Below are 50,514 nucleotides of genomic sequence, written 5' to 3'. Positions count from 1 at the left end.
ATTCTTTTGTTGACTATCATTTCACGAGTGCCCACACAGATTGCATGGTCAAATTGTTAAAGAACAATACTGATTGGATGGCGGCTTAAGTTGCCGTGCTCCGTGTCAGTGAGGTCGCATTATAGGGAGTTATGATAAGCTGGCAAGCCTTAAATCAACAAAAAACGTCCCAGCCAACCTGTTCGGACACTATTTAAACAGCGACATCCTTTTTCGCTCTTTAAAAGAACAAGGTACCACTTGGGTACCTTGGCTAACATTGACGATGCAAAAAGGTTAAGGCTTGTATTTGGTATCCATTACAGTAACAGGCTCATAGCTCTTTCCTTTCTTCACAGCCTTCAATGTAGCTTTCTTAACGTCCTGATCAATCCAGTACACCCCAAGGTCAGATAAGCCACCAATGGTAAACAACTGCTCTGTTTTCTGTTGCATCGGCTGCTCTGGATATTTCATCCAACGCCAGTAGCCCTCTCGAATGTAGGGCGACATCACCCCAGGCACAATCACAGTCGCTTCATGGACCTGCTTTTGGATCTCGCGAGACAATGCCTGCTTTTCCGGTGTTGAAAACACAGAGCGATAACTCATTATCAACCTATCCAACTCAGGTGTACTGTAATTGGTAAAGTTATTGTTCTGTGGCTTACCCGCATTGTCACTGTGGAAATACTCCCAATATTGCGGACGAGGAGCAGTTCCCATCGAGTGGTATGAGATTTCATGTTTTTTCTCAAGTGCAAACTTGAAAGCCGAAGAGCCATCCACCAGATTCATTGTCAGCTCCAAGCCAGCGGCTTTCGCCTGCTCTTTTAAATAAGCTAACTGCGGAGTGACAACCTGATGGCTATAAGTCACAGCAAAACTCAAACGCTGGTTGTCCTTGTTAACACGGATGCCATCACCACCAATACGATCGAATCCTGCCAGCTCGAAATACTTAATTGCTGATCCCGGTTCAAAAGGTAATGGCAATAGACTCTCATTGGTAAACGCACCTTGTCCTATCCCGAGTCCTTGCGGCTTACGGCTAAAGTCACCACGGAAGATATTCTTATTCAACCCGTCGATATTCAGCGCATAGGCGATACCTTTACGGATATTGATATTTTCCAGTAGAGGCTTGTCGGTATTGAGCCAAAAACTCCCCGCCCCCAGTTCCATCTGGTTATAGCCCCAGAATTTATGGATATAACCTTTTTTAAATGGTTCCGACTGACTCTTTTCATACCAAAGCTCAGGCCGCCCCAGCGCATAAACGTCTAGATCGCCTTTTTCAAAATGTTTGAAGGCAATATCCTCATCACGGATGATTTTGATCCTAACTTTCTCGGCATTATACCTGTGCTTATAATAGCGGTTGGTATACCCCCACCAATCCTCACCAATATGCTGCATGGTGATAGATTTGCCTTTCTTTACCTTACCGACATGATAAGCACCGAGTGTCGGCTCTGCCTTGAAGTTGTAGCTACGGACGAAATTATCGTCTACCCCGTCTTCATTCTTATCGGTCTTGGGCTGATAGAAGTGTTCGGCACGAGGCTTAAGACGATGGCTAAAATACAGCAATGCGGCCTTATCAAGTTCTTTGCCATGAACAACCTTTATGGTGTGGCGATCCAATGCTTCGATTTTCTCTATCTGGGTACTGTAGTAAGTGTTATACCAAGGGTCGATAATGTCTTTGGAACGGTAAAAGTCGAGCATGTAGCTGAAGTCAGTCGCCTTCAACGGCTCACCATCAGACCATTTCGCCGCCGGATTCAATTTCAAGTAAAGTGTTTTGTTATCTTGGCCAAAGGCCCAATGGGTAGCGATATCCGGAATATAGGCCAAAGTATCGGGATGACGTTGCAACAACTGCGGCTGTTTATCCAGCAACCAAACCCGAAAAGCACCATTGCCATCAGGCCCTACGGTGCGAAATGTTTGCGGAAAACTCGGCAGTGAGGTTCGCAACGTGCCTCCAAATTTTGCATCAGGAGACGCAAACAACGGCTCGTCATTGTTTGTCTGCCACTGAATATCGCTGGGTAAAGCAGCCCAAGAGAGCGCAGGCAGCAATAAGTATGTTGCCGTTAAAATCCGTTTCATACCCTATTCCTTAGTTAATATCAGGCCACATGGGCATTGCTTGCGGGCCTTTTGCGCCTCCTGTCACGAGGGTGAGTGATCGGGATGGCCGACAGTAGCTTCTTGGTATAATCAGCCTGCGGGTTACTGTATATTTCCCGGGCATCACCCATCTCAACCACTTTGCCAAAATACATCACCGCCACGCGATCGGAGATATGCTTCACTACCGAGAGGTCGTGGGAAATGAAGATGATGGCCAAATTCATTTCCTGCTGAAGCTGCAGCAATAAGTTCAGAATCTGGGCTTGGACCGACACATCCAGTGCCGATACCGACTCATCGCAGATCAGTAGTTTGGGCTTGAGGGCAATCGCACGGGCGATCCCTATTCGCTGGCGCTGCCCCCCAGAAAACTCATGCGGGTAACGATTAGCGGATTCCTCCGGCAAGCCCACTTTGACCAATAATTCTTTCACCCACAGCTTTCGCTCCACCGGCGTACCAACCTTGTGGATAATAAAAGGCTCTTCCAAAATCATCCCGACGGTATGGCGCTGGTTGAGCGACTCCATCGGATCTTGAAAAACGATTTGCAAGTCTTTACGCAGAGGGCGCATCTCTTTAGCGGAGAGCTGAGTAATATCTTTACCCTCGAAGAAAATTTTACCGTTAGTCGGTTCATAAAGCTTGAGGATCGTCCGGCCTAAGGTACTCTTACCACAGCCAGACTCCCCCACCAGTCCCAAGGTTTCACCTCGAGCAACGGAGAAAGACACCCCGTCGACAGCTTTCACCGTATAGCCTTTTTTAAAAATCCCTTTTCCAGAAACAAAGTGCTGCTTGAGGTTTTCTATCCTTAGTAACTCTGTCATTTCATTCTCCCTTTACCGCTCAATCTATACCGCTCAGCCTAGTCCCTGCCTACCCCTTTCCTATCCCTTGAATTCGGGGAACAAAGTGACATCTATAGGTTTAATTTCAATCGGCTGCTTTGGCTCATTATCCAAACTAGGCATCAACCCCATTAAGCGTTCGGTATAGGGGTGCTGGGGATTGTCGAACAAATCAAAAATGTCGGCGAATTCCACCACTTTCCCGCCGTACATCACCACAACGTCATCACAAATTTCAGCAACGACACCCAAGTCATGGGTAATGAAGATCACAGACATACCTGTTTCTTGCTGGAGATCGTTAATCAGGTCAAGGATCGAGGCCTGCACAGTGACATCCAATGCCGTTGTTGGTTCATCACAAATAAGTATGTCAGGTTTACACGCCAGTGCCATGGCAATCATTACCCGCTGACGCATCCCTCCCGAAAGGTTATGCGGGTATTCCTTGAGCCGTTTCTCCGGCATTGGGATTTTAACCTTCTTGAGCATATCCAAGGCGTACTGATTCCGATCCCCCTTGTTAAGCTCAGGTCGGTGCAACTCAAGCACTTCGATCAGCTGGCGGCCAACCGAGTGCACGGGATTGAGTGCGGTCATCGGATCCTGGAAAATCATCGAAATCCGGTTCCCCCGCATGGCATACATGTCTTCCGCAGGCAGCGTCACCAAATCGGTCCCGCGGTACAGGATCTTGCCGCCAACGACCTGACCGTAGGGCTTAGGCAGCAAGCCCATGACCGACATTGCCGTCACACTTTTACCGCATCCTGATTCGCCGACAATGCCCAATGTCCGGCCTTTGCGAACATCGAAGCTGACGCCATGGAGGATTTTGACAATACCTTCATCGGTAGTGAACTCCGTCTCCAGCCCTTGAACACTTAAAATTACATCATCTTGCATAGTCGACCGACCTTACAGCTTATAGTTGTCATCGATCACAGTGACCGGTTCAAAGGTTTTGCCTTTCTTCATCGCAGAAAGAGTGGCTTTTTTGTCTTCCTCATCAATCCAGAACGTGGCCAAGTCAACGACTGAGAACAAAGAGCTCGTCTGCTTGGTCATGGCCGGAGTAGGATATTTCAACCAACGCCAATACCCTTCTCGGGTATAGGGCACCATGTAGCCAGGAACAATCAGGAACTCATCAGAGACAATTTTCTGAATTTGATGGGATACGGTTTGTTTCTTCTCAAGATCAAATTCGTTGTTATAGCTGTCGATCAATTTGTCCATTTCTGGTGAGCCAAAGTTGGTATGGTTGTTCGTCTGCGGTTTGGCATTGACCGAATGTAAATACTCCCAGTAAGCCGGAATCTCTCCGCCCCCCATATTGATAAATGCCAAATCATGCTTCTTCTCTAACACATACTTGAATGCCGAAGAACCATCGACAAGATTAAGCGTTAATTCAAGACCCGCTTTTTTCGCCTGCTCTTTCAGATAAGCAATTCTCGGTGTATGCGGCTGGTAACCATAGGTAATAGCGAAGCTCAAACGCTCTCCGCTGGCGTTTATCCTGATCCCATCCGGTCCAATCTTGTCAAAGCCTGCTTTGACAAAGTACTCAGCTGCCAACTCAGGATCAAAGGTCGGTGCTTTATTGTCACTACGATCATAGCCACCATGGCCGAACCCCATACCATGTGGCTTACGGGCATAATCGCCACGCAAGACATTGGCAATCATGCCATCGAAGTCGGTGGCGTAAGTGACCCCGGCACGGACATGGCGGTCGTCAAGCAATGGCTGGGCAGTATTGATCCAAAGTCCACCAGCACCTTGTACAACCTGGTTATACCCCCAAAATTTATGTATATACCCATCTTGGTACGGCTTGGTATTGGCTTTTTCATGCCAAAGACTGGGTAAAACCAGACCAAAGGTGTCTAAGTTGCCTTTCTCGAAATGCTTGCGGGCAATGTCACTATCGCGGATCACCGTATAACGCACTTTCTCGACGTTATAGCGGTTCTGGTAATAGCGATTGCTGTAACCCCACCAATCTTCCCCAACATGCTTGAAGGTCACGCTCTTGCCTTTCTTGACCTTGTCCATGAAATAAGGACCGGTTGTCGGCTCGCTCTTGAAGTTGTAACGTCGAACAAAGTTATCGTCGATACCGTCGTTATTTTCATCTTTCTTTGGCTTAAAGAAGTGCTCAGGCCTTGGCTGCAAGCCGTTGCTTGGCAGGTTGATCTGCACCATCAGCTCATCATTGGTCATTTTGGTGACAGACTTCACCGCGATGGTGTAATCATCGAGCTTGACGACATCCTCGATCTTGTTGGTGAAGAAATCGTTGTACCAAGGTGAAATAATGTCTTTCGAACGGTAATACTTCAGCATAAACAGATAATCATCGGCGGTAACCTTCTCGCCATCCGACCAACGAGCGCTGGGATCCAGCTTGAAGTACACGGTCTGGTTATCATCACCAAAGGCCCATTCCTGTGCCAACTGAGGGATCCACTTTCCAGTATTGGGATGACGTCCAGCCAGTTTGGGAACCCCGTCCATAAAATGATGACGAAGTCCTGAATTGGAATCCGGGCCGACACTGCGTAAGGTCTGCGGAAAACTGGCCATATGTGTGCGTAACGTGCCACCGAACTTGGCTTCAGGAGAAGCAAACAACGGCTCCTCCATGTTGGACACCCACGTCAAATCTGCGGGTAGTTCTGCCGCCTGCGCAGCACTTCCGAGTGCCGCGATGATCGCGACAGCTGACAGTTTGAGCATGTTTTTCATTATTAATATCCTTATTTCAACAGCTGCAAGCCAAGGTTATACATAGCGGGTAAATTTCTTCGGATCGAAGGCAGCCCGAATCGCCTCACCAATGAAGGTCACCATGACCAACACCAAGACAATCGATGACACGACCGAGGCCACAATCCACGGAGAATCCAGGTTTGATTTACCCTGCTGTAGCAGCTCCCCCCAGCTCGGGGTGGGTGGCATTAGGCCGAGGCCAAGGTAATCCAACGCGGTCAGCGCTGTAATGTTGGCGGCAATGGTAAACGGCGCCAACGTCACAATCATGACCATGGTGTTAGGCAAGATGTGATGGAAGATAATACGGACAGTTGATGCACCTAGCGCCTTAGCGGCCATCACATATTCCCGTGCAGACTCCTTGTAGGTCATGGTACGCATGTACCAGGTCATCCCCATCCAGCCAAACAACACGTTGATGCCGACAAATAATGCAAAGGTCGGTTGGGTTATCGATACCAGGATCATAATGACATAGAGGAAAGGCACCATTGACCATACCTCTATCAAGCGTTGGACAAACAAATCAAATTTGCCTCCGAAAAAGCCCATTGCGCAACCGACCGCGGTACCAATGGCATAAGAAACCGCCATGGTGATCAGCGCAAAGCCCATCGCAGTGCGAAAACCGTAGACTAAACGGGCGAGAATATCCCGACCAATAACATCGGTTCCCAAATAATGCTTACCGGCAACACTCGGGGCGGTAGGTGGATAATCACCGGAAAAGTCCTGCTCATAGGGGTTCCAAGGCACCAGAGGCATCACCACAAAGTTATCCCCGCCCTGCTCAGCAAAGAGTTGCTGGAGTGCGCGGTAATCAACCTCACTGGATGATGCCTGACCAAACTCAGTACCGAGACGGACATCGGACAGCACCGGAAAGCTGTATTCGCCATTGTATTTGACCACCAGCGCCTTGCTGTTGATCAACAGCTCGGCAAACAGCGACAACACCAACAGGCATGAAAGCAGCAGGAAAGACCAGTAGCCACGCTTAATTTCTTTGAAGCGCTTGATCTTTTTCAGTGTTAGAGGGTTTAATTTCAACATGATCAAGCTCCAAACTTCACTCGAGGATCAACCAAGGCAACACAGATATCGGAGATAATATTGCCCATTAACAGCATGGCAGCATTGATAGCCACGATGCCCATCACGACCGGGTAATCCCGCTCGATAATCGACTCATAGCCAAGCAAGCCAATCCCATCGATATTGAAAATAACCTCAATTAAGAAAGAGCCGGTCATGAAAAATAACAGCGAATTACCAAAATGGCTGGCAATCGGGATCAAACTGTTGCGCAGGGCATGTTTGCGTACTGCCTTTTTAAACGGCAGCCCCTTGGCAATTGCGGTACGGATATAGTCGGATGACAAGTTCTCCATCAGGTTATTTTTCATGGTCATGGTCAAGGTGGCAAAGTCACCGATCAGATAACAGATCAGCGGCAGCACCGCATGCCACATCACATCCCTAGCCCGCTCAACAAAGGTTTCGTAATCATCGTAATCATCACCCGCGAATCCCCCCATCGGGAACCATTCGAGGTGGTAGCTAAATAAGGTAATGAGCAGGACACCCACCACATAACCGGGTAAGGCGTAGCCAACAAAAATCAAGATCGACGAGCCGGAATCAAATACCGAACCGTGCTTGAGCGCCTTGTAGTAACCGAGGGGGATCGAGATGAAATAACTGATGAAAAACGTCATGCCACCATAGAACAGTGATACCGGTAATCGCTCGGCAATCATATTGGAGACCGGCTCGTAATAACGGGTCGATTCACCGAAGTCCAACACCATCAACTTGCCCAGCCATTCGGTATAGGCTTCCACAACGGGTTTATCCAAGCCATAAAAGGCGTTCAGCTCGGCAATCTGATCTTCAGACAGTGCAGAGTTACCACCAGCCGACGTCATCGCGGCGGCACCATCACCTTGTGCCTGCATATTGGCCAGCATCCGTTCGACAGGCCCGCCGGGCACGAAACGGGTAATGGCAAAGATAAGGATCGTGATCCCTAAAAACGTCGGGACAACCAATGCCAATCGACGCAAGAAATATGACAGCATGTTTTAACTACTCCATGTCAAACAGGCAAACCTTTCAGTTAACTACCAGTAAATAAGTCCTTCCTGAGTAAACACACGACAGGAAAGTGATTGGGCGGCATCAATTATTCTTCAATTTATCCATAAATACAGTGGATTACACTCCCCCTCAACCAAGGGTGATCATTTTGAACCGAATTTGTCACATTCTATCGCATGGTCAAAAAAATATTAAAAAAAAGATAAAACTCTGTGAATTTTATAAAAAACAGACTTACCAACAAAAATCAGCATGCAGCTCTATCGTATTTCTACCTACTTACGCTGAATAAAAATCTCGCCTTTACATCCTCCCTAGCTATAGGTATACGCCAGAAGCAAAAACAACACCAAAAGCCACATTCTTTAACGGCATTTATGAATATCTATTCACCAACATCAAAAATAACATAATCACCTGCGCTTTAACAAATCAGCAATAAAAGGCACCACCCACCCCTCCCCAGGCGACATTATCCTTTAACAAAGAAATTTCTGTAGCTACTGGTTATAAAGCAAAATTTACCTTTGCATACAAAGCACTATACAGCATGAAAATCCGATAATTGCACATTCGCAGTTTAACACTCCGTTTTATTTTTATGGCGAAACAAATACCACTGGTTTGACTTCAACTTTTTGCTTCATGTATATCTTGCCCCGCGGCGTTAACAAAAAGTTAATGCTCGATTGGCCCTATCTCGGCCAAATCACAGGAAGGATAATAACGGAGCAGCAAGGATGAATAAAAAAACAACAGCCTTATCTATTGCTATCAGCCTCGCGCTGGGTTCAGGCTTTATTAGCACTGCCGCCCACGCTGAAGAGCAGCAGGTTGAGAAACTGCAAAAGATGAAGGTCACAGGATCGCGTATTTCAACCACGGACATGGAAGGTCCGAACCCAGTGGATGTTTATACCGCTTCTGATATTGCAGATATGGGCGCTGTTAGTGTTGATGATGTTCTTCGCGGCTTAACTCAGAATGGCTCCGGCAGTTATGGTAATAATGCCACCAATAGCTTTGCAGCAGGTACTTCAGGTGTTTCATTACGCGGGCTAGGTTCAAGTCGTACATTGGTATTGCTAAATGGCCGCAGGGTAGCCAACTACGCCTTTGGCCAGAACATGAATGATACTTTCGTTGATCTCAACAGCATCCCTCTTTCTGCCGTTGAGCGTATCGATGTACTAAAAGACGGTGCATCAGCACTCTATGGCTCTGATGCAATCGCCGGTGTTATCAATATCATTCTAAAAAGAGATTACGAAGGTTTTGAAATTAAAACAAAATCAGGCGTAACGTCCGAAATGGACGGTGAAGAGTTAAATGCAACGATTACTGCAGGTAAAACCTTCAACGATGATCAAACCAATATCATGGTGTCATTTAATGCCGTAAATAAAGGCAACATCATGCGTGAAGACCGTAGTAATACATCAAGCGCAGATCTTTCCGACAGAGGCGGGTTCGACTGGACTTCAAGCCGAGGAAACCCTGGGTACGCTTTTGATGTTGATGGTAATTACCTTGGTGCGCTATGTGGACAGGATGCCAACGGCAATGAATTAAGTTGTAACTATGATTACGCCTCTGACATTGCCATGATCCCTGAAAGTAACCGCTATAGTTTACTAAGTACGCTGAACCACCAGCTTAATGATGATGTGAATTCTTTTCTTGAATTGGCATTAAACCGTGTAGAAACAACCACTATCTCAGCACCAACGCCTACTGATGAAAATGACGGTATTATCGTGGCAGCTGACAACCCCTTTAATACATTTGGCCAAGATGTAAAACTGCGCCATCGTATGACGGCAGCTCCTAACCGTGTCAACGACGTAACAACCGACTCAGCTCGGATCGTGACTGGATTAGAAGGCCTTAGTTACTGGGGTGAGCGCGATATCGAGTGGAATGCCGATGTTGGCTACCACTATACCCAGACAAAAAATGTTGGCTCTGGCTACATCAACAGAGCAGCTTATCAAGCGGTGATAGACAATGGCACTTACAACCCTTTCTCTCCCCATAATAGTGCCGACTCAATTGCTCCTGCTGTAACCAAAACAACACGTAAAGGTAAATCCCAACTTGCTTTCCTTAATGCCGGTGCTGCAATGCCAGTCTATGAATTACCCGCCGGTGATATTCAAATGGCCTTCGGTGGTGAATTCCGTTACGAGTCCGCAGAAGATACCCCAGACAGTCAAGTCGCTGCAGGTGAGATTATCGGCTCTGGTGGTACCAGCTCCAAAGGCGATCGCAATGTAATCGCAGCATATACCGAGTTTATGATCCCGGTGCACGAAACCACTGAGCTACAACTAGCTGGGCGATTCGAACACTACAACGATTTCGGTAGCGCATTCAGCCCCAAAGCCGCGATACGTTTCCAACCTCATGAAATTGTTGTTTTCCGAGGGTCATACAGCCAAGGCTTTAAGGCTCCAACCCTACCAGAGCTTTATATGGGAAGCTCAACAAGCTACCAAAATCTTGTTGATACAACTGGTGAGGCAGCACAATTTAAAGTTGTTAGCTCTGGTAACGAAGATCTAGAAGCTGAAAAATCTGAATCTTTCAACTTTGGTGTCGTCGTTGAGCCAATCGAAGATCTAAGCATCACAGCTGATATTTACCGAATTACCAATAAAGACAAAATTGGCCGCTTAAGTAGCCAAGACTTGATTGACAACGATAGTCCGAACGTCATTCGCGATGACGGCGGTAATATTGTTCAAATCAACAATGTCTACCTCAACCTTGATGAACAAGAGGTACAAGGTATCGACATGGGTATTGACTATACCTACGAAACCTTGACCTATGGCAGCTTCGATTTCAGCCTGAACGGTAGCTACATTGATTCATTCAAGATCACTGACAGTGATGGTGTTACAACAGAAACGGCAGGTAAAGATACAGGCGGTGTCGAAGGTGGTGGTCCTCGCTTCAAAGGTAACGGTAGCGTGATTTGGGCATACCAAGAATTCAAATTCGTAAACCGTATCAACTATACCCACAGTTACGATGCACTCTACGAAACGGATAAATTCACCGAAATTGATAGCCTAACCACTTGGGATACTCAGCTTGCCTATAGCGGCATTGAACAAATGAAAATTGCATTTGGCATTAATAATGTTACTGATGAGCTAGCCCCATTTAGTAACGATTCAAACGGCTACGACATTGTCGTACACAGCAACGTCGGCCGCTTTGTCTACCTCGACCTATCATACCAATTTTAATAGCACAGGCGCGGGCGAGACCCGCGCCTATTCCTGACTGACAAACACTAAAGACAAGGATGCACCTATGACTATCAAGGAATTTGGCGTTAGTGCAATCACTGCCGCCATACTGACCCTGAGTACAGCCGCCTATGCCGCTGACTCCGGTTCGGTCGTAGCCTCGCAGGCCAAGGCCGACAAATCTGCCGCCTCCTCACAGGTCAAAGTCGACAAATACGCCGACAGCACAGAATCAATGCTGGCAGAATACAAGAGCTTGCTGCGCCAGATTGACAGTATGAAGATCTACAACACCCAGATCAGCCGTATGGTTGACTCCCAGCAAGGTGAGCTGGACTCACTCAACCGCCAGATCGCCCAAATTGACCAAACAGCAATGGAAGTGGTACCGCTGACCCTCAAGATGATCGATGCGCTCGATGAATTCGTTGCCCTAGACCTTCCCTTCCAAACGGAAGAGCGCAGCATCCGTATCACCGAACTTCATAAACTGATGGATCGGGCAGATGTCACCACCTCGGAAAAATTCCGCAAAGTTATGGAAGCCTACCAGATAGAAGAAGGTTTCTCGCGTTCAATCGAATCTTACAAGGCCAGCCTGGAGCGTAGCGGCGAAACCGTAACTTACGACTTCCTGCGTATTGGACGTACCGCCCTGTTGTACCAATCTCCTGATGGTGGTGAAACCGGTATGTGGAATCAGCAGACCCGTCAGTGGGAAACCCTGCCGCAACACTACCGTATTGCTGTCCAGCAAGGTCTGCGCATTGCCAAGAAGCAAGCGCCACCAGCCCTAATCAAATTGCCTGTATTCACCGGGGAGGAAGGATAATGAAGAGATTTAAAACACTGGCTGCCGCCCTGCTTGCAGGCTTAATCCTGTCCGCTCCGGCCCAAGCGGAAAACCCAACCTCACTGTCTCAATTGCTACAATCGGTGAAATCCGACAGCATCGCCGAGTCCAAAGAAAACCAACAACGTGAGGCCGAGTTCAAAGCTAACCGCGACCAGCAAGCGGCTTTGCTCAAGCAGGCCCGCACTGAGCTAGAAGCCGAAACCGTACGTGGCGACCAGCTCAAAGCAAACTTCGATGCCAATGACAAGTCACTGACCGAACTGACCGACACGCTACGCCAGCGCACCGGAACCCTTGGTGAAATGTTCGGTGTCGTCCGCCAGTATGCTGGTGAATTCAAAGGCCTCTTCTCCACCTCACAAAATGCCGTCTTGTTCCCAGAGCGCGCTGCCGTGCTAACTAAATTGGCCGAGAGCAAGGAGCTGCCTTCAAGCCAGGAATTAGAAGCCTTCTGGCACACCGTACTACAGCAGATCATCGTCTCTGGCGAAACCACAACCGCACCAGCTACCGTGGTATACGGCGAAGGCAAAGAAGCAGTTCGCGATGTCACCCTTGTTGGTGAATTCAATGCCATTGCCGATGGGAAATACATTACCTACGTACCGCAAACCGGCAAGTTCGAAGAACTATCGCGCCAACCTGGCAAGAACATTATGCGAAATGTAACGGGTTTCGAGGCTGCCGATAGCAGCTACGAACCATTGTTCATCGACCCCTCCCGTGGCGTGATCCTATCGCTGTTGGTGCAGAGCCCTACGGTTCAAGAACGTATTGATCAGGGCGGCATCGTCGGCTATGTGATTCTGGGCATGGGTGCTATTGGTGCGCTTGTCGCCTTGTTCTGCTTCCTTCGCCTGACCATCATTGGCAGCAAGATGCGCCGCCAGACTAAGTCCGAGACAGTGATCAAAGGCAACCCGCTGGGTGAGATCATCGAAGCCTACCTTGGCCACAACGGCAATAACCTGGAAGATCTGGAAGCCAAGCTCGATGAAGTGATCCTACGCAATGCCCCGAGTATCGAACGCTTTGTCGGCTCCATCAAACTATTTGCCTCCGTCGCCCCACTACTCGGCCTGCTGGGTACCGTGATGGGGATGATTGGCACCTTCCAAGCTATCACCCTGTTCGGTACCGGAGATCCAAAACTGATGGCCGGCGGGATATCCGAAGCCCTTGTAACTACGATGCTAGGTCTGGTTGTCGCCATTCCGCTGCTGTTCTTCTATACCTTGGTCCACAGCAAGAGCCGCCGTTTGGTGCAAACTCTTGAAGAGCAGAGCGCTGGGTACATTGCCCGCTACCAGGAAAAACTGCACCCTGCCGAGAAGTAAGGAGGCACTATGTGGTGGTTAATTGAAGAGCTGGAATCAATCCGGCGCTTCCTCGGCATGGGTGGAGATGTCCTGATGGCCATCTTCGTCCTCAGCCTAATGCTTTGGACGGTTTTGCTCGAACGTTGGTTCTACTTTGCCGCCGTCCTGCCCCGAGCGATGAAAAAAGTCGAGGCACAGTGGTCTACACGGCCAGAGCACCAAAGCTGGAGTGCCAAGATGATCCGTCAGGAGATCATCTCTAAGCAAGATATCGAAAACAAACGCGGCCTACCTATCATCAAGGTGCTGATCGCTCTTTGTCCCCTACTGGGCCTACTCGGTACCGTGGTCGGGATGATACAGGTATTCGATATTCTGGCAGTGACAGGTACAGGAAGCCCCCGCGCCATGGCGTCGGGGATCTCAAAGGCAACAATCCCAACATTGGCAGGCATGGTCGCCTCTTTATCCGGGTTATTTTTCAGCTCCCGGATCGATCACCTTGCCAAAGTCTCTACCCAGAAACTGGAAGACACGTTGAAGCACATTGCCTAAGTAAATGGAATTTAGAGGTATAGGTCATGAAAAGACGTTACAGCAGCGAGAGCAGTGACGAAGCAGCTATCGATATGACCCCGATGCTCGACATCGTATTTATCATGTTGATCTTCTTTATTGTTACCACTTCTTTTGTCAAGGAAGCCGGTATTGATGTCAACCGCCCAAGCGCCAGCACCGCGCAAACCGTCAAGAAAGGCAACATCATGGTTGCTGTCGGTGCCGCCGGAGATGTGTGGGTCGATAAGCGTCGCGTTGAAGTCGATGCCGTTCGTGCCAATATCGAACGCCTGCGGGCTGAAAGCCCAGACGGAGCCGTGGTGATCCAGGCTGACGAGGAAGCCAAATCCGGTGTCGTCGTCAAAGTGATGGATCAGATAAGAATGGCAGGTGTCCAGAGCATCTCCATTGCCGCAACCAATAAGGATTAAGCCTATGCGGTATCTGGCCTCATTAGCACTGGCGCTCGTTGTCTCCCTAGGCTTGTTCTGGGGGATGGACAAGCTGGTAAACAAAGAGCGCCACGAGCTGGTGTCGGATGACGACCTGCGTATGGTCGACTTCATTCGCGTCAAATCGGAACAAAAAGTACAGGAGAAAAAACGCGAACTCCCGAAACCACCGCCACCGAAACGACCACCTCCGCCACCAGAGCTAAAGGTGACGTCAACGGTCAAGCCAGTGATGGAGCAAATCCCGATGGATATGCCAAACCTGGATCTGCCCGTCAATGTCACCGGCGGATCGGTCCTTGGTCACTACAGCCAAGGAGGCGGGGCACAAATGGCAGGAAATGGTGGACCTGTGCCACTAGCTACATTCCAGCCACAAATGCCGCGTAAAGCCGCCAGATCTGGCATTGAACAAGGCATTGTTATGCTGGAGTTTACCGTCAATGCCCGCGGTGCGGTCGAAGACATCAAGATACTCAAGGAGGCGCCACGCCGAATGGGATTGGGCAAGGCGGCGAGAAAAACCGTTTCGAAATGGACCTTCAAGCCGAAGCAGGTCGACGGCCAGGCCGTCAGTACCCGCCTGTCGCAGGAAATTGAGTTTTCAGTTAACTAAGGGAGTCACCCATGCAGAAATTTCAACAACATTTGCTGGCTTCTCTCTTTATCCTAACCGGTGCCCTTGCGGCACCGGCTATGGCCAAGGGAACTCCAGAGCTCAGTGACCGGACTTTCAAAACCGTCAACAAGGTCCAGGAGTTAATTGCCACAGAGAAGTACACGCAAGCTATCGATAAGCTAGAAACAGCCCTCGAGCGAACCAAGTCGAGAAAATACGACCGTGCTGTGTTACTGCAACAAATGGGCTTTTTATATTCCATGCAAGATAACTACAGCAAAGCTTCGCAGTTTTTTGCTAAGTCATTGGCTGAAGAAGCCCTTCCGGTACCGGTCGCCCAGCAAGTTCGTTATAGCTTGGCACAGCTTTACCTAGCCGAAGAACAATTTCAGCAATCAGTCAATGCCATGAAGCTATGGTTTGAGGTCGCCAAGACCACCGAGGAAAAGCCGAGTGCCCACGCCTATATCACACTTGCCAGTGGCTATGTCCAGATGGAGGATTACAAAAACGCTATCCCACCAGTCAAGCAGGCGATAGTGATGAGCCCGACCCCGAGCGAGTCATGGTATATGCTGTTGATGGCCTCCCACTATGAGCTAAAGCAGTTCAAGAGTGTCGCGGGTGTGCTGAAAACCCTAACGTCAAAGTATCCGCAGAAAAAAAGGTATTGGATGCAGCTTTCTGGCGTCTATATGGAGCTAAACCAGGAACGCAACTCACTGGCAACCTTGGAAAGTGCCTACAAGCTGGGGTTATTTGACGAAGAGAAAGAGTTCCTGCGCCTTGCTAACTTTCAGGCATACCGCGGGATCCCTTTCCGGGCAGCAAAAACACTGAAGCAGGAGATGGCCAATGGCAATATCAGTAACACGGTAAAGCACTTGGATAAACTCGCCAACTTTTGGCTGCAGGCCAAAGAGCTGGATCTGGCCATTACGGCTTACCGCAGCGCCTACGAGCAAGAGCCAACAGCCAGAACCCAGCTGAAAATCGCTCGTTTGATGCTGCAAGCCCAACAATATCGCCAAGCCACTGAGTTTGCCCTGCAGCCAGCGCCCGGTGCCGAGTCGGGTGACAAAGCCGAACTCGCCTACCTACGCGGTATGGCCCATTTCGAGCTCAACCAGCTTGGTAGTGCACTCAAGGCAATGAAAGTCGCCGCCCAGTCTGATGACATGAAAGGAGCGGCAGGGCCTTGGGTCACTTTCTTGCAAGATCAGGGCTAAGACTGTAGCCCTGCTGAACCACTTTACCTGTAATTGGTGTGAGTCAGTCGCACTGTTTGGGGAAGCTACTGCAGAACGCATTGGCTTCCCTTTTTTTAATAGGCACAAAAAAGGCCGCTATCGCGACCTTTTCCTGGCACTGGCATGCCAGTGCGTTGCCCTCTTTATAGGCTTTATCTATTGTTTCGCCACTCAGCGATTACTGTGCAGCCAGCCAAGCAGGCACATCGGCAACACTGTCTAGCACAGCATCGGCCAACTGCTCACCCTCAGCGGTTACCGGCTTGCCCGTACGCACCAAGATTTTGGTGCCAACTTCGGCCGCTTCGGCGGCTTTCATGTCATCGGCTTTGTCACCGATCATCACTGAGCTAGCCATATCAATCTTCAGGAAGTCACGGGCAGAGATAAACATACCAGGCTTTGGTTTGCGACATTCACAATCCTGAAGGTAATCACCTTTGCCTTCTGTCGGATGGTGCGGGCAGTAATAAATACCATCGAACTCCACACCGTTGTCGACAAAGTTCCAGTCCATCCACTCGGTCAGGGTCAGGAAATCATCCTCGGTAAACATTCCACGGGCAATGCCAGACTGGTTTGTCACCAACACCAACATATACCCCATAGCCTTAAGTTTTTTACAAGCTTCAAACACACCCTCGACATATTCAAAATCATCGGTAGTGTGGACATAGCCGTGATCGATGTTAATTACACCATCACGGTCAATAAAAACTGCTGGTTTGGCCAAGCGTCAGCCCTCTGTCTCGCTGTATTCGTTATCCCCAAATTATGGCACGGCTGGCAACGGGATTCACCTGTTTCTATCAACCCCAGCAATAAGAGCAACATAGAATAGTCACACTGCAATTATGGCTATAAAGACATTTAGACGTCCAGACGTAAAAATATCTATTGACTTCATTTATGTTAGCCCATAGCATCAAAGCCATAGATGCAATTGGCAGACAGGCTTCAAGCATCAATAAAATAATGCAAACGCAATACACAACATAACAATATACCGGTCGCAGCCATTGATGGGCGTGCCCGTCATCAACACGGTATAGGATTTGGGAAATAAGATGATAGAAATAAACAGAGTCAATAAAGTCTTCTATCAAGGGGCCAAGGAGATCCACGCGCTGCGTGATATCAACCTGACCATTGAGCAAGGCACCATTTTTGGGGTGATTGGTTCTTCCGGTGCAGGCAAAAGTACCCTGATCCGCTGCGTCAACCTGCTCGAACGCCCGACAAGTGGTCATGTCATTGTTGATGGTATCGACCTCACTCAGCTCTCAAACCAAGAGTTGACCCAAGCTCGCCGTAAGATCGGCATGATCTTCCAGCACTTCAACCTGCTGTCTTCCCGCACTGTTTTCGACAATATTGCGCTGCCACTTGAGCTGGCTGGCACCAGCAAAGCAGGCATAAAAACCAAAGTCGATGAACTGCTTGAACTGGTTGGTTTGGCCGACAAGAGCGAAACCTATCCATCCAACTTGAGTGGCGGACAAAAACAACGTGTGGCGATTGCCCGAGCACTGGCCTCTGACCCTAAAGTGCTGCTGTGTGACGAAGCCACCAGCGCACTTGACCCAGCGACAACCCAATCTATCTTGACGCTGTTAAAGGAAATCAACCGCAAGCTCGAGCTAACTATCTTACTGATCACCCACGAGATGGATGTGGTGAAAAGTATCTGCTCTGAAGTGGCGATCATCGGTGACGGTGAGCTGGTCGAAAAAGGCCCGGTCGGCGATATCTTTGCCCACCCGAAAACCGAGCTAGCACGTGACTTCATCCGCTCGACGTTGGATCTTTCTATTCCGGAAGACTACCGCGCACGAATGGTAGAAACCCGTATTGCAAACAGCTACCCGCTGATCCGACTTGAGTTCACCGGAGCCTCTGTTGATGCCCCTCTGATTTCTCAGGTAGCTCGTGAGTTCAATATTGATATCAGCATCTTAAGCTCAGACATGGACTACGCCGGTGGCGTCAAGTTCGGTCTGATGCTGGCCGAATTCTTCGGTACTGAACAAGCGGCAGAACAAGCCATTAACTTCCTTCGCGAACACAAAGTAAATGTAGAGGTATTGGGCTATGTTGCTTGATTCAATTACCACCTGGTGGACCCAGAACGAACGTTTGGTAGATCTGCTTATCGATGCCCTTGGCCAAACCCTGATCATGGTTTTTGCCTCCGGCCTTATTGGCTTTTTGATTGGGATCCCTGTGGGGGTCGCTCTACACCTGACTAAAACAAATGGCCTGCTGGCCAATCCAGCCGTCAATAAAGTACTGGGTATTGTGACTAATATTGGTCGCTCTATTCCCTTTATCATCTTACTGGTCGCGATTATCCCGTTTACCCGCTTCGTGGTCGGCAGCTCTATCGGCACCGCAGCGGCAATTGTGCCATTGACTGTCGGCGCAATACCGTTCATCGCCCGTCTGGTTGAAGGGGCATTGCTAGAAGTCCCTACCGGTTTGGTGGAAGCCGCGCAAGCAATGGGGGCAACTCCACGCCAGATCATCAGCAAGGTTCTGCTGCCAGAAGCCCTACCGGGCATCGTCAATGCAGTAACGATTACCTTGGTGACTCTGGTCAGCTACTCGGCAATGGCCGGTACTGTTGGCGGTGGTGGCTTGGGTGATGTCGGTATCCGCTATGGCTACCAGCGCTTTGACGGCACCGTCATGCTCATTACGGTCGTGATGCTGGTCATTCTGGTTCAAATCATTCAGTCCGCCGGCGATCATCTGGTCAAGCGCTTTGATCACAGATAATAAGCCGAACAGATAACACACAACACTGATTACAAAATACAGAAAACACATATTCCATCTAGTATTACGGACAACCCCAGTTTTTAAGGAGAAGTAACATGGCTTTTAATTTGAAGAATTTATTCGCCGTCGCCGGCTTGGCATCAGCATTGGTACTAACAGGCTGTGGCGAGAAAGAAGCAGCGGTTGATAACAGCAAAATTAAAATTGGGGTTATGGCGGGCGCTGAAGAGCAAGTTGCGGAAATTGCGGCCCAACAAGCCAAGGAAAAATACGGCCTTGATGTGGAGCTTATCGCCTTCACTGATTATGTATCGCCAAATGCCGCGCTAGAAGAGGGCTCGATTGATATCAATGCTTTCCAGCACAAGCCTTACCTTGATCAGCAAATTTCAGACCGCGGTTACAAGTTTGCGGTAGCCGGTAATACTTTCGTTTACCCGATTGCCGGTTACTCAAGCAAAATTGAATCGGTTGACGAACTAAAAGACGGCGATCAAATCGCAGTACCAAACGATCCAACCAACCTTGGCCGATCACTGCTTCTACTTGAGCAGCAGGGGCTATTGACGCTGAAAGAAGGCGCTGGCCTAACAGCAACGGTATTGGACATCGTTGAAAATCCAAAAGATCTAAAGATTGTTGAACTAGAAGCTGCCCAGCTACCTCGTTCACTGGATGATGTGCAACTAGCAATTATCAACACAACATACGCGAGCAGCATCAACCTAACACCAGAGCGTGACGGTGTGTTTGTTGAAGACAAAGAGTCTCCATATGTGAACCTGATTGTAGCCCGCGAAGATAATGTCGATGCCGAGAATGTTCAGACCTTCATCAAGGCTTACCAGTCAGATGTTGTGTACGAAGCTGCAAAAGAAATCTTCCAAGGTGGCGTAGTTAAAGGTTGGTAATTTACCTTCTAGCCTCCCTCTGACATCAACCAACAACAGCCCCGGCCATTACGCCGGGGCTTTTTTTGCCCCCGCCATAATGCTATGTTCAGCGCCATTACCCACAACGCATTGCTGAACTGCTATGTCTTATCAAATTGAGCCGATCGGTATTGTCCGCTCGCCGTATAAAGAAAAATTTGCCGTCCCACGTCAGCCAGGGTTGGTACCCAGCGCTCGCTCTGAAATCCTTCTACAAGGAGAGGCTAATGCCCTCGAAGCAGTACGTGGACTGGAGCAGTTCAGCCACCTGTGGTTACTCTTTTTGTTTGATCAGAATCTGGAAGCTGGATGGCGGCCAACCGTCAGGCCTCCCCGCTTGGGCGGTAACGAGCGCATCGGTGTATTTGCCAGCCGGGCAACCTTTCGTCCCAATGGAATCGGGATGTCAGCCGTTGAGCTAATCGGTGTGCGCCAACAAGGCAGTGATGTCATCATCGAACTCGGCGGGGTCGATCTGGTTGACGGTACGCCGATTGTCGATATCAAACCTTATATCCCATACTCCGATAGTCTCCCCGAAGCCCATGGCGGCTTTGCTGATGGTGAGCCTGCTACCCTGCCTGTGGTCTTTACCGAAAAGGCCGAGGGCCAACTCACAGGTAAACAATTAGCCCGACAGCGTGCGGTGATTGAAGAAGTATTGGCACAAGACCCGCGTCCGGCTTACAAAAAAGGCAAAGCTGACGCCAAGGAATACGCGGTTCACCTGTTCGACTACAATGTTAAATTTACCGTCAGCCAGGACGCGGTCACCGTTATAGCTCTGGATAAGCCACTAGAAAAATAACCCGAGGTTATCTATACCCCGTAAATTCCAGTGGAAATTCTGGTTCCGGGTACCCCAATCCCTTTGGCTAACGGCCATTGGGCTGGTAGTATATGCGGTTACCGCCCTTAAAGGCGGCTGGGGCAAGCCCCAGATCCCCTTATTTTCATCAAACAAACGGATACCATCAATGCGTACCAGTAACTATCTTCTTTCTACCCTGAAGGAGACTCCAAATGACGCAGAAGTTGTTAGTCATCAGCTAATGCTTCGTGCAGGTATGATCCGTAAGCTGGCTTCAGGTCTTTACACCTGGCTGCCTACTGGTCTGCGCGTTTTACGTAAAGTCGAGAACATTGTTCGCGAAGAAATCAACAATGCAGGTGCTGTTGAAATTTTGATGCCCGTAGTTCAGCCGTTTGAACTATGGGAAGAGACAGGTCGATCTGAAAAGATGGGCGCTGAGCTACTTCGCTTTACTGACCGCCATGATCGTCCGTTTGTACTTAGCCCGACAGCAGAAGAAGTCGTTACCAGCCTTGTGCGTAACGAAGTGAGTTCTTACAAGCAGCTTCCGCTGAACCTGTACCAAATCCAGACCAAATTCCGTGACGAAAGACGCCCTCGTTTTGGTGCCATGCGTGCACGTGAATTTAGCATGATGGATGCCTACAGCTTCGACATCGACAAAGACGGCCTTAAGCAATCTTACGATGCGATGCATGAAGCATACTGTAAGGCATTCGACCGCATGGGTCTTGATTACCGCCCAGTACTGGCTGATACCGGTGCAATCGGTGGTAGTGGCTCTCACGAGTTCCACGTATTGGCAGAAAGCGGCGAAGACTTGATTGCCTTCTCTAGCGAGTCTGATTACGCGGCCAACATCGAAAAAGCAGAAGCACTAGCGCCTGCGACTGAACTTGCAGCGCCAACGCAAGAGATGACTCTGGTTGATACGCCAAACGCAAAAACGATTGCCGAGCTTGTTGAACAACACGGTCTAGCTATCGAGAAAACCGTTAAGACACTTTTCGTTAAAGCGTCTGAAGAGGTTGATGCCGACATCATCGCACTGATCATCCGTGGTGATCACGAGCTAAACGAAGTGAAAGCGGAAAACCTAAAAGAAGTAGCCTCTCCACTAGAGATGGCAACGGAAGAGGAAATCCGCGCACTTATCGGTGCAGGTCCAGGTTCACTTGGCCCTGTTGGCCTTGAACTACCATTTATCGTTGACCGCACAGTTGCTGTTATGAGCGATTTCGGTGCTGGCGCTAACGTTGATGACAAACACTACTTCGGCATCAACTGGGGTCGTGACGTAGAACTCGGCCAAGTTGAAGACCTACGTAATGTAGTTGAAGGCGACCCAAGCCCATGCGGCCAGGGTACTATCCAGCTTAAGCGTGGTATTGAAGTCGGCCATATCTTCCAGCTAGGTACTAACTACTCAGAGAAGATGAACTGTGGCGTACTTGGCCCTGATGGCAAAAACGTTATTCTAGAAATGGGCTGTTACGGTATTGGTGTATCACGTGTTGTTGCATCAGCCATCGAACAAAACCACGATGAAAACGGCATTATCTGGCCAGCTGCACTTGCACCGTTCCAGGTTTCTATCGTTCCAATGAACATGGCGAAATCAGCAGAAGTGAAGGAAGCAGCTGAAAAGCTATACGCTGACCTAACGGCTGCTGGTATCGACGTTCTGTTCGACGACCGTAAAGAGCGTCCAGGTGTTATGTTCGCAGACCATGAATTAGTGGGGATCCCACACACGATTGTGATCGGTAACCGCAGCCTAGAAAACGGCGAGATGGAATACAAAGATCGTCGTGCCGGCACCAAAGAAGGTGTTGCTGTAACCGATATCGTTGAGTTCGTTAAGCAGAAGCTGGCTTAACCTCAATTCGGTTATATATAAAAAGCCTCCCTTGCGGAGGCTTTTTTTTGCCTGTTATCCGGCACAGGTGCCTCATAGTTATAAGTCTATGTTCCACCATCAGTAAAAATGAGGATATAGTTATAGGAGGGATAAAAGAAAGGAGCACTATGGGTAAGGATACGCCACGGATCAGCTTAATCCTCACCGGGGGCGGGGCAAGGGCCGCCTATCAAGTCGGGGTTCTTAAAGCTATATCCGAATGGTACCCACGGGTTCATCACAGCCCATTCAGCATATACTGCGGCACTTCGGCTGGGGCGATCAATGCCACTTCGATTGCTTGCTACGCCTCCTGTTTCCGCTTGGGTGTCAAAAAACTCGAATGGATCTGGTCGCGCTTGCACAGTCGACGCATTTTTGCCACTACCCCACGGGGAATGAGCGGCTACCTCGCCAGTCAGTGGTTTGCCCGCTTGCAGGCTCATCACCATGAACGTCCCCCCTTTGGGCTGCTCAACAACCGTCCGCTACGCCAGCTTCTCAATCAGGTCAACAACTACTCCCGTTTGGAGAAACAAATTGCTGCCGGTAACCTTCATGGTATTTCCATTACGGCCTCCAGCTACAAAAGCGGCCACTCTGTCAGTTTTTTTCAGGGCCAACAAGGACTCAACGAATGGGACAGAGCCAAGTCGAAAGGCCGTCGCTCACTGATCACTACTGATCACCTCCTAGCCTCTTCTGCTATTCCTTTAGTGTTTCCCGCCACCCGTATCGGCCAGTCCTATTACGGAGATGGCTCGATCCACCAGCTAGCACCGTTGCGACCGTCACTCAAAATGGGGGCCGATAAAATATTGATCATTGACCTTATTAACCAGAAGGTTGATAGCCCGGACCACACCCAAGCCCCAGGCCTAGCGGCACTAGGAGGGCACCTGATGGATACCATTTTCAGTGATACACTCACCGCTGATCTGGAGAACCTTTCAAGGATCAATGCATTAATCGATAGCCTTCCCGAGGCTGAAACCAAACAAAAACTACGTAAAATCGAGCATATTCACCTGTCGCCTAGTCACTCTTTTGAGCATCTTGCCCGTAAGTATTACGGCCACCTTCCCCCCATGACCCGTGGCTTAATGCAGCTCATTGGTATCAGTCCCAAAGATGATGCGGCTATCACCAGTTATATCCTATTCGAGCCCGCATACATCCATGCCCTAATGAAGATGGGATATGAAGATACCCAGGAAAAAGAAGGTCATCTTCGCAGTTTCTTAATTAAATCAGATAATTAATAATATAAACTCCGTTTAGGTATTGAAATGGCTTAATAATTGCCTATAGTAAGTTCCTTATTATTATTTTGACATATGTATGGATCCACTCCACTGGAATGACAAGCAGGCAGATAGCCAATATGCAAAACCAAGGACCAAACCCCTTGGGGCTGATCAGCGCCTGCTATTGCTGCAAAAACTCCAGGGAAAACTAGACATTAGCCTGTTGTTTGACATATTCAGCCGTGAAGTTGAAAAACAGGTTGATATCAGTAGGTTAATTTGGAATTCAGACAATACGACCACCCTCGTACGTCAAGGCTCTGCCACTCAATACCGACAAACCTTTATCCTTCGCTTCAATAAACAAGATTTGGGTAAGCTGCAATACCATACGCCCTACGCGCTGGACAAAGACGAAGTCAATCTGCTCCACACCTACCATCGCTTGTTTGCAGGGCCGCTAGCATGCGCGCTTGAATACCGCCGAGTCAAAAACATGGCGTTACGTGACTATCTATCGGGTCTTGGTAACCGTAATAGCTTTGAACAGGATATTAACCACGCGATTGCGATGAGCGAAAGGCGTAATGTCGGCTTGGTATTGACTATGTTCGACCTCGACAACTTCAAACAGGTCAATGACCGCTTTGGCCATCCCGACGGTGACAAGGTGATCAGGCATTTCTCATTACTGCTGAAAAAATCGGTCCGCGCCACCGACCGTTGTTACCGCATTGGTGGTGATGAATTTGCGGTACTGCTCCAGCCTGCAACCGACTCATCCGCTCTGCATGTGATCCGCCGACTGGATGCCCTGATGGCTGACGATGCGACCTTACGCACACTGAATATAGGCTGCTCTAGCGGATTTAGTTCCTATCAAAAAGGCGATACCAACATCACCCTCGTCGACCGCGCTGACCGTCATCTGTACAAACAAAAGCGTACTCGCTAAATCCCCTGCCGTCCCCGATAAGTCTTTGGTATAGTAATACCAGCTAACATAAGCCTGCTTTCGCCAGCCCTCTGTTATTAAAATCAGTTGGTTGCCGAAATCACTGTTTATGAAGGACATACTATGAAAGTTTATGAGTGCTGCGAGCAAGTACGTATGATCTATGCACAGATCGGCGGTGGCGAGCTAGGTTATATCCCTAATGCTATTAGCTGTGCCGTCAAAGCGTTGAATGATATTGCAGCCAATGACACCTTACCTAAAGATGTCCGAGAGCGTGCTGCTTTTGCTGCTGCCAACCTACTGATGAGCGACCACGAGGACGCGTAATGAATGTAAGCAACTTCGAGAAAATGGATCCCATCATGCTAATGAGCATCGTCAATATGAAGATCCGCGATGAGTTCGGCGATCTGGATGCCTTGGTCAAGTTCTACGATATCGATAAAGAAAAGCTGGTTACCAAATTAGCCAATGCAGGATTTGACTACCTACCGGATGCCAAGCAGTTTCGATAAAGCGATTGGCGATTACAAAGGCTGATTCAAAACATTAAAAAAACGGAAGCCGTGGCTTCCGTTTTTTATTACATGAATACATAACCCAGTGCTTACTTCACTGTTAACCTAGCCTTTAAAGACAGGCAGTAGATTCGCCATCGCCAGTAAATGGAAGGCGGCTGTCAGTACCCCGAATGCAATTACCATATAAATAGTCGCATTCCCCCCTGGAACCACAAAACCTTCTTGTTCTGGTGCTCGTTGACGTAATGTTTTTGCCAACGTCGCCGGAATAATACAGGTCCAGATAGTAGCAGCAGCGCCAGCTAAACCAATCGCGGCAACAAAACCAAACGGTGCGACTAACGAGAACACTAATGGCGGAACAAAAGTCACGCCCCAGGTTTTTAGTCGGCCTTGTTTAGTATCAGCAAAGCCAAATAAGTCAGCCAAGTAATCGAACACACCTAATCCAACACCAATAAATGATGAGACAATCGCGGCAATAGAAAAGACATGTAGGGCTTGTTTAATGCTATTTGAATCAATGGCTGAAGTCAGTGCAGCCATTAAGGCATCCACACCGCCCCCCGCACTTACCACAGGGCCGAACTCTTGACGTGGTACATTACCAAAGATACAGATCACCCAGCCAAGATAGAATGTCAGTGCAATCAGAGTACCGCCAAGAATCGCTTTTTTGGCACGTTGCTCATCCTGATAGTAATCACGCATTGTACTCACCGAATGGTGATAGCCAAAAGAGGTTAACGCGACCGGCAACAGGGCTAACGCATAGCCTGAAAAAGCGCTCTCAGATTCGCTCTGGGCAAATAAAGTCGGCACACTAATATTTGAAGCCAACCCGGAAACACCCAATACAAAGCTGATGATCATAAAGAGGATCAATACAATTGAGATCCGGTCTACCGCACGGGTAGAGTGCAAAACAAAGGCCGAGCATATTGCAACAAACAGGACGGAAGCTAATTCGCGCGAGACACCTAGCATTTCGCTAAAGATCATACCGGATGATGAAATGTACGCGTAAAGCAGAATGCCCCCCACAAAATAAAGAGATAGGTTATTAATTAAATTAACCTTTCTGCTCAAGATATCTTTAGCGACAGTATTAAATGAAGCTTTAAGCTCATAATGCTTCAGTGCTTCTAGCAGTAACCAACCTGAAAGCGTCATCATGATCATCGTGACAGAAATGGCGATCACACTCCATAACGTCCACGCACCAGCACCTGCACTTGGCAACCCAAGCATGCCTGCTCCAACACAAACACTGGCGATAATACACGCGCCCCCAAGTGTGGATGGTTTACTCATAATGACTCCTAGACAATAGTAACGTATCAGCGTGCTAGTACAATAATGTACTCTGGCCGCTGACGCAACAGCAGAGGATTCATTTGGATAAAAGATAATCAGCCAGATGGAAATATTAGTTTACGGAGTCATGGTGACTTTTTATTTCGGGCAAGAAGCGATCAGGAAAGATAAAAGTAGCGCCTAACAAAAATCGCCCAGGCCTTTTGGTTAAAAAGGTCTGGGCGACGGTATCTGTTCTATCACTAACCGAAGTATCGCAAAATGGCTGATACCCATCAGCACAAGAAAATAACCTTGCGCTTAACTTGGTCAGTATTATTTCATCTGAGCAAAATAAGCGGCGACATTGGCAATGTCATGATCACTGAGCATAGAAGCCTGCGGCTGCATAACCATCGCCATCCCACCGGTACGCTCTTTATTTTTATACGCTTTCAGCGAACGGACCAAATACTGTTCGTTCTGACCTTTTAGGTTAGGATAACCAGGAATAACGGCGACACCATCTGCACCATGGCAGGCAGCACACACTGCGGCTTTGGATTTTCCTGCAACCGGATCACCTGCCGCCATCGCAGGACTCGCCATAACGGCAGCGAACATTACACAAGCTAGAACTTTCTTCATCAGGTCCTCATTATTATTTTCTATTATCCATGGTATCCCTGTGAACGGGATATAGCGCTGGCACGACAATACACTCAGCTGATTAAATTGTGCCTTTTTTCAACAACAAATACTAAATTAAGTCATGATATTGTGCACTTATTCCTGCTCGGAGTGCCATGTCAGGTCACAATCCTTACCGGCAAATGCTTCAACAACAAACAATCCGGCTACCGCGGCCAACTCTTCCCCATAGAACAACAATGGTGTCCTCCGTCGTTGCCAACTCGGCACTCCGTATTCCTGAAACAGTTTTTTCAACTTACGCTTACCCACCCGGCCAACAGGCTGAACTTCCAATCCGGCAGGCTCAAAGCGCACCGAAATCGACTCGTCATGCTGCGGCAAGCGTAATTGACCGTCTTGCGATTCAGCCAACAGCAATGACCCCAATGACGAGGGCAACTGGCAGCTTTGGTTTAAGCTCACTGACAGGATTGAACCGGAGACATCCGGCCTCGGCTGGACAACATACAAACGCTGCCTGAACCGGCGTACTTCCACCTTTCCCCAGCACACCTTGGGATTGGCATCCGGTTTGGCTAGTAATACGGAATGCCACACTTGCTCCAGTTGGGCCTGCGAGGGCATTTTCACCCCAACCTTAGTAAGCCAATAACGCAGCATCGCCTTGCCCCGCCGTTCGCTACCCGGTTTGTTTAGGTGCAGATAGGTGATATCCAAACTTTGATCGGCTGAGATAGCCTGGCTAAGTTGCTCTGCAAGCAGTTCCTGCAACAAAGCCTCCTGCTCACCGCATAACGCTGCGCTGCGAGCAACCGCTTTACGGATCCCCGGCCAGCGGCTATTCAACAGCGGAGTGATCTGGTGGCGTAGGAAGTTACGGTCATACCGTTCGTCACTGTTGCTTTCGTCTTCAACCCACTCAAGATTATGCTCGCTGGCATACTGCTCAATGGCCGCACGGGGTTGGTCAAGTAAAGGGCGGAGGTGCCAACCAGAAGCAAAGGCCATCCGCTGCGGCATCGCCGAAAGCCCTGCGGGTCCACTTCCCCTCTTCAACGCCAATAGAACGGTTTCTAGCTGATCATCAGCATGCTGGGCTGTCAGCAGCACATCACCCGGCTCAATATGAGCACGCAAGACGGCATAACGGGCATCTCTTGCCTGCTGCTCCACACTCATGCGCTTTCCCAACACCAGTGAAACCCGCTCGACCTCAATACTTACACCCGCCTCAGTGGCCCAGCCTTCACAATACTCAGCCCAACGGTCAGCATTGGGGCTAAGGCCATGGTGGACATGTACCGCCTTGCAACTTGCTTCTGGGTGGGCCTGAAGGTAGCGTCCCATTAAATGAAGAAGCACCCGTGAATCCATTCCACCGCTAAGGGCGAGGACAAACCGGGTCGGTTGTTCCACAACACGGGCAAGGTAGGTTTCTAGATTGGCATAAAGCATTGAGCAACATCCGAAATAACACACAGCGAAAGTATACCGCCTCAACAGCAATAGCGGGGAATACCACCATAAAAAAACGGGCCACCCGAAGGCAGCCCGTTAATAATCCATCATTGCTCGCTATCAGCAGTAACCGTAGCTCATTAGACGCTGGTAACGACGCTCAAGCAGAGCCTCGGTATCAAGTTGATCCAACTCTTCTAGCGTCGCCAGAATCTGCTTTTTCAATGATTCAGAGATTTGAGCAACATTGCGGTGTGCGCCACCTAGCGGCTCTTCGATAATGTTATCGACAAGCTCAAGCTCTTTCAGGCGGTCCGCCGTCATTCCCATCGCTTCGGCAGCCTGTGGGGCCTTGTCCGAATCACGCCATAGGATTGATGCACAACCTTCTGGGGAAATCACAGAATACGTAGAGTACTGAAGAATGTTCACACAATCCCCCACGCCAATTGCCAATGCACCACCAGAACCACCTTCACCCACAACGTTACAGATCACTGGAACCGTTAGGCCTGCCATCGCTTTCAGGTTGGTCGCAATCGCTTCAGATTGGCCACGCTCTTCCGCGCCCACACCAGGGTAAGCACCAGCGGTGTCGATGAAAGTAATAATAGGCATCTTGAAACGCTCGGCCATTTTCATCAGGCGAAGGGCTTTGCGATAACCTTCCGGCTTTGGCATACCAAAATTGCGCAGCACCTTCTCTTTGGTCTCGCGGCCTTTCTGGTGACCAATCACCATTACTGGGCGGCCATCCAAACGAGCGATACCGCCAACAAGGGCTTTGTCATCTGCAAACGCGCGGTCACCTGCTAATTCATCGAACTCGGTAAGCATGTGCTCAACATAGTCAAACGTATAGGGACGCTGTGGATGGCGTGCCAGCTGAGCGACTTGCCATGCACCTAGATCACCAAAGATCTTTTTGGTCAGCTCTAGGCTCTTCTTTTCAAGCTGCTCAATTTCTTTATCCAAATCAACCGATTCAGACTCATCACGGCGAGACACATCACGCAGTGCTTCGATTTTTGCTTCTAGTTCAGCAATCGGTTGTTCAAACTCAAGGAAGTTAAGGCTCATACCAATTCAGTCCTTTTGCTCATAATTATCAGTATCTATTACTGATAACTATGGGCTATTTTAATTAAACTCAAGCTCAACCTGCTTATCACCCAGCAATATTTTAAGATCAGAAATTAATTGATCTGCCGGGGTAACACGCCACTCCGTTCCCAGAGTCAGTTTGGCGCGAGCATTCGAGCGCTGATAATACACATTGACAGGTACAGTACCTGCCCGGTGCGGTTCCAGCACTTTGCTGAAACGTTCAAAAAACTGTTCATCAATTTGCCTCTCTGTTAACGAGATGGCAAGGCCGCGTAGGTGCTTTTCTCTCGCATCTGCGATGTCTAGCACTTCCCGGGCCGACATTTTAAGGCCGCCGTTGAAATCATCAAAGCTGACCTGTCCGGAAACAACCAGAATTTTATCTTTTTCAATGAGATCTAAGTGGCGATCCAAGGCTTCGGAAAATAACATGACTTCCATTCGGCCACTACGGTCATCAAGGGTCAAGATACCTATCCGGCTACCTCGTTTGGTCGTCATTACCCGAGCACCGATCACCAGACCGGCGACGCTCACTACTTTATCACGTCCAGTTGGATGGGCATCTTTCAAGCGCCAAGTCGTATAGTGCTTGAGCTCAGAGACATAGGCATTGATTGGGTGGCCAGTCAGGTATAAACCCAGCGTTTCGCGCTCACCTTCCAGCCACACTTTATCTGGCCATTCAGGGATATTGGCATACGCATGTTCCACTTCTTCCGGTGCTGCTGTCAGTACCCCGAACATATCGGCCTGACCGAACGCTTCAGCCTGATGGTGCTGACTGGCGGCACGGATAGCATCATCGAGAGTCGCCATCATCGCGGCACGGTTTGGACCAAGACGGTCCATGGCACCGGATTTTATCAATTTTTCCAATACTCGCTTATTCACTTTTTTAGTGTCAATGCGGGCACAAAAATCAAACAAATCCTTGAAGTGGCCATCTTTCTCACGCGCGGCAATGATATTTTCGATTGGGCCTTCACCCACCCCTTTCACCGCGCCGATACCATATACAATGGCACCCTTGTCGTCGACATTGAAGCGATATAGGCCCTTGTTGACATCCGGCGGTAGCAAGGTGATCTTCATTCGGTGACACTCATCCACCAAGCCAACAATTTTATCGGTATTATCCATATCTGCGGTCATTACCGCCGCCATGAACTCAGCCGGATAGTGGGCTTTCAGCCACAGAGTCTGGTACGACACCAAGGCATAAGCTGCGGAGTGGGATTTGTTGAAACCATAGCCAGCGAACTTCTCTACCAAGTCGAAGATCTTCATCGCCAACTCGCCGTCAACGCCGTTCTTCACCGCCCCTTCTTCAAAGGTGGCACGCTGCTTGGCCATCTCTTCTGGCTTTTTCTTACCCATTGCACGACGCAACATATCTGCGCCACCCAGGGTATAACCAGACAAGACCTGGGCGATCTGCATCACCTGTTCCTGATAGAGGATGATGCCGTAGGTCGGCTCCAGTATCTCTTTCAACGATTCGTGTTGCCAAGTCGCATCCGGGTAAGAGACTTCTTCTCGGCCGTGCTTACGGTCGATAAAGTTATCTACCATGCCCGACTGCAGCGGTCCAGGACGGAACAGGGCAACCAGCGCGATCATATCTTCGAAACTGTCGGGTTGTAGACGTTTGATCAAGTCTTTCATCCCGCGAGATTCCAACTGGAATACCGCGGTGGACTCGGAGCGCTGCAGCATCGCGAACGACTTGGCATCGTCCATCGGAATCGCGGCAATATTGACCGGCTCTTTCCCTTGCTCCTCACGTCGCGGGTTGATCATCCCCAGCGCCCAGTCGATGATCGTCAGGGTACGCAGGCCCAAGAAGTCGAACTTGACCAGACCGGCGGTTTCCACGTCATTCTTGTCGAACTGGGTAACTGGGTTGGCACCTTCCGCATCGCAGTACAGCGGGGCAAAATCGGTGATCGTGGTCGGTGAAATAACAACACCACCAGCGTGTTTACCGGCATTTCGGGTCACACCCTCAAGGATCCGACACATGTCGATCAGATCTTTGACTTCCTCATCCGCCTCATAGACCTGTGGCAGTTGCGGCTCGGCTTCGAATGCCTTAGCCAAGGTCATCCCCGGTTCAGCAGGCACCAACTTGGAGATCCGGTCAACAAAACCGTAAGGGTGACCCAGTACGCGGCCAACGTCGCGGATAACCGCTTTCGCAGCCATGGTACCAAAGGTGATGATCTGAGATACCGCATCCCGGCCATACATCTCGGCCACGTGATCAATAACCTGATCACGCTTATCCATACAGAAATCGATATCGAAATCGGGCATCGATACACGTTCTGGGTTAAGGAAACGTTCGAACAGGAGATCAAATTCCAGCGGGTCAAGATCGGTAATGTCGAGCGCATAAGCCACGAGGGAGCCCGCACCCGACCCACGGCCCGGACCAACCGGTACCCCGTTATCCTTCGACCACTGGATAAACTCCATTACGATCAAGAAGTAGCCCGGGAACCCCATTTGGTTGATAACCTTCAGCTCAATATCCAAACGCTCGTCATATTCCGGACGACGCTTGGCACGCTCCTCTTCATCTGGGAACAAGAACGCCAAACGGCGCTCCAACCCTTTCTCCGATTCCTTAACTAAGAAATCTTCGATGGTCATATCGCCCGTTGGGAAGTTTGGCAGGAAGTATTCACCAAGACGAACCGTGACGTTACAGCGCTTAGCTATCTCTACGCTGTTTTCTAGCGCTTCCGGAATGTCGGAGAACAACTCGCACATTTCGTCTTCGCTGCGCAGGTATTGCTGAGCGCTGTACAACTTAGGTCGGTTAGGATCGACCATGGTGTAACCATCATGGATAGCAACCCGGATTTCGTGGGCATCAAATTGATCAGGGTTGATAAAACGCACATCATTGGTTGCCACGACGGGTAAACCTACGTTCTCGGCAAGTTCAACGGCAAAGTGCAAATAAGCGTCTTCATCAGCACGACCGGTACGGACTAGCTCAAGGTAATAGGCGTCAGGGAAATGCTGCTGGTAAAATTCCACGCACTTGGTGACCAATTGCTGGTTACCTTTGAGCAGCGCTTTACCCACATCACCCGTTTTACCGCCCGACAGCAAGATCAGGCCTTTCTTATGCTCCACCAGCCACTCTTTATCCATCACCGGCAGGTGCTGGACATGGCCACGTTGGTAAGCCTTGGAAATAAGCATGGTCAGGTTCTGGTAACCGTCATTGTCGGCAGCCAGTACCGTCAAGTCACACAGCTCCTCGCCCATATCATCGGACATTACCTTGAAGTCAGCACCGATGATCGGCTTCATGCCGGCACCTTGGGCCGCAAAGTAGAATTTCACCAAACCGCACAGGTTGGTAAAGTCCGTCAGCGCCATCGCAGGCATGCCCATCCCGGCCACGGTTTTCACCAGCGGCGGTACTTTGGATAGACCATCAACCATAGAGAAGTCACTGTGGACACGAAGATGAATAAAGCGAGGTTCAGCCATGACTAACCAGAATAGAGTTGTTCACAAAACAAGACGGTGATTATAGCCCAAAGCACCATGGCTGTTGACTCTAATCACCACCTTTTACTAATGCAGATTTTAAAGGGATGCAAAAACCCACAATTTGGCAAGATTATATACCCAGTCACATCAAGCAGCCCAACAGGTAGGTCGCTTGAGATTATTTGAGGGCAAACAAACTCAATCGAGCCCGAGGATACGCTTGACCGGTTTGAAGCTCTTACGGTGCTGCTCAATCGCCCCATGTTCGGACAAAGCTTCAAAATGTGCCTTGGTCGGGTAACCCTTATGCTTGGCAAAGCCATATTGCGGGTACTCAGCATCAAGCACTTCCATCTCGCGATCACGCGTGACTTTAGCCAGAATCGAGGCTGCACTGATTTCAGCCACCCGCAAATCGCCCTTCACTACCGCCTGCGCTGCCATCGGCAGTTCAGGAATGCGGTTACCATCTACCAACACGAAGTCAGGCTGAACAGCAAGCCCAGCAACGGCTCGCTGCATCGCGACCATGGTTGCCTGCAAGATATTAAGCTGATCAATTTCTTCCGGCTCACAGCGACCCAATGACCAAGCCAGCGCCTTCTCCTTGATTTCATCAAACAGCAGGTTTCGCTTCTTCTCGGACAATTTTTTCGAGTCTGTGAGCCCTTCAATTGGCTTCGCCGGATCCAAAATTACCGCTGCGGTAACCACCGCGCCCACCAATGGGCCGCGACCAACTTCATCAACACCGGCAATGCAAGTTGCCAGTGGATATTCAAACGGTTCTAGTTCTTTGCTCATTTTACTTATCAATTAGTTGCAGGACTGCCGCTGCGGCCTTCTGATCCGCATTACACTTGATCAGCTGGTGCAGATGGGTAAATTCGGCCATCAACTCGGAATTATCAGCACTCAAGAAACGGTTCACTTCCACCGCCAAATTTTCTGGGGTGCAATTATCTTGCAGCAGCTCAGGCACCAACTCGCGATCGGCCAGGATATTGGCCAGCGATACATATTTGGTCTTGAGCATCTTGCTAGCCAGCCACGCCGTCAGCGGTTTAACCTTGTAACCCACCACCATCGGCCTTTTGACCAACATGCACTCCAACGCCACCGTACCGGACGCTAACAGCACTGCATCTGAAGCAATCATGACATTGCGCGCGGTATCATCCACCAACACGAAATCGAGCTCAGGCGCAGTTTCACGCCATGCCAGTTCAAATTGCTCCCGACGCTTCTGGTTGACTAAGGCCACCACAAAACCAAGATCAGGATGCTGAGCTTTTAGCTGCTTGCAAGTCTCAATAAACGGTGGGGCCAACAGTTCCATTTCACCGCCACGGCTACCTGGCAATACCGCTAACCAGCGCTTATCCTGCTCCAGCCCCAGCAGCTTACGGGCGGCAAACTGGTCGGTTTGCATTGGAATAGCGTCGGCCATGGTGTGGCCAATAAACTCACACGGCACATTAAATTTATCGTAGAAGGCTTTCTCAAACGGCAGGAAGGCCAACACCAGATTGGTAGCGGCTTCAATTTTAAAGATACGTTTTTGACGCCATGCCCAGACTGATGGGCTGACATAATGCACCGTTTTGATCCCAGCATCTTTGAGGTTCCGCTCTAGGCGGAGATTGAAATCCGGCGCATCAATGCCCACAAAGACATCCGGTGGGTTATCGGTGAAGAACTTAACCAGCTCGGCCTTGACCTTGAGTAGCCTTGGCAAGCGACCAAGCACTTCAACAATGCCCATGACGGCCAGCTCTTCCATATCAAACAGCGTCTCACAGCCTTCAGCCTGCATTCGCGGACCAGCGATACCGACAAACTCGGCATCCGGATACTGCTCGCGCACCGCTTTCATAAAGCCGGCACCTAAAATATCGCCGGAGATTTCCCCGGCGACAATTCCTATTCGAAGTGGCTTCGTCATATTAACGAATAATTCCGCGTTCAGTGTTGTTCAGTGCATCGAGCAACAGCCCCACTGACGGCCACTCTTCAGCCATCTCAGCCAAAACCGGCTTCACTTCTTCCATGGTCTTGCCTGAGCGGTAGATTTCCTTGTAAGCACGGCGCAGCGCATGCAGCTCTTTCTTCTCAAAGCCTTGACGTTGCAAGCCGACCAAGTTCAGGCCGTAAGGGGTTGCATGGTTGCCCTGCGCCAACACATATGGAGGCACATCCTGAACCACTGCCGAGCATCCACCGACATAGCTATAAGCACCGACAGTACAGAAAGGGTGGATAGCAGACAACGCCATTACGCCAGCATGATCAGCCACCGTTACATGGCCGCCAAGAATCGAGTTATTACCAATGTGAGTATGATTACCGACCACAACATCATGGGCAATATGGGCATTAACACACAGCAGGTTATCGTTACCTACAATGGTCACGCCTTTATCCTGAATGGTACCACGGTGGATCTGAACGCTTTCGCGGATCACATTGCGGTCACCAATTTCAAGGCGAGTCGGTTCACCGTTATACTTCTTGTCCTGGCACTCTTCGCCGACAATCGCATACGGGAAGATACGGTTATCATTACCGATCGTGGTAGGGCCCTTGATCACGACATGCGACATGATCTCGTTGCCATCACCAATTTCGACATCTTTGCCGATATAGGTAAACGGACCGACAGTAACATTGGCGCCAATCTTAACGCCTTCTTCAATCACCGCTGAAGGGTGAATTTGCGCTGTTTCGTGGATCATTAAAACTCTCGTCTTGCACATTTGAGCTCAGCAGAACAAACCACTTCGCCATCAACTTTTGCTACACCATTAAACATAGCAATACCGCGGCGCTCCTTCAGGAACTCAACCTCGATAATCAGTTGATCGCCCGGCACTACCGGTTTACGGAATTTACCGTTATCGACGCTGGCAAAGTAATACAATTCATTTTCCGCCGGCGCACCAAACGTTTTGAATGCCAACAGACCAGTTGCTTGTGCCATCGCCTCTAGGATCATCACACCCGGGAATACCGGCATTTTCGGAAAGTGACCCGTAAACTGAGGTTCGTTAACAGACACATTTTTAATGCCTGTCAGGGTTTTACCTTCTTCGTAATGCGTTACGCGGTCAATCATCAAAAAAGGGTAACGATGAGGAAGAAGCTCTTGAATTTCCGTGATATTCAGCGTTTTATTTTCGCTAGTCAAAACTGAATTCCTGTTTAAATATATTAAAAATGCTGTTTGGTCGAAAAGCAAAGCCGCCAGCCTTGCTGGCTGCTGAGTGAGTCACAGGCCCAGCGTTTACTCGCCTTTTGCTGCCAGCTGCTTTTCAACGGCTTTAAGACGCTTGTTCATCTCGTCAATTTTCATAGTACGAGCTGCGGTCTTACGCCATTCTCTGTTTGGTTGAAGTGGGATACCAGAAGAGTACATGCCCTTCTCTTCAATACTGCGCATAACCATACCCATACCGGTAATCGTAACGCCATCGGCGATCTCAATATGGCCGTTAAGCACTGATGCACCGCCAATAATGCAGTATTTACCGATTTTGGTACTACCGGCAACAATAGTACCACCAGCCATTGCCGTACCATATCCGATCTGCACATTGTGGGCGATTTGCATCTGGTTATCGATGATCACATTATCTTCGATAATCGTATCGTCAAGCGCGCCACGGTCAATGGTAGTACATGCACCAATTTCTACACGGTTACCGATACGTACACTACCCAGCTGCGGGATTTTCACCCATTCGCCTTTGTCGTTGGCATAACCAAAGCCATCCGCACCAATAACAGTACTCGACTGTACCAGGCACTGCTCACCCAGTACCACATTGTGGTAAATCGTAACGTTAGCCCATAGCTTGGTGCCTGCGCCGATCTGAGCATTTTTACCAATGAAGCAGCCAGCACCAACTTGAACATTATCGCCGATGATTGCTCCGGCTTCGATCACGGCATTGTGACCGATAGCAACATTTTCACCCAACTGTGCGGTTGGATCGACATAGGCCGACGGCGCAATGTCTGACGCACAAGCTGGCGTGGTATCCAACAATTGGGCTACTAGGGCATATCCAAGGTAAGGGTCAGCCATTAGTAACGCATTACCGTCGAACCCTTCGGCATCAGCCTCTTTAAGCATCACTGCCGCTGCATGGCATTCTGCCAATTGCTTGCGGTATTTGCTGCTCGATAGGAAGGTGATCTGGCCTTCACCGGCCGTCGCCATTCCCGCAACCGATTCGATAACTACAGAGCCATCACCACGAAGTTCTGCACCCAGCTTAACTGCTATATCAGCAAGAGTCATTCCAGCCATTCGATACCTTATATTTTCTAATTCTTTGTTGGCATACCTGATAATAAACAGAACAGTTTCTGCTTGGTATTGCCTACCAACCGGTAATTCTATCTCGTCGCAACGACAGAACACCTTAAATATCAGTGCCTATGTTGGCGCAGAATATCATTCCACTTGGTAAGACCAGTATGCAGTCGGGCTATCCGCCCAAAATAAAACAAGTCGAAAGCATGAAGTTTACCAAAGTATCCCTCACCCTTTCGACTTATACGTAGATTTTTGAGACGTTAAGGCAAGCTTACTTAACGGCAGAAATCACTTTAGAAGACAGATCGTCTTTCGGGCTCGCGTAAAGCACCGCGTTTGCGTCGACCACAATATCGTAGCCTTCACGCTTAGCAACATCTTGAATTGCATTACGGATCTTCTGAACCAGCTTCTGCTCTTCCTCAGCACCGCGGCGGCGCTGATCTTCCTGCAGGGCCTGAGCCTTCAGCTTGTAGTTTGATTCCAAAGTTTGCATTTCACGTTGCAGCTTGGTTTTCTCGCTTGAGCTCATCAGTTCGCCGTCACGCTTCATCTTCTCAACTTTGGTCTTCATGCGACCTTCGATGCCGCGTAACTCATCAATGCGGTCCTTGAACTCATTACGCAGTTTCTCAGGCACATTGTAACGCTGGGCCAGTTGGGCCATCGCTTGACCAGTTGCTACATAACCCACTTTCTGTGCGGCTTCTGCGGCTTGGGCATAAAATGACGACGACAGAATAACAAGGCTAAGGCCAGCCGCTTTCATCCACTGTTTCAAAGTGTATCTCCTCAAATATTTAGAATGTTCGACCAATCGTGAAGGTGAAGAATTCTTCATCATCACCCTCGTATTTCTTGATTGGCTTAGCAACCGAGAATACGAGCGGCCCCATTGGCGACATCCACTGTAGGGCTGCACCATAAGCTGCACGAATCAACGTTGGGTCAGAATAATCATGGATGTATCGGCCATCCGAATCACGTAGATCATATTCCGTATCCCACACAGTACCAGCATCAACAAACAAACTGGTACGGATTTGGTTGCGGACCTCCACGGACGCAAACGGCGTCGGGACGATCAGCTCCATACTGGCCAGAGCCACGGCGTTACCACCGGCGGCATCATCCGAACCAACCAGATCCGGGTTATTACCGCCGCCGCTGTAATCCAAGTAAACAGCCTTTGGACCAACGGTATTCGAGCGGAAACCACGAAGGGTAGAGAAACCACCCGCATAGTAGTTTTCATAGAACGGCAACAACTGATCACTGCCATTGTCTGTGGTGCCATAACCGTTACCGTAACCCACCCGACCGCGAAGCAATAGGCTATAGTCGTGTTCTTCAGTCAGCGGGAAGTACTGGCGTACGTCATACTGAGCCTTGAAGTACTGGGCATCAGAACCTGGGACCGTCATCCGGAACGAGGCACGCTGGTGGTTACCGGCCGTTGGGAAGTAACCTCGGTTCAGGTTATTTCGAGTCCAAGATACCGACCAGTTGAAATCGTCAAGGTCAATAACGTTATCGCCGCGGTCAAAGCCGTGGATCCGCTTGAACTTCTCGATCTGGTAATATTCCTGGGTATTGGAGATCTTGTTGTGATCGTAACCTAAGCCAAACTCGAAGAAGTTAAGTTCATCAAACGGGAAGCCCCATGTCAGGCTGGCACCATAGCTCTGGTTGGTATAATCCGAGATGTTAGCGTCTGACGCTTCGAACTCGTTGTAGTACACCTTACCACCAAGACTGATCCCATCAAGGGTGAAGTACGGGTCACGATACTCCAAGCTCACGTTTTTCTGGTAATCGTTCATCATCGCATTGATGCCGAAACGGTTACCAGTACCTAAGAAGTTATCCTGCTGGATACCCGCCTGGAAACTAATACCTGACTCTGTACCGTAGCCGACACCAAAGTTTATGTTACCGGCGTTGGCTTCCTTGACGTCATATTTCAGGTCGACCTGATCATCGGTACCCGGAACACGAACCGTTTGTACATCGACCGTTTCAAAGAAACCGGTACGGCTCAAACGTTCCTTACCTCGCTCTACCGAGCGGGAATTCAACCAACTGCCTTCCATCTGACGCATTTCACGGCGCAACACTTCATCTTTTGTTGAGGTGTTGCCTGAAAAGGCAATATTACGCACGTAGATACGCTTGCCCGGCTCGACATTAATAACCAAGGTCACTTGCTGGTTATCATCATCGAAATCAGGAATGGTATTGACCTGCGGATAAGCATAACCGAGCTCACCCAGCTTACGCTTAAGCGCCTCTTCCAGAGCCGTGACTTCAGCACCGCTGTAGACATCGCCACTATTGATAGCGACCAAGGCTTCCAGCTCGGCACTCTTGCCTAGCAAGTTGCCACGCAGCTGCACTTTATCGACTTTGTACTGCTCACCTTCATCGACTTTCAGGGTGATATACACCCCTTTCTTGTCAGGTGAAATCGCCACTTGGGTCGAATCGAGGCGGTACTTAAGGTAACCGTTGTTGAGGTACATCGAACGTAGGGTTTCAAGATCCCCGGCCAGTACCTGCTTTTGGTATTTCTTATCGGCAAAGAAGTTCCACCACGACACTTCCGACTGCAACTTGAATTTATCGCGCAGATCTTCATCGCTGAAGACTTCGTTGCCGATAAAGTTGATCTGCTGGATCTCAGCCGACACACCTTCGGTGAAAACGAACTTCAAGTCTGCACGGTTTCGCGGCAGCGGAGTCACCACAGCTTGCACTGTCGCGTTGTATTTACCCACGCTGTAGTAAAAGTCTTCCAGCCCTTTTTCAATTTTGCTCAGGGTGGTCCGATCGAGAGATTCACCGATACGTACACGAGACGCATCCAGGTTCTCTGTCAGCTGCTCCTCCTTGATAGCCTTGTTACCAGAAAAGGTAATACTCGCAATCGTCGGGCGTTCCTGCACCTGAACCAGCAAGGTGTTACCATCTCGGAAGACTTGGATGTCCTCGAAATTACCCGACGCAAAGAGCGATTGGATCATTTCGGAAATATCTCCGTCATCAACATTATCTCCAACCCGGACAGGCATTTGGAGCAATGCAGCACCAAGCGTAACACGCTGGAGGCCCTCAAAGCGGATATCGTCTACTACAAATTGTTCCGCACTATGCGCAACACTACTGCTTAGAAGTAGCGTTGCGACCAACAGTTTTTTCATCGCCATTACTGTTCTGATTATTCCTTGCTAAAACGCTCTTATTAAAGGCGGGTAAAATCATTGAATAGCGCAACAGCCATTAATGCAACCAAAATGGCTGAGCCCACTCTATAGCCTATATCCTGAACACGTTCAGAAACAGGACGACGTGTCACCGCTTCGATGGCAAAAAACATCAAGTGTCCACCATCCAATACCGGCAGCGGTAACAGATTGACTATCCCCAAGTTAACACTGATCAAGGCCAAAAAGCCTAGGAAATAAACCATACCGTAATCGGCGGTCATCCCAGCCCCTTTGGCAATCGAGATCGGGCCACTCAAATTCTTTATCGCGACATCACCGGTTACCAGCTTGGTCACCATATCAAAGGTTAATGTCACGAGTTGCCACGTCTTCTCCGCAGCTTTGCCTACCGCCTCAACCGGTCCATACTGCAAGTTTATGCGGTACGACTCCGGCCACGGGTCGACTTTGGGTGCAAACCCTGCGTAACCGACAAGTTCATCACCCACCGTTTTCGCCCCAGGGGTCAACGACAAGGTAACCGGCTCACCGTCACGTAAGACCTCCATCGTCAGCGCCTGCTGAGGATGGGAGCGTACTGCATCCACGACCTGCTGCCACTCGGTTACGCTCTCTCCGTCGATTGCAATAATTTCGTCATTTAAGCGCAATCCGGCGGAAATTGCTGCTCCGTCTTCCACAAGTTGTGAAATGACCAGAGTAATTTCAGGCGAGTATGGGGTGATCCCCAATGTCGTCAATACACGCTCACTTTCCGGGTCAAACGACCAGCCCGACAAGTCGAGTTGCTTCTCCACTTCGTAGCTAGTGCCTGGCTCGGTAACGGTGACAAGCATTTCTTTATCGCCAATATGAGAAATCATCGCCATATTAACGGATTCCCATTCTGCGGTTTTGATTCCTGAAATGGTCTTTAGTTCCATTCCACTTTCAATTCCTGCCTCAGCAGCAATCGATTGTGGGGCAATTTCACCGATAACCGGCTTTACCGCAGGAACACCAATCAAGTAAACGACCCAGTAAGCAAAAATGGCAAACACAAAGTTTGCCAGCGGGCCCGCCGCTACAATAGCGCTACGCTGCCACAGTTTCTTGTTATTGAAGGCCATATGGCGGCGGTCGGATTCAACCGGCTCGACCCGCTCATCAAGCATCTTGACATAACCACCCAGCGGGATCATCGCTAGGGTATATTCAGTACCATCTTTACCTATCTTACGCCACAGCGCCTTACCAAAGCCGATAGAGAATTTCTCAACATAGACCCCGCAGCGACGCGCCACCCAGAAGTGTCCATATTCATGAACGGCAATGAGTATTCCAAGGGCAAGCAGAAATGCGCCTAGGTTCCATAATATTCCTGTCATAACGCTACCTTACGTATTACTTCCTGTGCCAAGACTCGGGCCATTCTATCGAGCTCAATAACGCTTTCCAAGTCAGTTGGTTCAACCAATGACACAGACTCCATGACGCGACGATTAACCTTGGCGATATCGGTAAAGCCCAAACGGTTCCCCAAGAATGCTGCCACCGCTTCTTCATTGGCGGCATTGAGGGTCGTTGTCGCAGCCTGTCCGCTAAAGCAAGCATCCATCGCCAGCTTCAGGCAAGGATAGCGGGAAAAATCCGGCTTAAGGAAAGTAAATTCGCCGACTTTACTGAAATCAAGAGGGGCAACGCCCGCGTCTACTCTTTCAGGATAGGACATCGCACACGCTATTGGCGTTCTCATATCAGGCAAACCCATCTGGGCCAGGACAGAACCATCCTTGTATTGCACCATAGAATGGATCACGGACTGAGGGTGGATGATGACATCCATCTGCTCACGTGAGGCATTGAACAGCCAGCGAGCCTCAATAAACTCTAGCCCTTTGTTCATCATGGTGGCCGAATCAACTGAAATTTTCGGCCCCATCGACCAGTTTGGGTGGGCAATTGCCATCGCTGGCGTCACGGCAGCCAATTCACTGACGTTGGTATAGCGGAACGGACCACCCGAGCCAGTAAGGAGAATTTTACTGACCCCAGCCGCATCGAGATCACAATACCCCATTTCACGCTGCACCTGCTCTGGCAGGCTTTGGAAAATGGCATTATGTTCGCTATCTACTGGCAGAAGCTCGGCGCCGTACTCACGGCAGGCATCGATAAACATTTGGCCTGACATCACCAGTGCTTCTTTGTTGGCGAGTAAAATACGCTTCCCCGCTTTAACCCCCGCCATCGTTGGTAGCAGGCCTGCCGCCCCAACAATCGCCGCCATCACGGTGTCAATCTCATCAAGCGAGGCAACCTGGCACATACCAATCTCGCCTGCCAGCACCTCAGTGGTTAGCCCCTGCTGCTTGAGTAAGATGCTAAGCTCAGCAGCCGCATTTTCCGAGGCCATTGCCGCGTACTTAGGCTGCCACTGACGACACAGCTCAAACATTTTCTGGCTATTGCTTCCCGCAGCCAAAGCAACAACGTCAAACAACTCGGGATTCTGTGCAGCAACAGCCAATGTGCTGCTACCTATAGATCCCGTCGCACCAAGAATCGTTAACTTACGCATACTATCACTTAACAACAAACAATCATTGACTGGCCAATTGAGCATGGCACTCAAGCCGGCAGCAAACAAGTCAGTAATGACTCACACTGCCGGCCAGGAATGGAAGGTTAGCTTACACTAACCATAAATACAGTAGGGCAAAAACAGGAAGGGCTGCGGTCAGGCTATCAATTCTATCGAGAATGCCGCCATGACCAGGCAAGATATTACCACTGTCTTTAATGCCTGAAACACGTTTGAACATGCTCTCGACCAAGTCACCTAGCACCGAGGCAACCACCGTCACCACAGCAATCAATAACAAACTGGACAGACTGGCAAACGGAATATCCATCAGCGCCGCACCTCCCCAAGTGACCGCCACGGCTAATACCGCGCCGCCGACCAAGCCTTCAATCGTCTTGTTCGGACTCACAGCCGGTGCCATCTTGTTCTTGCCAAAACGCTTACCCGAGAAGTAAGCGCCGGTATCAGCGGCCCATACTAGGAAACAGACCAACATCACTAATTTAGCGCCATGATATGGGTTGTCTAGGTAATTTACCGCGCGGAGCATCAAGACACTCCAAAAGAAAGGTAGCAGAGTCAACAAACCAAAGAGGTGCTTTAGAGGAGGAGTGGTTGACCAAGCTTTGGCACTACCCGGGTAGCTTATAGCCAATGCCGAGGCGACAATCCACCATAGCCCGCCAACCAGCAGCATAGCTTGATGGGATGATGCCAGCACAGACAAGGCTTCAACATCGGTTGGCATAACGACCAGCGAAATCAGCATGGCTGCTGCCGGTAAGATCATCGCAACAAAGCGCGATTTTGTGTCTACAAATTGTGTCCACTCCCAGAAACCCAGTAGGGTAATTGCCGCAAGGGCTGCAACAAAGGCAGGAAAAGGTAAAAGGAAAATTCCTGCGATAACTAGGGGAGCGAGAATGACTGCGGTGATAATACGTTGCTTAAGCAAACTGCGTCCTCTCATTTTTCTATTGTGACCGCGCCCGAAAGCTACGGTGTTTTGGTAATCCGGTTACCAGTAAAAAAGGCATCAAGACCATAGCCAGATGCCCTATAAAGTACATAATCCTGCCAGCGTTGACGAGCGAAGAATTACTTATCCATCAATGCGTGAATTTGCTCACCAGTGCAACCAAAGCGACGCTCCCGGTTAACAAACCATGCAACGGCCTCGACAAAGCTTTGCTCATCGAAATCTGGCCAGTGCTGCTCGGTAAAGTAAAGTTCAGCGTACGCCGCCTGCCACAGCATGAAATTACTGATTCGACATTCCCCGCTGGTACGGATCAAGAGATCGACATCGGGTAAGCCTGCGGTGGATAATCCTGAAGCCAACATCTCTTCAGTAATATCTGATTCTGTTAAGCCCTGCTCAGAAGCTTGCTGAACAAGGCGCTTTGCTGCCTGTAAAATATCCCATTGGCCACCATAGTTGGCTGCCACGTTCAGCACCAAACCGGTATTGTCGGCGGTCAAGGCTTCTGCGTCTGCGATTTTCTTCTGCAGCCGCTCGCTAAATCGCTGGGTGTCACCAACAATACGCAAGCGAATATTATTCTTGTGCAGGCGCTTCACTTCACGACCAAGTACAGTCATGAACAGTTCCATCAGCAAGGAGACTTCATCCTCGGGGCGTCGCCAGTTCTCACTGCTAAAAGCAAACAGGGTAACAACCTGAATCCCCAAGCGACTTGCGGTCGAGACAGTCTTACGTACGGCTTCAACGCCGGCCTTGTGGCCAAACACTCGAGGTTTGCCCTTGGCTTTTGCCCAGCGCCCATTACCGTCCATAATCACGGCAACGTGCTTTGGCAAGCTTTCACTACCAAGCGCAGTATCGATTGTATGCTCTGCCATACATATCCCTCAAAAAAAAGCGCTGTGCTGCACGCACAGCGCCCTAAACTATATCAAGCAATCGAATTAAGGCTGCGCCTTAAACTTCCATTAGCTCTTTTTCTTTCGCTTCTAGAATCACTTCGATGTCCTTAACAGCTGCATCAGTCAGCTTCTGGATATCGTCCTGAGTGCGACGATCATCATCTTCAGAGATTTCTTTGTCTTTTAGAAGTGCTTTTACGTCTGCGTTAGCGTCACGGCGGATGTTACGAATAGCAACACGGCCTTGCTCCGCTTCAGCGCGAACGACCTTAACCAGATCACGACGACGCTCTTCTGTTAGCGGTGGCAATGGAACGCGGATCACAGTGCCGGCAGACATTGGGTTAAGACCCAGATCAGACATCATGATCGCTTTTTCAACTTTTTGCGTCAGCTCTTTGTCGAATACAGTGATAGCCAAAGTACGAGAGTCTTCAGCAACAACGTTTGCAAGCTGCTTAAGCGGCGTATTTGCACCGTAGTACTCAACATAGATAGTATCTAGCAGGCTTGGGTGTGCACGACCAGTACGTACTTTAGCCAGCTGGTTTTTCAGCGCTTCAACGCTTTTACCCATGCGCTCTTGCGCATCTTGTTTGATTGCATCAATCACGATTAATACCCTTAATGATTCGGTAAAGACGGGAGCCTAGGTGCTCCCGATAAGAATAAGTGGCGTCACTTACTCGCAAGACTTAGTCGTTAGAGATCAACGTACCTTCCTGCTCGCCCATTACCACGCGGCGTAGGGAACCAGGTTTGTTCATGTTGAACACGCGAATTGGCATGCTGTGATCGCGAGCAAGCGTAAATGCGGCCAAATCCATTACTTTCAGTTCTTTCTCAAGAACATCTTGAAAGCTTAGCTTATCACAAAGAACAGCATCTGGGTTCTTAACTGGGTCATCTGTGAACACGCCATCAACTTTTGTTGCCTTCAAAACAACATCCGCTTCGATTTCGATACCACGCAAACATGCAGCAGAGTCTGTGGTAAAGAACGGGTTACCCGTACCAGCAGAGAAGATGACCACTCGGCCCTGGCGCAACTGGCTAATCGCATCAGCCCAGTTGTAGTTATCACAAACGCCATTAAGAGGAATGGCTGACATTACTCGAGCGTTCACATAGGCACGGTGTAGCGCATCACGCATTGCCAAACCGTTCATCACGGTTGCTAGCATACCCATGTGATCGCCCACAACTCGGTTCATACCTGCTTCAGCAAGGCCTGCACCACGGAACAGGTTACCACCACCAATAACAAGGCCAACCTGTACACCTAATTCAATCAGTTCTTTGATTTCCTGAGCCATACGGTCAAGAACTTGTGCATCAATACCAAAACCTTCCTCGCCCTGCAGTGCTTCCCCACTGAGTTTGAGTAGAATACGTTGATAAGTCGGTTTAGGATTCGTGGTCATTAGTTTACCTTCCAGGCTTACAAATATAGAGACGGAGTTGTAAAAAGACCGCAGCCTAGGCTACGGTCTTTGGAGTTCTTAGCAAGAAGGATTAACCCTTCTGTACTGCTGCTACTTCATCAGCAAAGCTCATTTCTTGAGCTTTCTCGATGCCTTCACCAACTTCTAGGCGGATGAAGTTAGTTACTGTAGCGCCTTTAGCTTTCAGCATTTGACCAACAGTTTGAGATGGGTCCATGATGAATGCTTGACCAGTTAGAGAAACTTCGCCGGTGAATTTCTTCATACGGCCAACAACCATTTTCTCTGCAATCTCTTGAGGCTTGCCAGATTCAACAGCGATAGCAACCTGGATTGCTTTCTCTTTCTCAACTACGTCAGCTGGTACGTCTTCTGGGTTAACGAACTCAGGCTTAGAAGCAGCGATGTGCATTGCAACGTGCTTGATAGTCTCTTCGTCAGCTTCACCAGCAACAACAACACCGATACGCTCGCCGTGACGGTAAGAACCGACTTTAGCACCTTCGATGAACTCAACGCGACGGATAGAGATGTTCTCACCGATTTTAGCTACTAGAGCGATACGCGCGTCTTCGAATTTAGCTTGAAGTGCAGCGATGTCTAGACGCTCAGTTAGAGCTACTTCTAGAACTTCGTTAGCGAATGCTAGGAAGTTTGCATCTTTAGCAACGAAGTCAGTTTGGCAGTTAACTTCAAGAAGTGCTGCAACGCCGTCAGCGTCTTTGATTAGGATTGTACCTTCAGCAGCAACGTTACCTGCTTTTTTAGCAGCCTTAGCAGCACCGCTTTTACGCATGTTTTCGATCGCTAGTTCAATGTCAGCGTTCGCTTCAACAAGCGCTTTTTTACATTCCATCATGCCTGCGCCAGTACGTTCGCGCAGTTCTTTAACTAGGGCAGCTGTAACTGTTGCCATCGTTATATCCTCAGTTTAAATACTTGATATAAAAATCAGGGGCCGAAAATAGGCCCCTGGTAACCATACTTAGTTTACACAAGGTAACTTAAGATGCTCAAAGAGCTGGTTATTATTCAGCTTCTACGAAACCGTCTTGTTCAGCTTGAACAACGATATCTTGGTTGCGAGCTTCAGTAACAGTTTGAGCAACAGCACCAGTGTAAAGCTGGATAGAACGGATTGCATCATCGTTACCTGGAACAACGAAGTCAACGCCATCTGGGTTAGAGTTAGTATCTACAACAGCAAATACTGGGATACCCAGGTTGTTCGCTTCTTTGATAGCGATGTGTTCGTGATCAGCATCGATTACGAACATTGCGTCTGGTAGGCCGCCCATGTTCTTGATACCGCCTAGAGACTTCTCAAGCTTTTCCATTTCACGAGTACGCATTAGCGCTTCTTTCTTGGTTAGCTTGTCGAAAGTACCGTCTGTAGACTGAGATTCAAGATCTTTAAGACGCTTGATTGACTGACGAACAGTTTTCCAGTTAGTCAGCATACCACCCAACCAGCGGTTGTTTACGTAGTACTGGTCACAGTTAACTGCAGCTTCTTTGATAGATTCGCTGGCTGCACGCTTAGTACCAACAAAAAGAACTTTACCCTTGCGAGCAGCAATCTTGTTGATTTCTGCAAGAGCGTCGTTGAACATTGGTACAGTTTTCTCAAGGTTGATGATATGTACCTTGTTACGAGCACCGAAGATGAATGGCTTCATCTTTGGGTTCCAGTAACGAGTTTGGTGACCGAAGTGTACACCAGCCTTAAGCATGTCGCGCATTGATACAGTTGCCATTGAATAATCCTCTATGGGGTTAGGCGTCCACATACCCCATCTTACCGACCCAGACAACGCCAAAGGCGTTACAGCTTCGCGAAAAGCTGCTGGGCACCCCGGAAGACGTGCCGATATGTGTGAATGATTAATTAAAGTTTAGTGCAACCGGCATGACTGGGTCGAAACTCAATCATCCAATTACGGCGCGCTTTATACCATATTTCTCTTACTAAAATCCAGTCCCAATGTTTTCAATTCAGTGATTGTACCTAAACTTGGTTTCCATCCAGCCCCCTCACTGTTACCATGTAATGAAGAGGTAACAAACAAATAGAGAAGACTGAATGAGCATCAAGATCAAAACGGCTGAAGAGATCGAAAAAATGCGCGCAGCCGGCCGTTTGGCCGCTGAAGTGCTGGAAATGATCGAACCTCACATCAAAGAAGGTGTGACGACAGACGAGCTAAACCAAATCTGTCATGATTATGCGTTGGAGAAAGGCGCCTACTCGGCCCCGCTTGATTACCACGGTTTTCCAAAATCTATCTGTACGTCTATCAACCACATCGTATGCCACGGCATTCCTGCCAGCCAGGATGAGATGGGTAGCAACGGCCAGATGAAACCAGCTGTTCTCAAGAGCGGCGATATCATCAATGTTGATATCACGGTCATTGTACCGAATGACGAAAATGCCGATTTGAGCGTACGTCCCGTGGGCTACCATGGTGATACGTCAAAAATGTTCCTAGTCGGCGATGTGACGCCTGCGGATAAGCGTCTATGCCGCGTCACTCAGGAAGCATTGTATGTGGGTATGCGCAAGGTCAAGCCAGGAGCCCGCGTAGGTGATATCGGTACAGCGATTGAGAAGTTCATCAAAGACAACAACAAGAAGAATCCTTTAAACAAGTATTCTATTGTTAAAGATTTCTGCGGCCACGGTATCGGCAGTGAATTCCACGAAGAGCCTCAGGTTGTGCACTACCGCAATGGCGACCGCTCGGTACTCAAGGCAGGTATGTGTTTCACTATCGAGCCAATGATCAATGCTGGTAAATTCGGTTGTACCGTTGATGCCGCCGATGACTGGACGGTTTACACTGGCGATGGCAAAAAATCAGCGCAGTACGAACACACTATCGTAGTGACCGAAACGGGCTGTGAAGTGCTGACTCTGCGTAGCGATGACACTATCCCGCGTCTGATGAATAACTAAGTCACGCCTTAGCATGATTGAAGATTCTCTGAGCCGACCTTTGGGTCGGCTTTTTTATTGCTATCAGTCCCGACCGTGATAGGGTTATACCAAGAGTATTGACTATGCACGGACGGCAATGACAGATCCTATTTCTCACCCAACAACCGAACAGGTTGATCCCATGGCGCCAGAGCAGCTCCGCCAAGAGCTGGATCAGTTTAGCGACAGCCAAAAGGCCCAGTTTCTGGCTCATACCCCGGTAACGAATTTGGTCGAAGCCCGATCACGCTTTACCGACCACCTACTCGACCGACTGTGGCAGCACTTTGGCCTTACCGAGCACCCGACGCTGGCCCTAGTTGCCGTCGGTGGTTATGGGCGCGGCGAGTTACATCCCCTGTCGGATGTCGACATCCTTATCCTCAGCCAGGCACCAATTAACGATGACACCGGCAGCACGGTCAGTGCCTTCCTCACCCTGCTGTGGGATCTCAAGCTCGATGTCGGCCACAGTGTCCGTACAATTGATGAGTGCATTACGATTGGCCTTGATGATCTGACAGTGGCAACCAACCTGCAGGAATCACGCTGGCTATGCGGCAATCCAGAGACCTACCAGCAGCTGGAAGAACGGCTTAACGACGGTAATTTCTGGCCCAGCGAGCAATTCTACCAAGCCAAGCTAGACGAACAGAAAACCCGCCATGCCCGCTATCACGATACCACCTATAATCTTGAACCAGATATCAAATCCAGTCCGGGAGGCCTACGCGACA

General features: G+C 49.3%; 45 protein-coding genes (1 of these 45 cut by a window edge). 18 read left to right on the top strand and 27 right to left on the bottom strand.

The features are described 5' to 3' along the window. Positions 1-276 precede the first annotated feature (276 nt). The 6 genes from ACVA58_RS22485 to ACVA58_RS22460 are packed head-to-tail and all read right to left on the bottom strand — an operon-like array spanning position 277 to position 7,834. Positions 277-2,097: an extracellular solute-binding protein gene (locus ACVA58_RS22485; RefSeq protein ID WP_446512589.1), complete on the bottom strand. Its 1,821-nt coding sequence runs from the start codon at positions 2,095-2,097 to the stop codon at positions 277-279. A gap of 20 nt (positions 2,098-2,117) precedes the next feature. Continuing rightward, the gene (locus tag ACVA58_RS22480) at positions 2,118-2,951 is read right to left on the bottom strand and encodes an ABC transporter ATP-binding protein (protein WP_446512588.1); all 834 of its coding nucleotides are present in this window, start codon (positions 2,949-2,951) and stop codon (positions 2,118-2,120) included. 60 nt (positions 2,952-3,011) lie between these two features. Next, a complete protein-coding gene (locus tag ACVA58_RS22475; protein ID WP_446512587.1) occupies positions 3,012-3,878 on the bottom strand; it encodes an ABC transporter ATP-binding protein in 867 nt (288 codons plus the stop codon). 12 nt (positions 3,879-3,890) lie between these two features. Further along, on the bottom strand, positions 3,891-5,717 hold the full coding sequence (locus tag ACVA58_RS22470; RefSeq protein ID WP_446512593.1) for an extracellular solute-binding protein: 1,827 nt from the start codon (positions 5,715-5,717) through the stop codon (positions 3,891-3,893). Between the two features lie 45 nt (positions 5,718-5,762). Next, positions 5,763-6,806: an ABC transporter permease gene (locus ACVA58_RS22465; protein WP_446512586.1), complete on the bottom strand. Its 1,044-nt coding sequence runs from the start codon at positions 6,804-6,806 to the stop codon at positions 5,763-5,765. Between the two features lie 2 nt (positions 6,807-6,808). After that, positions 6,809-7,834, bottom strand: coding sequence for an ABC transporter permease subunit (locus ACVA58_RS22460; protein WP_446512585.1), 1,026 nt, complete (start codon positions 7,832-7,834; stop codon positions 6,809-6,811). A 759-nt stretch (positions 7,835-8,593) separates the two neighbouring features. On the opposite strand from ACVA58_RS22460, the gene ACVA58_RS22455 reads away from it, so the two are divergent. From ACVA58_RS22455 to ACVA58_RS22425, 7 genes are all read left to right on the top strand, one after another. Next, complete coding sequence (locus ACVA58_RS22455; RefSeq protein ID WP_446512584.1) at positions 8,594-11,110, top strand: TonB-dependent receptor; 2,517 nt, start codon at positions 8,594-8,596, stop codon at positions 11,108-11,110. Positions 11,111-11,177: 67 nt separating this feature from the next. Next, positions 11,178-11,945 carry a DUF3450 domain-containing protein gene (locus tag ACVA58_RS22450; protein WP_446512583.1) on the top strand — a complete coding sequence of 256 codons (768 nt, stop codon included), beginning with the start codon at positions 11,178-11,180 and terminating at the stop codon, positions 11,943-11,945. After that, on the top strand, positions 11,945-13,306 hold the full coding sequence (locus tag ACVA58_RS22445; RefSeq protein ID WP_446512582.1) for a MotA/TolQ/ExbB proton channel family protein: 1,362 nt from the start codon (positions 11,945-11,947) through the stop codon (positions 13,304-13,306). The genes ACVA58_RS22450 and ACVA58_RS22445 overlap by 1 nt, the downstream gene beginning before the upstream one ends. Before the next feature lie 9 nt (positions 13,307-13,315). Further along, a complete protein-coding gene (locus tag ACVA58_RS22440; protein ID WP_446512581.1) occupies positions 13,316-13,843 on the top strand; it encodes a MotA/TolQ/ExbB proton channel family protein in 528 nt (175 codons plus the stop codon). A gap of 26 nt (positions 13,844-13,869) precedes the next feature. Continuing rightward, positions 13,870-14,277, top strand: a complete 408-nt coding sequence (locus ACVA58_RS22435) for an ExbD/TolR family protein (protein WP_428656171.1) — start codon at positions 13,870-13,872, stop codon at positions 14,275-14,277. 4 nt (positions 14,278-14,281) lie between these two features. After that, complete coding sequence (locus tag ACVA58_RS22430) at positions 14,282-14,914, top strand: energy transducer TonB (protein WP_446512580.1); 633 nt, start codon at positions 14,282-14,284, stop codon at positions 14,912-14,914. A gap of 11 nt (positions 14,915-14,925) precedes the next feature. Continuing rightward, positions 14,926-16,146 (top strand): tetratricopeptide repeat protein, encoded by a 1,221-nt coding sequence (locus ACVA58_RS22425; protein WP_446512579.1) that lies wholly within the window; start codon positions 14,926-14,928, stop codon positions 16,144-16,146. Between the two features lie 199 nt (positions 16,147-16,345). Here ACVA58_RS22425 and gmhB read toward each other — a convergent pair whose 3' ends face one another. After that, complete coding sequence (gene gmhB, locus ACVA58_RS22420; RefSeq protein WP_446512578.1) at positions 16,346-16,900, bottom strand: D-glycero-beta-D-manno-heptose 1,7-bisphosphate 7-phosphatase; 555 nt, start codon at positions 16,898-16,900, stop codon at positions 16,346-16,348. A 334-nt stretch (positions 16,901-17,234) separates the two neighbouring features. On the opposite strand from gmhB, the gene metN reads away from it, so the two are divergent. The 9 genes from metN (at position 17,235) to ACVA58_RS22375 (ending at position 25,314) form a co-directional block, all read left to right on the top strand. Next, the gene (metN, locus tag ACVA58_RS22415; protein ID WP_446512577.1) at positions 17,235-18,269 is read left to right on the top strand and encodes a methionine ABC transporter ATP-binding protein MetN; all 1,035 of its coding nucleotides are present in this window, start codon (positions 17,235-17,237) and stop codon (positions 18,267-18,269) included. Continuing rightward, entirely contained in the window at positions 18,259-18,945 is a 687-nt protein-coding gene (locus ACVA58_RS22410; RefSeq protein ID WP_446512576.1) for a methionine ABC transporter permease, read from the top strand. The genes metN and ACVA58_RS22410 overlap by 11 nt, the downstream gene beginning before the upstream one ends. A 98-nt stretch (positions 18,946-19,043) precedes the next feature. Next, a complete protein-coding gene (locus ACVA58_RS22405) occupies positions 19,044-19,859 on the top strand; it encodes a MetQ/NlpA family lipoprotein (RefSeq protein WP_446512575.1) in 816 nt (271 codons plus the stop codon). A gap of 124 nt (positions 19,860-19,983) precedes the next feature. Next, on the top strand, positions 19,984-20,688 hold the full coding sequence (gene tsaA, locus ACVA58_RS22400; RefSeq protein WP_446512574.1) for a tRNA (N6-threonylcarbamoyladenosine(37)-N6)-methyltransferase TrmO: 705 nt from the start codon (positions 19,984-19,986) through the stop codon (positions 20,686-20,688). Between the two features lie 169 nt (positions 20,689-20,857). Next, positions 20,858-22,573, top strand: coding sequence for a proline--tRNA ligase (locus ACVA58_RS22395; RefSeq protein WP_446512573.1), 1,716 nt, complete (start codon positions 20,858-20,860; stop codon positions 22,571-22,573). Positions 22,574-22,722: 149 nt separating this feature from the next. After that, a complete protein-coding gene (locus ACVA58_RS22390) occupies positions 22,723-23,856 on the top strand; it encodes a patatin-like phospholipase family protein (protein WP_446512572.1) in 1,134 nt (377 codons plus the stop codon). 79 nt (positions 23,857-23,935) lie between these two features. Then, the gene (locus tag ACVA58_RS22385; RefSeq protein ID WP_446512571.1) at positions 23,936-24,796 is read left to right on the top strand and encodes a GGDEF domain-containing protein; all 861 of its coding nucleotides are present in this window, start codon (positions 23,936-23,938) and stop codon (positions 24,794-24,796) included. A gap of 123 nt (positions 24,797-24,919) precedes the next feature. Next, on the top strand, positions 24,920-25,126 hold the full coding sequence (locus ACVA58_RS22380; RefSeq protein ID WP_446512570.1) for a YaeP family protein: 207 nt from the start codon (positions 24,920-24,922) through the stop codon (positions 25,124-25,126). After that, positions 25,126-25,314: a DUF4250 domain-containing protein gene (locus tag ACVA58_RS22375; RefSeq protein ID WP_446512569.1), complete on the top strand. Its 189-nt coding sequence runs from the start codon at positions 25,126-25,128 to the stop codon at positions 25,312-25,314. Before ACVA58_RS22380 ends, ACVA58_RS22375 begins: the two co-directional genes overlap by 1 nt. Positions 25,315-25,422: 108 nt before the next feature. On the opposite strand, the gene ACVA58_RS22370 is transcribed toward ACVA58_RS22375, so the two are convergent. From ACVA58_RS22370 to rpsB, 20 genes are all read right to left on the bottom strand, one after another. Next, entirely contained in the window at positions 25,423-26,634 is a 1,212-nt protein-coding gene (locus ACVA58_RS22370; protein ID WP_446512568.1) for an aromatic amino acid transporter, read from the bottom strand. 318 nt (positions 26,635-26,952) lie between these two features. Continuing rightward, positions 26,953-27,264, bottom strand: a complete 312-nt coding sequence (locus ACVA58_RS22365; protein ID WP_446512567.1) for a c-type cytochrome — start codon at positions 27,262-27,264, stop codon at positions 26,953-26,955. A 138-nt stretch (positions 27,265-27,402) separates the two neighbouring features. Further along, entirely contained in the window at positions 27,403-28,725 is a 1,323-nt protein-coding gene (gene tilS / locus ACVA58_RS22360) for a tRNA lysidine(34) synthetase TilS (protein WP_446512566.1), read from the bottom strand. 123 nt (positions 28,726-28,848) lie between these two features. After that, positions 28,849-29,808, bottom strand: coding sequence for an acetyl-CoA carboxylase carboxyl transferase subunit alpha (accA, locus tag ACVA58_RS22355; RefSeq protein ID WP_446512565.1), 960 nt, complete (start codon positions 29,806-29,808; stop codon positions 28,849-28,851). A 60-nt stretch (positions 29,809-29,868) separates the two neighbouring features. Continuing rightward, entirely contained in the window at positions 29,869-33,348 is a 3,480-nt protein-coding gene (dnaE, locus tag ACVA58_RS22350) for a DNA polymerase III subunit alpha (RefSeq protein WP_446512564.1), read from the bottom strand. Positions 33,349-33,549: 201 nt separating this feature from the next. Continuing rightward, the gene (gene rnhB, locus ACVA58_RS22345) at positions 33,550-34,155 is read right to left on the bottom strand and encodes a ribonuclease HII (protein ID WP_255042497.1); all 606 of its coding nucleotides are present in this window, start codon (positions 34,153-34,155) and stop codon (positions 33,550-33,552) included. Position 34,156: 1 nt separating this feature from the next. Further along, positions 34,157-35,296, bottom strand: coding sequence for a lipid-A-disaccharide synthase (gene lpxB, locus ACVA58_RS22340; RefSeq protein WP_446512563.1), 1,140 nt, complete (start codon positions 35,294-35,296; stop codon positions 34,157-34,159). Position 35,297: 1 nt separating this feature from the next. Then, positions 35,298-36,086, bottom strand: coding sequence for an acyl-ACP--UDP-N-acetylglucosamine O-acyltransferase (lpxA, locus tag ACVA58_RS22335; RefSeq protein ID WP_446512562.1), 789 nt, complete (start codon positions 36,084-36,086; stop codon positions 35,298-35,300). After that, positions 36,086-36,538 carry a 3-hydroxyacyl-ACP dehydratase FabZ gene (gene fabZ, locus ACVA58_RS22330; protein ID WP_428656226.1) on the bottom strand — a complete coding sequence of 151 codons (453 nt, stop codon included), beginning with the start codon at positions 36,536-36,538 and terminating at the stop codon, positions 36,086-36,088. Before fabZ ends, lpxA begins: the two co-directional genes overlap by 1 nt. Positions 36,539-36,634: 96 nt before the next feature. Beyond that, entirely contained in the window at positions 36,635-37,663 is a 1,029-nt protein-coding gene (lpxD, locus tag ACVA58_RS22325; RefSeq protein ID WP_446512561.1) for a UDP-3-O-(3-hydroxymyristoyl)glucosamine N-acyltransferase, read from the bottom strand. A gap of 280 nt (positions 37,664-37,943) precedes the next feature. Continuing rightward, entirely contained in the window at positions 37,944-38,453 is a 510-nt protein-coding gene (locus tag ACVA58_RS22320; protein WP_446512560.1) for an OmpH family outer membrane protein, read from the bottom strand. 19 nt (positions 38,454-38,472) lie between these two features. After that, a complete protein-coding gene (gene bamA / locus ACVA58_RS22315) occupies positions 38,473-40,878 on the bottom strand; it encodes an outer membrane protein assembly factor BamA (protein ID WP_446512559.1) in 2,406 nt (801 codons plus the stop codon). A gap of 35 nt (positions 40,879-40,913) precedes the next feature. Then, positions 40,914-42,266, bottom strand: a complete 1,353-nt coding sequence (gene rseP, locus ACVA58_RS22310) for a sigma E protease regulator RseP (protein ID WP_446512558.1) — start codon at positions 42,264-42,266, stop codon at positions 40,914-40,916. After that, positions 42,263-43,459: a 1-deoxy-D-xylulose-5-phosphate reductoisomerase gene (gene ispC / locus ACVA58_RS22305; protein ID WP_446512557.1), complete on the bottom strand. Its 1,197-nt coding sequence runs from the start codon at positions 43,457-43,459 to the stop codon at positions 42,263-42,265. Before ispC ends, rseP begins: the two co-directional genes overlap by 4 nt. A 112-nt stretch (positions 43,460-43,571) precedes the next feature. Then, positions 43,572-44,435, bottom strand: a complete 864-nt coding sequence (locus ACVA58_RS22300; protein WP_446512556.1) for a phosphatidate cytidylyltransferase — start codon at positions 44,433-44,435, stop codon at positions 43,572-43,574. A gap of 128 nt (positions 44,436-44,563) precedes the next feature. Next, positions 44,564-45,328 carry an isoprenyl transferase gene (locus ACVA58_RS22295; RefSeq protein ID WP_446512555.1) on the bottom strand — a complete coding sequence of 255 codons (765 nt, stop codon included), beginning with the start codon at positions 45,326-45,328 and terminating at the stop codon, positions 44,564-44,566. Positions 45,329-45,407: 79 nt separating this feature from the next. Then, on the bottom strand, positions 45,408-45,965 hold the full coding sequence (gene frr, locus ACVA58_RS22290; protein WP_446512554.1) for a ribosome recycling factor: 558 nt from the start codon (positions 45,963-45,965) through the stop codon (positions 45,408-45,410). Between the two features lie 82 nt (positions 45,966-46,047). Beyond that, complete coding sequence (gene pyrH, locus ACVA58_RS22285; RefSeq protein WP_428656246.1) at positions 46,048-46,776, bottom strand: UMP kinase; 729 nt, start codon at positions 46,774-46,776, stop codon at positions 46,048-46,050. Positions 46,777-46,867: 91 nt separating this feature from the next. Continuing rightward, positions 46,868-47,713, bottom strand: a complete 846-nt coding sequence (gene tsf / locus ACVA58_RS22280) for a translation elongation factor Ts (protein WP_446512553.1) — start codon at positions 47,711-47,713, stop codon at positions 46,868-46,870. A gap of 112 nt (positions 47,714-47,825) precedes the next feature. Next, positions 47,826-48,554 carry a 30S ribosomal protein S2 gene (gene rpsB / locus ACVA58_RS22275; RefSeq protein WP_255042443.1) on the bottom strand — a complete coding sequence of 243 codons (729 nt, stop codon included), beginning with the start codon at positions 48,552-48,554 and terminating at the stop codon, positions 47,826-47,828. A gap of 326 nt (positions 48,555-48,880) precedes the next feature. Between rpsB and map the strand changes: the two genes are divergently transcribed. Then, a complete protein-coding gene (gene map, locus ACVA58_RS22270) occupies positions 48,881-49,756 on the top strand; it encodes a type I methionyl aminopeptidase (RefSeq protein ID WP_446512552.1) in 876 nt (291 codons plus the stop codon). 163 nt (positions 49,757-49,919) lie between these two features. Next, on the top strand, positions 49,920-50,514 hold the beginning of the coding sequence (gene glnD, locus ACVA58_RS22265) for a bifunctional uridylyltransferase/uridylyl-removing protein GlnD (RefSeq protein WP_446512592.1). It continues 1,979 nt past the right edge of the window; 595 of the gene's 2,574 nt are visible here — the first part of the coding sequence; the start codon lies at positions 49,920-49,922; the stop codon falls past the right edge of the window.

The organism is Photobacterium sp. DNB22_13_2 (assembly GCF_052873915.1).
This window is presented reverse-complemented; position numbering and strand designations above follow the sequence as displayed.

Excerpts from the sequence above, each read along its gene's own strand:
- ACVA58_RS22485 (WP_446512589.1), bottom strand. The coding sequence starts at position 2,097 with ATGAAACGGATTTTAACGGCAACATACTTATTGCTGCCTGCGCTCTCT.
- ACVA58_RS22480 (WP_446512588.1), bottom strand. The coding sequence starts at position 2,951 with ATGACAGAGTTACTAAGGATAGAAAACCTCAAGCAGCACTTTGTTTCT.
- ACVA58_RS22475 (WP_446512587.1), bottom strand. The coding sequence starts at position 3,878 with ATGCAAGATGATGTAATTTTAAGTGTTCAAGGGCTGGAGACGGAGTTC.
- ACVA58_RS22470 (WP_446512593.1), bottom strand. The coding sequence starts at position 5,717 with ATGCTCAAACTGTCAGCTGTCGCGATCATCGCGGCACTCGGAAGTGCT.
- ACVA58_RS22465 (WP_446512586.1), bottom strand. The coding sequence starts at position 6,806 with ATGTTGAAATTAAACCCTCTAACACTGAAAAAGATCAAGCGCTTCAAA.
- ACVA58_RS22460 (WP_446512585.1), bottom strand. The coding sequence starts at position 7,834 with ATGCTGTCATATTTCTTGCGTCGATTGGCATTGGTTGTCCCGACGTTT.
- ACVA58_RS22455 (WP_446512584.1), top strand. The coding sequence starts at position 8,594 with ATGAATAAAAAAACAACAGCCTTATCTATTGCTATCAGCCTCGCGCTG.
- ACVA58_RS22450 (WP_446512583.1), top strand. The coding sequence starts at position 11,178 with ATGACTATCAAGGAATTTGGCGTTAGTGCAATCACTGCCGCCATACTG.
- ACVA58_RS22445 (WP_446512582.1), top strand. The coding sequence starts at position 11,945 with ATGAAGAGATTTAAAACACTGGCTGCCGCCCTGCTTGCAGGCTTAATC.
- ACVA58_RS22440 (WP_446512581.1), top strand. The coding sequence starts at position 13,316 with ATGTGGTGGTTAATTGAAGAGCTGGAATCAATCCGGCGCTTCCTCGGC.
- ACVA58_RS22435 (WP_428656171.1), top strand. The coding sequence starts at position 13,870 with ATGAAAAGACGTTACAGCAGCGAGAGCAGTGACGAAGCAGCTATCGAT.
- ACVA58_RS22430 (WP_446512580.1), top strand. The coding sequence starts at position 14,282 with ATGCGGTATCTGGCCTCATTAGCACTGGCGCTCGTTGTCTCCCTAGGC.
- ACVA58_RS22425 (WP_446512579.1), top strand. The coding sequence starts at position 14,926 with ATGCAGAAATTTCAACAACATTTGCTGGCTTCTCTCTTTATCCTAACC.
- metN (WP_446512577.1), top strand. The coding sequence starts at position 17,235 with ATGATAGAAATAAACAGAGTCAATAAAGTCTTCTATCAAGGGGCCAAG.
- ACVA58_RS22410 (WP_446512576.1), top strand. The coding sequence starts at position 18,259 with ATGTTGCTTGATTCAATTACCACCTGGTGGACCCAGAACGAACGTTTG.
- ACVA58_RS22405 (WP_446512575.1), top strand. The coding sequence starts at position 19,044 with ATGGCTTTTAATTTGAAGAATTTATTCGCCGTCGCCGGCTTGGCATCA.
- tsaA (WP_446512574.1), top strand. The coding sequence starts at position 19,984 with ATGTCTTATCAAATTGAGCCGATCGGTATTGTCCGCTCGCCGTATAAA.
- ACVA58_RS22395 (WP_446512573.1), top strand. The coding sequence starts at position 20,858 with ATGCGTACCAGTAACTATCTTCTTTCTACCCTGAAGGAGACTCCAAAT.
- ACVA58_RS22390 (WP_446512572.1), top strand. The coding sequence starts at position 22,723 with ATGGGTAAGGATACGCCACGGATCAGCTTAATCCTCACCGGGGGCGGG.
- ACVA58_RS22385 (WP_446512571.1), top strand. The coding sequence starts at position 23,936 with ATGGATCCACTCCACTGGAATGACAAGCAGGCAGATAGCCAATATGCA.
- ACVA58_RS22380 (WP_446512570.1), top strand. The coding sequence starts at position 24,920 with ATGAAAGTTTATGAGTGCTGCGAGCAAGTACGTATGATCTATGCACAG.
- ACVA58_RS22375 (WP_446512569.1), top strand. The coding sequence starts at position 25,126 with ATGAATGTAAGCAACTTCGAGAAAATGGATCCCATCATGCTAATGAGC.
- ACVA58_RS22370 (WP_446512568.1), bottom strand. The coding sequence starts at position 26,634 with ATGAGTAAACCATCCACACTTGGGGGCGCGTGTATTATCGCCAGTGTT.
- ACVA58_RS22365 (WP_446512567.1), bottom strand. The coding sequence starts at position 27,264 with ATGAAGAAAGTTCTAGCTTGTGTAATGTTCGCTGCCGTTATGGCGAGT.
- tilS (WP_446512566.1), bottom strand. The coding sequence starts at position 28,725 with ATGCTTTATGCCAATCTAGAAACCTACCTTGCCCGTGTTGTGGAACAA.
- accA (WP_446512565.1), bottom strand. The coding sequence starts at position 29,808 with ATGAGCCTTAACTTCCTTGAGTTTGAACAACCGATTGCTGAACTAGAA.
- dnaE (WP_446512564.1), bottom strand. The coding sequence starts at position 33,348 with ATGGCTGAACCTCGCTTTATTCATCTTCGTGTCCACAGTGACTTCTCT.
- rnhB (WP_255042497.1), bottom strand. The coding sequence starts at position 34,155 with ATGAGCAAAGAACTAGAACCGTTTGAATATCCACTGGCAACTTGCATT.
- lpxB (WP_446512563.1), bottom strand. The coding sequence starts at position 35,296 with ATGACGAAGCCACTTCGAATAGGAATTGTCGCCGGGGAAATCTCCGGC.
- lpxA (WP_446512562.1), bottom strand. The coding sequence starts at position 36,086 with ATGATCCACGAAACAGCGCAAATTCACCCTTCAGCGGTGATTGAAGAA.
- lpxD (WP_446512561.1), bottom strand. The coding sequence starts at position 37,663 with ATGGCTGGAATGACTCTTGCTGATATAGCAGTTAAGCTGGGTGCAGAA.
- bamA (WP_446512559.1), bottom strand. The coding sequence starts at position 40,878 with ATGGCGATGAAAAAACTGTTGGTCGCAACGCTACTTCTAAGCAGTAGT.
- rseP (WP_446512558.1), bottom strand. The coding sequence starts at position 42,266 with ATGACAGGAATATTATGGAACCTAGGCGCATTTCTGCTTGCCCTTGGA.
- ispC (WP_446512557.1), bottom strand. The coding sequence starts at position 43,459 with ATGCGTAAGTTAACGATTCTTGGTGCGACGGGATCTATAGGTAGCAGC.
- ACVA58_RS22300 (WP_446512556.1), bottom strand. The coding sequence starts at position 44,435 with ATGAGAGGACGCAGTTTGCTTAAGCAACGTATTATCACCGCAGTCATT.
- ACVA58_RS22295 (WP_446512555.1), bottom strand. The coding sequence starts at position 45,328 with ATGGCAGAGCATACAATCGATACTGCGCTTGGTAGTGAAAGCTTGCCA.
- pyrH (WP_428656246.1), bottom strand. The coding sequence starts at position 46,776 with ATGACCACGAATCCTAAACCGACTTATCAACGTATTCTACTCAAACTC.
- tsf (WP_446512553.1), bottom strand. The coding sequence starts at position 47,713 with ATGGCAACAGTTACAGCTGCCCTAGTTAAAGAACTGCGCGAACGTACT.
- rpsB (WP_255042443.1), bottom strand. The coding sequence starts at position 48,554 with ATGGCAACTGTATCAATGCGCGACATGCTTAAGGCTGGTGTACACTTC.
- map (WP_446512552.1), top strand. The coding sequence starts at position 48,881 with ATGAGCATCAAGATCAAAACGGCTGAAGAGATCGAAAAAATGCGCGCA.